Origin of the sequence: Micromonospora sp. A3M-1-15, from assembly GCF_024213425.1 — a bacterium.
GTDB lineage: Bacteria > Actinomycetota > Actinomycetes > Mycobacteriales > Micromonosporaceae > Micromonospora > Micromonospora chersina.
In genome coordinates this window covers 1-55727 of sequence record NZ_JANAVK010000007.1, presented here as the reverse complement: position 1 = coordinate 55727, position 55727 = coordinate 1, and the positions used below count along the sequence as shown (strand labels likewise).

Here is a 55727-nt window from a genome sequence, read left to right as displayed (position 1 = left end):
CCGGACCGCTCCGGCGGCTGGGCCGCGGGTCGGTCCGCCGGCGCCGCCGAGGCACCGCAGCCGGCCACCTGGGGCGCCCAGGAGGAGCAGCGTCCCGCCGCAGCGTGGAGCGGCGCCGCGGCGGTGCCGCAGCAGCGCGAACCGGAGCGGCCGGCCGACGAGCCGGGGCAGTCGGGCTGGGGTTCCGCGGCACCCGCGCCGGCCGAGGCGCCGGCCCGGGCCAGCGCGTCCGTCCCGTCCCCCGACTCGCCGCCCGCCTGGGCCGGCAACCAGGACAACCCGGGTCAGTGGGGGCGCGAGCGGCCGGCCATCCCGGAGGCCGAGCCGTGGTCGCCCGACGAGGCGTGGGGGCGGGCCGCGGAGGCCCAGCCCGAGCAGGCCGCGTCGCCGGCCTGGGAGCCGGCCCGCGCCGACGACGGTCCGGTCTACCAGCCGGCACCGGGCCCGGGGATCTCCCCGGCCAACGCCGTGCCGCTGCCAGCGCAGGAGCAGCGGGTGCCGGGCGCCGCCCTGGCCGCCGCGCCGCCCGCCGACTACGCGCCGTTCAACCCGGGCGCCGAGTCGGGCGACCGGAACCCGCGGGCGTACGAGCCGGAGCAGTCCGCCGACGCCGGCTGGGGCACGCCCGGCCCGGCGCACGAGGAGCCGCAGTCGCCGGCCGGGCCGATGGTCCCCGGTCCGCGTACGTCGCCGGAGGCCGGCGCGGGCGGCGCCGTCTCGGCCAGCGCCTCGGTGCCGATGGCCAGCCGCGTCACGCCCCCGGCCGACCAGCCACTGCCCTCGGCCGGCGGCTCGGCCCCGCAGCCGCGGGTCTACGGCCGGCCCGCCCGCCCGGAGCCGGAGGAGGCGCCCGGGCAGGACGGCCCGAACGGCTTCCCTGAGCCGGGCCCGCAGTCGCGGACCGACGAGTCGGACCGCCAGCACGGCTACGCCGACGCGCCCCCGGTGCACTCGGCCCCGCCGTCGTCGCCCGCCGCCCCGCCGCCGTTCCCGCCCGGCGTGCCGTCCTTCATGGACGCGCCCGGCAACAACCGGCCGGTCAACGGGGTGCACCCGCACAACGGCGAGCGCCCCGGCGGGCCGCACGACCCGTTCGGACCCCCCGGTGGTCAGCGCGATCCGTTCGGCGCCCCCGGCGGGCAGCAGGACCCGTTCGGCGGGCCGAGCGTCCGCCACGACCCGTTCGGCGGGCCGGGAGGCGCTCCCGGGGACCCGTCCGGCGGGCCGGCCGGCGGCCGCGCCTCGGTCGGCGTACCGGGGTCGGGGCCGATGGGCGAGCCGGGCGGCTTCCCGCCCGCGTTCCCGCCGCCGCCGCAGCAGGCCCCGCCGGCCTGGCCGCAGGCGGGCCCGGGCGGCGACCCGGACCAGGGCCGCTTCGAGGCGTTCCGGCCGGAGGCCGAGCCGAAGACCGAGGCGCCCACGCCGAAGGTGCGCAACGGTCGGGTGCTGGCCCTGGTGCTCATCGCCGCGGTGCTGATCCTCGCCGTGCCGCTCGGCCTGCTCACCCTGCTCGGCAAGATCGGTGGGGACGACAAGCCTGCGGGCTTCGACCCCGCGGTGGGTTCCTGCGTGAAGCAGTCCGGGACGACCGCGGTGGAGGCCACCTGCGGCGAGCAGGGCGCGTTCACGGTGGTGTCGAGGGTGGACAGCAAGGACAAGTGCGCCGACCCGGCGCAGCCCCAGGTGGTCCTGCCCGGTGACGGGGCCAACCGGGTGCTCTGCCTCAAGCCCACCGGCCAGTAGAACTCCCACGACGGCGGGGCCACGGTGATCCGTGGGCCCGCCGTCGTCGTCTCTGCCGCCCGTCGTCACCTCGTCCAGTTGGGGTCGCGGCCGAGGTAGGCCAGCAGGGCGGCGACCGGGTCGTCGCCGGGCCGGGCGGGCAGCGCGGCGGCGTACGCGAATCCGCGCAGCGGCTCGACGGTCGCCCGGGCCGCCGGCATGAGCTGAGCGGCCAGCTCGGCGGTGAGCGGCGCCGGCTGCGCGGTGGCCACCGCGACGTCCCAGGCGTGGATCGCGGCGTCCAGCGCGCACGCGGCGGCGGCGAGCTGCGGGTCCATGGTCGGCACGGGCGGCAGCGGTGTGCCGACCGGTCCGGCGGCCGGGTCGACACGCGCCCATGCCGCGTCGGCGGCCTCGGTGGCACCCCGCACGACGCTCTGGACGCCCTCCTCGTGACCCCGCGGCGGGTCGAACGGGTTGTACGCCGGCATCTCGCCCGCGCCGACGGACGCCGCCCACGCGTGCTGGTCGCCGGCCGCGTGCATGAGCACCTGCCCGACGGTCCACCGGTCGCACGGGGTCGGGTCGTCGAGCCGGGCGGCCGGCACCCCCTCGGCGGCGCGGCGCAGGAGGTCGAGGGCGGTGGTGAGGACGGGGAAGCTCACGAGGCCGGTCCTTTCGTCGTGCGGAATGTTTCGTTCCGTTCTATCTTATCAGAACGGAACGATCCGTTCCACAAGTAGGGCGACCTGGTGGTCCGCTGGCGGGTGGCAGCGGCAGCGTGTCGCTCTTCACCGCCCCATCGGGTCGGGCGCCGTCCGCGGTGCGGCACGATGGGGGCATGAGCGCACGAGTACGGGCACCCGAGCTGCGCGGCCGGGGTTGGCTGAACACCGGCGGCAAGGACGTCACCCTGGCCGACCTCCGCGGCAAGATCGTCCTGTTGGACTTCTGGACCTTCTGCTGCATCAACTGCCTGCACGTGCTCGACGAACTGCGGCCGCTCGAGGAGAAGTACGGCGACGTCCTGGTCGTCATCGGCGTGCACTCGCCGAAGTTCGAGCACGAGAAGGACCCGGTGGCCCTCGCCGCCGCCGTCGAGCGGTACGGCGTGCATCACCCGGTGCTCGACGACCCCGAGATGGACATGTGGCAGCAGTACGCCGCGAAGGCATGGCCGACCCTCTCGGTGGTCGACCCCGAGGGCTACGTGGTGGCCACCATGGCCGGCGAGGGGCACGCCGAGGGGCTGGCCCGGCTGATCGACGACCTGATCGCCACCCACGAGGCGAAGGGCACCCTGCACCGGGGCGAGGGCCCGTACGTGCCGCCGGCCGCGCCGGAGACCGCGCTGCGCTTCCCCGGCAAGGCCGTGGTGCTCGACGGCGGCAACCTGCTGGTGTCCGACTCGGCCCGGCACTCCCTGGTCGAGCTGGCCCCCGACGGGGAGACCCTGGTCCGGCGGATCGGCACGGGCGACCGTGGCCACGCCGAGGGCCCGGCGGAGGCTGCCACCTTCTCCGAGCCGCAGGGGCTGTGCCTGCTGCCCCCGCACGTGGCCGAGGTGGCCGGCTACGACCTGGTCGTCGCGGACACCGTCAACCACCTGCTGCGCGGCGTGAAGCTGGACACCGGCGAGGTGGTCACGGTCGCCGGCACCGGGCGGCAGTGGCGCTCGACGGTCGACGACCACGCACACGACGCCCGCGCCGTCGACCTCTCCTCCCCCTGGGACGTGGCCTGGTACGACGACCGGGTCGTGGTCGCCATGGCCGGCATCCACCGGCTCTGGTGGTTCGACCCGACGAAGCGGACCGCGGGCATGTACGCCGGCACCACCGTCGAGGCGCTGCGTGACGGCCCGCTGCCGGACGTGTGGATGGCCCAGCCCTCCGGTCTCTCCGTCTCGGCCGACGGCGCCCGCCTCTGGGTCGCCGACAGCGAGACCAGCGCGATCCGTTACGTGGAGAACGGCGTGATGGGCACCGCCGTCGGGCAGGGCCTGTTCGACTTCGGCCACGTCGACGGCCCGGCCGACCGGGCGCTGCTCCAGCATCCGCTCGGGGTGTGCGCGCTGCCGGACGGCTCGGTGCTGATCGCGGACACCTACAACGGCGCGGTGCGCCGCTTCGACCCGGAGACGAACCAGGTCGCCACGGTGGCCGACGGACTGGCCGAGCCGAGCGACCTGGTGCTCACCACGGAGGGCGAGGTGCTGGTGGTCGAGTCGGCCGCGCACCGGCTGACCCGGCTGGCCCCGGGCGCGCTGACCGCGGCGGGCGCGAACACCGTGGACGGCCCGCGGCACAAGCTGGAGCGGCAGCCCACCGACGTGGCGGCCGGCGAGCTGACCCTCGACGTGATCTTCACGCCGGCGCCCGGGCAGAAGCTGGACGAGACGTACGGGCCGTCGACCCGGGTGGTGGTCTCGGCGTCCCCGCCGGAGCTGCTGGTCGAGGGGGCCGGGACGAGCACGGACCTGTCCCGCCGCCTGGTGCTCAGCGGCGACGTGGCGCAGGGGGTGCTCCAGGTGACCGCCCAGGCGGCCACGTGCGACGCCGACGTGGAGCACGCGGCCTGCCACCTGACCCGGCAGGACTGGGGCGTGCCGGTCCGGGTCGTGGCCGGCGGGGCGACCCGCCTGCCACTGGTGCTGCGCGGCCTGGACGCCTGACGGGCCGGGCCGCCGCTCAGGCGAAGGGGATGGGCGTGACCCCGGCGTCGATGAGCGCGGCCCGGACCAGTTCGGCGCAGCGCACCGCGCCCGGGGTGTCGCCGTGCAGGCAGATCGACTCGACCGGGCAGGGCACCACGCTGCCGTCGACGGCGACCACGGTCCGCTCGGTGGCCATCCGGACCGCCCGGGCGGCCACCTCGTCGGGATCGCTGACCAGCGCGTTCGCGGCGCTCCGCGGCACCAGCTGGCCGTTGGGCAGGTAGTTCCGGTCGGCGAAGCCCTCGGCGACCACCCGCAGGCCGGCGCCCACGGCGAGCTGCGCGAGCACCGAGCCGGGCGGGCAGAGCACAGGCAGCTCGTGGTCGTACCCGTTGACCGCGGCGACCAGCGCGGCGGCCTGGACCTCGTCGCAGGCGGCCGCGTGGTAGAGCGCGCCGTGCGGCTTGAGGTAGCGCACCCGGGTGCCGGCCAGCCGGCAGAAGGCGTCCAGCGCGCCGAGTTGGTAGACCGTCTCGTCGCGCAGCACGGCGAAGTCGTAGGCGATGTGCCGCCGGCCGAAGCCCGCGAGGTCCCGGTAGCCGACCTGGGCGCCGACAGCGACCCCGCGCCGGGCGGCGGCCGCGCAGACCCGGTGCATGGTGGACGCGTCGCCGCCGTGGAAGCCGCAGGCGACGTTGGCGGAGGTGACCAGCCCCAGCAGCGCCTCGTCGTCGCCGAGCCGCCAGATGCCGAATCCCTCACCGAGGTCAGCGTTGAGGTCCATGGAACGTCACCGTAGTACCTGGGCGGGCCTGCGCGAGCGGGGTCACGTCGTCCACCACCCCGATGACCGGGTATCCGCCGGTGGTGGGGTGGTCGGCCAGGAAGATCAGCGGTTGGCCGTCCGGCGGCACCTGCACCGCGCCCAGGACGAGGCCCTCGCTGGGCAGCTCGCCGGCCACCGCGCGGGGCAGGGCGGCGCCGGCCAGTCGCGCGCCGACCCGGTTGCTGGCCGGGCTGATGGCGTACGCGGTGCGCAGCAGCAGGTCGAACGCGGCGGGGGCGAACCAGTCCTGCCGGGGGCCGGGGCGCAGGGCCAGCCGCAGTACGGCCGGCACGGCCGGGGCGACGGTGAGGTCCACCGGGGCCGGCGGCCCGGTCGGGGCGCCCACGGGGAGTCGGTCGCCGTCGCGCAGCGGGGGCGGGCCGAGGCCGGAGAGGGTGTCGGTGGCCCGGCTGCCGAGCACGGGCTCGACCGCGATCCCGCCGGATACGGCGAGCCAGCTGCGCACCCCGGCGCGGGCGGGACCGATCCGGAGGATCGCCCCGGCGGGCAGCGACAGCGGCCGGCCCGTGTCCCCGGGCCGGCGTTCGACCAGCACGTCCACCGGCGCACCGGTGAGTGCCACGGTGACGGCCCGGGTGAACCGCAGCTCGCAGCCGGTCAGGGTGATCTCCAGGCCGGCGGCGTGCTCGGGGTTGCCGACGAGGCGGTTGGCCAGCCGCAGGGCGGCCGGGTCGAGGGCGCCGGAGCGGGGCACGCCGAGGTGGGCCCAGCCGGGACGGCCCTGGTCCTGCACGGTGGTGAGGGCGCCGGCCCGGAGCACCTCGATCACGGGCGTACCAGCCGGACCCGGGTGCCGGGGGTGAGCCGGGCCGGCGGGTCGGTGTGCACGTCGAAGAGGACCAGGTCGGTCCGCCCGACCAGCAGCCAGCCGCCGGGCGAGGCGGTCGGGTAGATCCCGGCGTACGGGCCGGCGAGCGCCACCGAGCCGGCCGGCACCCGGGTGCGCGGGGTGGCGAGCCGGGGCACGGCCAGCTCGGCCGGCAGCCCGGTGAGGTACGCGAACCCGGGCGCGAAGCCGCAGAACGCGACCCGGAACTCGGTTCGTTCCAGCCGTTCCACCACGTCGGGCACGTCGACACCCCAGTGCTCGGCGACGGCGGGGAGGTCGGCGCCGTCGTACACCGTGGGGACCCGGACCTCGGCGGCGCCGGTGGTGGCGGTGACGCCCTCCGGGGTCCACCCGGCGATCCGCGCGGCGGCGACCGCGGGGTCCGGTACGCCGTCGACCAGCACGGTGGCCGCCGCCGGGACGATCTCGACGGCGCTCAGCTCGCCCGCCGCGCGCCGGCGCCACAGCTCGGCCCGCCACGCCTCGACCTGTTCGGGGCCGTCGCAGTCGAGGAGCAGGGCGTGCGCGCCGACCGGCCGGATCCGCATTCCGCCATCCTCGCGTCGACGGCCGTGACGGTCCACACTACTTGCAAGTAACCTACGGTGTCGTAACCTAATGGGCGTGACCACCTCCGCACCGCTCCGGCTCAAGCCGGTCGACATCGGGAAGCCCCGGATGCGCGGCTGGCTGCACACCTACGCCTTCTTCGCCGCGCTCGTCTGCGGCATCGTGCTGTGCTCCATCGCCGCCGCCCGCCCTGGGTGGGCGCCGCTGGTGAGCTGCCTGATCTACAGCCTCACCGTGTGCGGTCTCTTCGGCACGAGCGCGCTCTACCACCGCCGGGTCTGGTCGGAGCGGGGCTACCAGATCATGCGCCGGATGGACCACTCGATGATCTTCGTGTTCATCGCCGGCACCTACACGCCGTTCTGCGCGCTGCTGCTGGACACCCGGCACGCCACGATCATGCTCAGCCTGGTGTGGGGCGGTGCGCTGGCCGGGGTGGCGGTCAAGCTGATCTGGCCGCACGCGCCGCGCTGGGTCTCCGCGCCGCTCTACCTGGCGCTCGGCTGGGTCGCGGTGGCGATGCTGCCGGAGATCCTGCACGGCGGCGGGGTCACCGCCCTGGTGCTGCTGAGCGTGGGCGGGGCGATCTACAGCGTCGGCGCGGTCTTCTACGCGCTGCGCCGGCCGAACCCGTGGCCCACCGTCTTCGGCCACCACGAGTTCTTCCACGCCTGCACCCTGGTCGCCGCGATCTGCCACCACATCGCGATCTACTTCGCGCTGTTCGCCTGAGCGCCGCGCGGTCCAGGAAATGCGCGAGGGCCCCGCGCCGTTGCGGGGCCCTCGACGTTCGCGGTGCGGATCAGGCGGGGTAGCCCGAGCCCGGCCGGCGCACCTCGCGGTACTCCTCGCGCACGACCCGGTCGTCCTGCACCGGCACGACCGGCTCGGCCACGACGCGCTCGCGCACCGGGGCGGCCACCACGCGGCGGCGGCTGTTCCAGAAGTAGAGCGTGGTGAGCAGGCCCGCCACACCGGCGAGCATGAGCACCCAACCCACCACGTTCAGGTTCAGCCACCCCAGGTTGGCGTCGATGGCGAACGCGAAGATCGCGCCGAGCGCGATCAGGAAGATGCTGGCACCGATGCCCATGACGTCGCCTCCTTGGCGTCCTGCTGGCGTTTCCTGCCCGCCGCGGCCATGGATGAGGTAGCGGCACACATCGACATACCCAGGCGCTCGGATCGCCAATCAGGCAAGCTGAGCGCATGACCGACGGCAGGAACCAGCAGCGGACGTTGGTGCTGTTGCGGCACGCCAAGGCCGAGCAGTCCCCGGAGGACCCGGACGAGGAGCGACCGCTGACCGCGCGCGGACACGCCGACGCGGCGGCGGCCGGCGCCTGGCTGGCCCGGCACGCGCTGCTTCCCGACGTGGTGCTCTGCTCGACCGCCCGGCGGACCCGGCAGACCTGGCACGGGGTGGCGCTGGGCGCGACCGGCTCCCCGCCGGAGGGGGGCCCGACGGGGCCGGTGCCGGCGGTGCGCTACGAGCCGGCCGCGTACGAGGCGCACCCGGACGGGCTGCTGAAACTGGTCCGCGGGGTCGACCCCGACGTCCGCTACGTGCTGCTGATCGCCCACAATCCGGGCATCTCGCTGCTCTCCGCGCTGCTCGACCCCGAGCGGGCGGATCCGGACGGGCTGCGCACCACCGACCTGGTCGTGCACCGGCCCACCACCCGCTGGGCCGACCTCGCGCCGGGCGGGGCGCCCATCACGGCCCGGCACACCGCACGCGGCTGAGCCCACCACGGCGGGTGGGCTCGGCCGGTCAGGACGGCGGGGCGGTGGGCGGCGGCGGGTCCGGCGGCGGGGGCATCATCGCGGTGGGGTGCGAAAGCCGGTTCTCCTCCACGATGAGCGTGCGTGCCCGCTTGCGGCGGTCCTGCCAGAACCAGAGCGTGGTGAGCAACACGCCCAGCCCGGCCAGGATGAACACCCAGCCGACCGCGCGCAGGTCGATCCACCAGACGTTGGCCCGGATGGCGAAGGTCATGATCGCGCCGAGCGCGATGAGAAAGATGGCGCTGCCAATGCCCATGTGCGCTGCACTCCCCCGTGCGGTGGCCCTTGGGCGTGCCCTGTCGTGGTCCGCGACGGTTACCCGCCAGGCGGCCGGCCTACCGGCCGGGGGCGGAAAACACGGCGGCGGCCGGCGAGCCTGTCCGCTCGCCGGCCGCCGGCCGGTCGTCAGGGTCGAATCACCCCGTCGGGGATCAGAACGCCTCCTCCGGGAGGTCCATGATCTCCAGGTCGGCGCCCTCGATGATCCGCCGGTCGGCGCCGATGCGGGGCAGCACCTCGCGGGCGAAGAACCGGGCGGCGGCCACCTTGCCGGTGTAGAACGCCTTGTCGCTGGCGGAGACGTCGCCGCCGAGGGCCTTCAGCGCCACGTCGGCCTGCTTCTGGAGCAGCCAGCCGACCACCAGGTCGCCGACCGCCAGCAGGAACCGGCGGCTGCTCAGGCCGACCTTGTAGAGGGCGCGGGCGTCGCCGCCCTGGGCCTCGGTCAGCCAGCCCATCATCACGCCGAGGATGTTCTGGATCTCGCCGAGCGCCTTGCCGAGCGCCTGCCGCTCCTCCTTGAGCTGGCCGTTGCCGGCCTCGGAGGCGATGAACTCCTGGATCTCGCCGGCGACCGCCATGAGCGCCTTGCCGTTGTCCCGGACGATCTTCCGGAAGATCAGGTCGAGGCTCTGGATGGCGGTGGTGCCCTCGTACAGGGTGTCGATCTTGGCGTCCCGGACGTACTGCTCGAGCGGGTAGTCCTGGAGGAAGCCGGAGCCGCCGAAGGTCTGCAGCGACTCGTGGCCGAGCAGCTCGTACGCCCGCTCCGAGCCGACGCCCTTGACCAGCGGGAGGAGCAGGTCGTTGACCCGCTTCGCCAGCTTGGTGGCCTTCTCGTCACCGGCCGTCTCGGCGACCGCCACCCTGTCCTGCCAGGTGGCCGTGTAGCAGACCAGCGCGCGCAGGCCCTCGGCGTACGACTTCTGCATGAGCAGCGAGCGGCGCACGTCCGGGTGGTGGGTGATCGTCACCCGCGGGGCGGTCTTGTCGGTCTGCTGGACCAGGTCGGCGCCCTGCACCCGGTTCTTGGCGTACTCCAGCGCGTTCAGGTAGCCGGTGGAGAGGGTGGCGATCGCCTTGGTGCCGACCATCATCCGGGCGTACTCGATGATCATGAACATCTGCCGGATGCCGTCGTGCTTCTCGCCGAGCAGCCAACCCTTGGCCGGCACGCCGTGCTCGCCGAAGGTCACCTCGCAGGTGTTGGAGACCTTCAGGCCCATCTTGTGCTCGACGTTGGTGGCGAAGACGCCGTTGCGCTCGCCCAGCTCGCCGGTCTCCTCGTCGAAGTGGAACTTCGGCACGACGAAGAGGGACAGGCCCTTGGTGCCCGGGCCGCCGACGCCCTCGACGCCGACCGGGCGGGCCAGCACGTAGTGGACGATGTTGTCGGTCAGGTCGTGCTCGCCCGAGGTGATGAAGCGCTTGACGCCCTCGATGTGCCACGAGCCGTCGGGCTGCTGGATCGCCCGGGTGCGGCCGGCGCCCACGTCCGAGCCGGCGTCCGGCTCGGTCAGCACCATGGTCGAGCCCCACTGCTTCTCGATGAAGAGGCGGGCCCACTTCTTCTGCTGCTCGGTGCCCTCGACGTGCAGCACGTGCGCGAAGGACGGGCCGGAGGCGTACATCCAGATCGGGGCGTTGGCGCCGAGCACCAGCTCGGCGAGCGACCACCAGAGGGCGCGCGGGGCGTTGGTGCCGCCGAGGGCCTCCGGCAGGTCCAGCCGCCAGAACTCCGAGTCCATGAACGCCTGGTAGGACTTCTTGAACGACTCCGGCAGCGGCGCGGTATGCGTCGCGGGGTCGAAGACCGGCGGGTTGCGATCGCTGTCCGAGTAGCTGGCGGCCAGGTCCTCGCGGGCCAGGCGGTCGACCTCGGAGAGGAAGCTACGGGCGGTGTCGACGTCCAGGTCCGTGTACGGCGCCTGGCCGAACGTCCGGTCCGCCCCGAAGACCTCGAAGAGGTTGAACTCGAGGTCCCGAAGGTTGCTCTTGTAGTGGGTCATGCTCGCTGGCCCCGCTTCCGGACAGGTGTTACCGATCAGTAACTCCAGACTGTATTACTCGCCGGTAGCCAACGACAAGCCGATCTCGGAAGTGACAGCGATTACACACTTCCCGTTCACCCGATGGACTGACCGCCGGCTCAGCTCTCCGCCGCGCCGACCTCCCAGCTCGGCACGGGCGCGGCGGTGGCGCTGCGCGGCCCGGTGTACTCCATGAGGACCAGCGCGATGTCGTCGTCGAGCCGGCCGTGCACCCATTCGACCAGGGCGGTCTCCAGCGAGGCGAGACCGTCGGCGACGGTGCCGTGGCCGAGCAGCCGCCAGGCCCGGTCGGCGGTCGGGAAGAACTCGCCGTCCCGGCGCGCCTCGCCCAGCCCGTCGGTGAAGAGCAGCAGCCGGTCGCCCGGCTCCAGCCGCTCGACCCGGGGCCGGACCACCGGCATGAAGCCGAGCGGCGGCGCGGGCGCGGGCGGTTCCAGCGGGATCACCGCACCCCGGCGCAGCAGCAGCGGTGGCGGGTGGCCGCAGTTGACGATGGTGAGGGTGCCGCCCCGCTCCTCGACCAGCGCGGCGGTCACGAAGTCCTCGTCGCCCACGTTGCGGGCCACCGCCCGGTCCAGGTCGGTCACCACCGCGCGCAGGTCCGCCCGCTCGTACGCCACGTGCCGGTAGGAGCCCAGCACGATGCTGGCCAGCCGGACCGCGTCCAGCCCCTTGCCGCGCACGTCACCGATGATCATGCGGACGCCGTACGGGGTGTCCATCGCCTCGTAGAGGTCGCCGCCGATCTCGGCGGTCGCCGTGGAGGAGATGTAGCGGGCGGCCACCGCCAGGGTGCCGACCTGCGGGCCCAGCGACCGGAGCACCGCCTGCTGGGCGACCGAGGCGAGCCGGGACAGCTCGGCGATCCGCTCGGACTGGCGCTGGCGTACCGCCGCCACGGCGCCGGCGATCGCGGTGGCCAGCGCGATGCCGGCCACGTTGACCGCGGTGACCAGCGACATGGTCTGCTCGGCGAGGGCGAACGCGGCCCCGATCCCGGTGGCGAGCAGGCCCACCCCGACCACCACCCGCCAGGACGCGAGCGCGGCGGCGAGGAACGGGGCGGCCACCATCAGCGCGACGTAGTGCGCGGGACGGCCGTCGGCCAACTCCACGGCGGAGACGATCGCGAGCAGCGCGAGGGCCGCGCCGAGGCCGGCGCGGGATCCGGGGCTCAGCGGGCCGTGGCCCGACTGGAAGGGTTGCGTGCGTACACCGCACAGCATGCCTGATGGACGTGAACGGGTGAATGAACCTGGCCCGTCGTCCGAGGAGGTTCTGCCCGGCCGGATCCCGCCGCCGACCCGATCGCCGCCGGTCACCCGGTCAGCCGAGGACCTCGTACCTGACGGTCAGCTCGCCGAGGTCGGTCGAGGCGATCGCGGCGAAGGCGGCCCGGGACAGGTCGATGCACCGGCCGTCGATGTACGGGCCGCGGTCGTTGATCCGGACCACGACCGACTTGCCGTTGGCCGGGTTGGTCACCCGGACCTTCGTGTTGAAGGGCAGGGTCTTGTGCGCGGCGGTCAGCGCGTCCGGGTTGAACGTCTCGCCGTTGGCCGTCATCTGCCCCTCGTCGTAGAAGGACGCGCCGCAGGAGCCGCTGTCCACGACCTTCGGTGCGGCCGTGGTCTTCTTCGCGGTCGGCTTCGGGCTGGCGGCCCGGGTCTTGCTCCGGGAGGCCGCCTGCGTCCGGGTCGCCGTCGGGCTCGGGGTGGCCTTCGGCGAGGGGCTGAGGCTCGGCGACGCGCTCGGCGAGGCGGAGGGGGACGCCGAGCTGGGGGCCAGGGTGCCGGGCAGGGCCTCGACCGCGGCCGGCCCGGCGTCAGGCTCGGCCGAGGTGAGCTGGACCGCGCCGACGGTGCCGCCGATGGCCAGCACCACGCCGACGGCCGCGGTGGCGGCGATGCCGGCCGGCGAGGAGAACTTGCGGGTACGAAGGTGCCTACCAGCCACCGCCCGGTCCTTTCGTCTGCTGAACAAACCGGCTCGGACCGTAACGAGAGAAGCACTTCGGAAGTCAACGTGATCATGGTGCTATGCCCGCATTTACCCTGGTACGTGTAGCCGATCAAGCCAGCACCACTCCACCGAACGGAGGAATCAGCGCTGGCCGGGGCCGGTGCGACCTCGCCTGGCGCCGGTGACCCAGGATGGGGGGCGTGCTGAGCCGACGCCTGGTCGAGCTGTTCCGCTGGGTCGACCCCGGCCCCGGGAGCAGTCACCTCGTCAGTGACCTCTCCGGCTGGTGGCGGGATCCCGAGGTGCTCGCCGGGGTCGGGCCCGCCCTGGCCGGCCTCTTCCCGGCCGCCCGGCCGACCGTGGTGATCGCCCCCGAGGTGACCGGGCTGCTGCTCGGCCCGCTGGTCGCGGTGGCCGCCGGCGCCGGGTTCCTGCCGGCGTACAAGGACGGCGGGGAGCGGCGCCGGATCGGGCCGATGCGCTGGGAGGAGACGCCCCCGGACTACCGGGGCCGACAGCTCCGGATCGGCGTGGACGCCCGCCGGCTGGGCCCCGGCGACCGGGTGCTGCTGGCCGACGACTGGGTGGCCACCGGGGCGCAGCTCGACGCGCTGCACCGCCTGGTCCGGGACAGCGGGGCCGAGTTCGTGGGCACGGCCGCGCTCGTGGCGACCTGTCCGGCGCCGGCGACCGAACGGCTCCGACTGCGCGCCCTGCTCACGGAAGAGCAGCTGCCCGAGGCTTGACCTCAAGGGCGCTTCAACTCCGAGGATCGGCACATGGACGACGGCATCCTCGACGAGGCGTACCAACGGCTGCACCGGACCGGCCCGGAGTTCGAGGGCTGGCTCTCCAACCATGGACCGATGGCGGTCGAGGCGCTGGTCCGCCACGGCCACGGCACCCGGGTGCACCGCTGGCTGGACGACTACCTGCGCCGGCTCGACGAGCTGCCCCGCGGGCTGCGGCCGGTCGACGACTGGCGGGACGCGTTGGGCGACCCGAAACGCGCCGGCGACTGGCTCGCCCACTTCGACCGCGAGCTGCGCGACCGACCCTGGCGCGAGGTGCTCGGCGAATGGTGGCCACGGCTGCTGCCGGGCATCGCGGCCGGCGCCACGCACGGCGTGATCCGGGTCGGGCACGCGGTGCGGGTGCTGCGTACCGACGGGGAGAACGCGCAGCGGCTGGCCGAGCTGGGCCAGGCGCTCGGCTACTGGGCCGCGCGCTGGCAGCCGGTGCCCGGCGCCGGTCCGCTCACCGGGCGGTCCGACGTGCCGGCCGCGCTCGCGGCGGTGCCCCGGATCCCGGTACAGGCCGGCGGGATCCGGGACCGGCTGGCCCGGCTGCCCGACCTGCCCGGCTGGTCCGGCGCGGCGACGGCGCTGCGCCCGCCGGCCGACCCGGCCGGGGCCGAGCGGACCCTCGTCGAACTCGTGCACCGGACCGGGCTGGACTACCTGCGGTTCGGGCACGGCAACCCGGTGATGCTGGTGCACGCGGTGACCGCACCGACCGCGGTGCTGCGAACCCTGCCGGCCCTGGATCCGGCGCTCTGGGCGCCGAGCGTCGCCGCGGCCTGGTCGGCCACGGCCGCCGTGACCTCGGTGTACGCCCCGCCCACACCGGCCCCCGCACCGGCAGTCGGCGCCGGGGGGCCTGCTGAGGTGTTCGCCCGGGCCGCCCGGCACGGCGACGCGCACGTGGTGAAGCTGGCCGACGCGGTGCTGGAGGCGCACGCCGCGACCGGCGACGCCCGGGTGCTGGCCGCCGCCGGCTACGCCGGTCAGCTCATCTGACGAACTCCTCAACGGCGGTGCAGCCGTGGGGGGCGGGCGAAATCCCGCGACGGGCCGGCGGCCGGCCGTTAGCCTCGGCAGGATGTGGCCCCGCATCGGTGGACTCCGCACCCTCGCCCTCGGCACCCCCGGCGAGCTGCGCACCACCCTCAACACCCTCGTGCTGTCCGGCGTGAAGACCGCCACGGCCGGCCTGCTGACCGACGAGTACGCCGCCGAGAACGAGGAGCTGGAACACGCCGGCGAACGGCTGGTCCTGGTCGACGACGACGACAAGCTGATCGGCGTCGTCGAGGTCACCGACGTCGAGGTGGTCCGCTTCGCCGACGTGTCCTGGGATTTCGCCCGGTCCGAGGGGGAGGGCGACCGGTCCATCGAGGAGTGGCGCGAGGGCCATCGCCGCTACTGGGCCCGGGTCGGCTTCCCCGTCGACGACGACAGCCAGGTGGTCTGCATCCGGTTCCGGCTGGTCTCCGCCGGGGACGGCGGGATCAGCACCGGCGACCTGGGCACCTGACGGTCACGCCCGGCGCAGCTCCGGCAGCAGCTCCGCCGCCTCGACCAGCACCGCCTCGTCGCCCGCATACCAGCTGCTGGCCCGCGGCCAGTGGGTCACCACGTCGGTGAAGCCCAGTCGCGCGGCGCGGGCCACCTGCTCGGCGAAGAAGTCCGCGCTGCGCAGCGAGAAGACCGGCGCCGAGTCCAGCGACAGGTAGCGGTCCAGGGTGGCGGGGTCGCGCCCGGCCTGCTCCAGCGTCGCGTCCAGCCGGGCGGACAGCTCCGCCACGGTCGACCACCAGCTCTCCAGGTCGTCGCCGCCCAGGCCGGTGGTCACCCAGCCCTGCCCGAAGCGGGCGACCAGACGCATCGACCGGGGCCCGTTCGCGGCGACCACGAACGGCACCCGGGGCTGCTGGACGCAGCCGGGATTGTTCCGCGCGTCGACCGCGGCGAACCACTCGCCCCGCCAGGTGGTGCCGTCCTCCCGCAGGATCAGGTCGAGGAGCTCGGTGAACTCGGCGAACCGGTCGACCCGCTGCCGGGGCGGCAGGGTCTCCCCGCCGAGGACCGCCGAGTCGAAGCCGATGCCGCCCGCGCCGAGGCCGAGCAGCACCCGGCCCCCGGAGACGTCGTCCAGCGCGGTGACCTGCCGGGCGAACGCCGCCGGGTGCCGGAAGTTCGGCGAGGCGACCAGTGTCCCGAGGCGGATCCGGGAGGTCACCGTCGCGGCGGCGGTGAGCGTGGTCATCGAGTCGAACCAGGGGCCGTCGACGAGGTCGCGCCACCCCAGGTGGTCGTAGGTCCAGGCGTGGTCGAAGCCCCACTCGTCCGCCTGCTGCCAGCGCCGCCGGGAGTCCGACCAGCGCTGGTCGGGCAGGATCACGATGCCAATCCGCATGATCGCCAGCGTACGACCCGGGTCGGACACGCCGACCCGGGTCGGGGGACTACGCCGTCACCAGGTCGGCGACCACGCACGCGACGTTGTCGGGCGCGCCGGCCGCGTACGCGAGGTCGACCAGGCGCCCGACGGCGGTCTCCGGGTCCTCGGCCCCGGCGAGCGTGGCGTGCAGCGCCTCGGGGTCGACCACCGCGGCGAGCCCGTCGGAGCAGAGCAGGTAGCGGTCGCCGGCCAGCGCCGTCCGCAGCGCGAGATCGGCCTCGACCTCGCCGGCACCGAGCGCCCGGGCCAGCAGGGCCCGCTGCGGGTGCGCCCCGGCCTCGGCCAGGGTGAGCTTCCCCTGGTCGACAAGCGACTGCACGTAGGTGTGGTCCTGGGTGAGCCGGGACAGCTCGCCGCCGCGCAGCAGGTACGCCCGGGTGTCCCCGACGTGCACGAGCGCCAGCCGGGTGCCGCGCCGCAGGACGGCGGTGAGCGTGGTGACCGGCTGGTGGTCGGCGGTGGCGTGCGCGCGTACCGCCCGGTCGGCCGCACCCACCGCGTCGGCCAGCGCGGCGAGCAGGTCACCGGCCGGCGCGTCGGCCGGCTCCAGCGGCCGCAGCGCGTCCACGGCGGCGGTGCTGGCGGCGGCCCCGCCCGGGCCCCGCATTCCGTCCGCCACGGCGAGCAGCGTCGCGCTGGCGTACGCGGTGTCCTCGTTGGAGTCCCGGGCGGCGCCGGTCTCGCAGCGGACCGCGTACCGGAAGGTGGTGTCGGACATGGTGGTGCCCCTCTCGGTGAGCTGGTCGACGAGGAGCGCGACGGCGCGCCCGCGGGCCACCGTGTCGGCGCTGACCCGCCGCCACCAGGCGTCGACCGCCTCGGCGGCGGCGTCCGGCGGCAGGGCGCAGACGGCCTGGATCTCGGCCAGCGGCATGCCGGCCCGGCGCAGCGCGGCGATCAGCCGGGCCCGGTCGAGCTGGGCCGGCGCGTAGTACCGGTAGCCCGAGTGCGGGTCGACGGCCGCCGGTGGCAGCAGCCCCAACTCGTCGTAGAGCCGCAGCGCCTTCGGCGTCAGGCGCGCCGCGCGGGCGAACGCCCCGATGGTCAGCAGCTCCACGGGCCCATCCTCCTCGCGCCGGGTCGCGTTCCTCGTGCCGGTCGCGGCGACCGGCACGGACCACGCTGGGCCTTGCCGCAGGGGCAGGGTCAAGGCATTGACGATGTATCGATCACTTATATATGTTGCCGACGTGACCCAGATGCGGGAGCCCACGTTCCTGATCCTCACCGCGCTTGCCGGCGGCCCCCGGCACGGCTACGGGATCATCCAGGAGGTCGCCGCGCTCTCCGCCACGCGCGTCAACCTGCTGCCCGGCACCCTCTACACCGCGCTGGACCGCCTCACCGCGCAGGGCCTCGTCGAGCCCGACCGGGAGGAGGTGGTCGACGGCCGACTGCGCCGCTACCACCGGCTCACCACCGCCGGCCTCGACGCCCTCCGCACCGAGACCGCCCGGCTGCGCCAACTCGCCACCGCCGCCGAGACCCGGCTGCGCGCCCTGCGCCCCCGCACCGCCTGACCCGCCTCCCGGGCCGCCACCGGCCCACCACCCGAACGACCTGAAGGGGACGGCCATGCCACCGACGGGGGACCCCCTCGCCCGCAGCTACCGGCGCCTGCTGCTCGCCTATCCCCGCGCCTACCGGCGCGAGCGCGGCGAGGAGATCCTCGGCCTGCTGCTGGACGGCGCGCCCGCCGGGCGGACCCGGCCCACCCTTCGCGAGGCCGCCGACCTGATCCGGGCGGGACTGCGCTGCCGTCTCGGCCGGCCGGCCAGCAGCACGGTCGGTGTCTGGGCCGTCCTCACCGCGCTGATCTGCGGGCTGTTCACCGCCGCACTGGCCAGCCGGGTCGCCTGGGAGACCTCCCGGCCGCAGCCGGACCGGGCCGAGTTCGCCGCGGTCTTCGCCGAGGCGTTTCCCGGCCACCGGCTCGGCGAGGACGTGTCGACCGCCCGCGCGCTGTTCGTCTTCTACAGCCAGCCGGTGTCCCCGGCGTCCCTGCGCGGCCTGCTGCTCGGCGACGGCGGCGAGTACCAGGAGGGAGCCACCGGCGGCTCCGCGGTCGGCCTGATGCCGGCGTCCGAGGCGGAGACGCTGGCGACCGCGCAGCAACGTCTCCGGGCCGCCGGCTGGCAGGTGTACGAGCCGACCTCCGAGGTCCTCCAGACCTGCGCCGACCCGCGCTGCGACCCGGCGAGCCAGCCGGTCGAAACCGTCCTGGTGGCCCGCCGGGGCGACACCGTGCTCCGGGCCACCTTCGAGGACCCCCGCTCCTTCGGCTCGTACCTCGGGGTGGAGCTCCAGCGGGCCGCGCCGCCGGCCGTGCTGCCCGCCGCCGTGCTGGCCGGGCTGGTCGGCGGCGTCCTGGCCTGGCTGGTGTTCGCCTGGACGAGCCGGCGCACCGAGGACCGGCGGCGGGCGCCCCTGCTGCTGGGGATCACCCTGTTCCTCTGGTGGGCGCCCGCGCTGCTGAGCACCGCGTCGCTGGCCCCGCACCACTTCGACGAGCCGCACCCGAACTGGCACCCGCTCTGGGAGTGGCTCGGTCAGCCGACCCTCTCGCTGTTCTTCCTGGTCGGCCTGGCCGCCGCGCTGATCCTGCTGGCCACCGCTCTCACCCCCCGCCGGGACCTGCACCCGCTGAGGATCAGCCTCGGCTGAGCTTCGCCAGCATCCGGCCCAGGTGCGGCTCGACCGTGCCGGGCCGGGCCTCGGCCACCTCGGCGGGCGTCCACCAGCGGACGGCCCGGAACTCCGCCGGGTCGGGGATCAGCTTCTGGTCGCGGCTGCCGCTCAGCACGTACCAGAGGCTGACGTCGGTGTGCCGCTCCTCGGGCGGGCCGACGGTCCCGGTCACCGTGAGGAAGGCCGGGCGCTCGCCGAGGGCCGGCGCGAAGACGGCCGGCACGCCCAGCTCCTCCACCATCTCCCGGCGTACGGTCTGCGCGGGGTGCTCGCCCGGCTCGACGTGACCGCCGCTGGGCAGCCACATTCCGGCCTTGCGGTGGTCGACAAGCAGCACCGCCCCGTCCGTCTCGTCGCGGAGCAGGAAGTAGGCCACCAGGTGCGGCGAGGGCGTGCGCGGCTTCACCCGGCGGAAGATGTCCGCCGTCCCGGCCAACCAGGCCAGCGCCGTCGCCCGGTGCCGCGCCTCCAGCTCGTCGCCCGGCGTGAGCGCCTCGACCAGCGCCCGGATCTCGTCCCGCACGCCGTCATGCTGCCAGCCGGGTCCGACAGCGTCAGGCCGCCGGGGCGGGGTTGGCGTCCACTGCGGCGCGGACGAACTCGCGTACCCGGGTGGTGGTGTTGCTGGCCAGCCAGACCGGACCGCGACGGATCGGCGGCGCGTCGCGGATCGGCACGTACGCCAGATCCGGGCGGGCGTGGTAGTGCCGGGTCTGCTCGCCCACGGGCAGCACCCCGCGCCCCATCGCGACCAGCGCGAGCATCTCGGAGAACGAGTTGCCGGCGGGGCCCTGCGGCACTGGCCGCCCGGACGGGGTCCGGTCCGGGGTGCGGTCCCGCTTGAACGCGGCCGAGGTCACCGCCGGGTACTGCACCACCGGGTGGTCGGCCAGCACCTCCAGCGACACCGACTCCGCGCCGGCCAGCGGATGGTCCGCGGCCACCGCGAGCACCCGGCGCTCGTGCAGCAGGGCCGGGCCGTTGGCCATGCCGTCGAAGGGGTACGAGGCGATCAGCACGTCGATCGAGCCGTCCCGCAGGCTCGACCGGGTGGTGGCCAGCGGGGCCTCGTGGACGTGCACCACGCAGTCCGGGTGGCGCTCGGTGAACAGGGCGACGCCCCGCAGCAGCACCGGGGCGGTCGCCTCACCGACGTACGCCACCCGCAGCTCGCCGGCCAGCCCGCGCCCGGCATCGACGGCGCGCTGGACGGCGTCCTCGATGCCGGCCACCAGCGGCCGCAGCTCCTCGGCCAGCCGGGCGCCGATCGGGGTGAGCCGGACGACCCGGCTGGTCCGTTCGAAGAGCGGCGCGCCGATCCGGCGTTCCAGCTTCCGCACCACGTGGCTGATCCGCCCGGTGGTCACCCGCAGCCGCTCGGCGGTACGCCCGAAGTGCAGCTCCTCGGCGAGGGTCAGGAACGTCTCGAGCTCGTACCGCTCCAGCACCGCCGGCCCCCATCGTTGAATCGTGGTCAACGATCGTAGCCCGATCGCGTCTTGGTCCGGACGGCGCCGAGGACGAGTGTTGACGGTGTTCCCACCGCACTCTGGAGGACCACATGGATCCCGTCACCACCTATCTGACCGGTCTCGACGCGCCGTTGCGCGAGACCGGCGAGAAGCTGCGTTCCGTCATCGAGGCCGCGCTGCCGGAGGCCGCCGGCGCGATGTGGCACGGCCACCCCGTCTGGGGGCTCGACGACCGGCCCGGCAGGACCCCGGTCTGCCTGGTCAAGGCGTACCCGGCGTACGTCACCTTCGGGCTGTGGCGGGGGCAGGACGTCGCGGACGACTCCGGGCGGCTCGTCCCGGGCGCGCGCCGGATGGCCTCGGTGAAGCTGCGCACCGTCGCCGAGATCGACCCGGAGCTGTTCACCGACTGGCTGCGCGACGCGTACGCGCTGGAGACCCGGTGAGCGCCGTGCGGGTGACCGGCTTCGACCACCTGGTCCTCGCCGTCACCGACGTCGAACGGTCCCTGACGTTCTACTGCGACACCCTCGGCCTGGCACCGGTACGCGTCGACCGCTGGCGCGCCGGCGAGGTGCCCTTCCCCTCGGTACGCGTCAACGCCGACACCATCATCGACCTGGTCCGCGGCGAGCCGGGCGGGTCGAACGTGGACCACTTCTGCCTGGTGGTCGAGCCGCTCGACTGGGCGGAGGTCGTCGAGTCCGGGGTGTTCACCGTGCTGACCGGGCCGGTGCCGCGCTTCGGGGCGCGGGGCACCGCCACCTCGATCTACGTACGCGACCCGGACGGCAACACCGTCGAGCTGCGCTGGTACCCGGGGGCTTGACTTCGAGCCCGCTCGAAGCCGGAGAGTGGCAACCGGCGGAACCACGAGCGGCAGCGGGGAGCGGATCATGAAGCGCACGTTGGGGCGGAGCGGGATCGAGGTCAGCGGGCTGGGCATGGGCTGCTGGGCGATCGGCGGCCCGTACGCCGGTGGCGCCAACCAGTACGGGTGGGGCCGGGTCGACGACGCCGAGTCGACCCGGGCCGTCCACCGGGCCCTCGACCTCGGCGTCACCTTCTTCGACACGGCGAGCAGCTACGGCGCCGGGCACAGCGAGGTGGTGCTCGGCCGGGCGCTCGGCGCCGCCCGGGACCGCGTGGTGATCGCCACGAAGTGGGGGTTCACCTTCGACGAGCGGACCCGGGAGGCGCTCGGCACGGACAGCAGCGTCGCGTACCTGCGCAGCTGCCTGGACGGCTCGCTGCGGCGGCTGGGGACCGACCACGTCGACCTCTACCAGCTCCACCTCGGCGACCTGCCGGTCGCGGAGGCCCTGGAGCTCGTCGGGCCGCTCGAAGAGCTGGTCGCCGCCGGCAAGATCCGGGCGTACGGCTGGAGCACCGACGACCCGGAACGCGCGGCGGCCTTCGCCGCCGCCGGCCCCCACTGCACGGCCTTGCAGCACGACATGTCGGTGCTGGCCGACCGGCCCGCGATGATCGAGCTGTGCGAACGGGCCGGCCTGGCCAGCATCAACCGGGGACCGCTCGCCATGGGCCTGCTCAGCGGCAAGTACGCCGACGGCCGCACGGTCGCCCGGGACGACGTGCGGTCGCAGAGCTACGACTGGATGACCTGGTTCCGTGACGGCGCCGGGGCACCGGAGTGGCTGGCCCGGGTGGAGGCCCTGCGGGAGGTGTTCGCCACCGGTGGCCGTACGCCCACCCAGGGCGCGCTGGCCTGGCTCTGGGCACGCAGCGCGGCCACCGTACCGATCCCGGGGTTCCGCACCGTCGCCCAGGTCGAGCAGAACGCCGGCGCGCTCGCCCTCGGCCCGCTGCGGCCCGACGAGTTCGCGGCCGTCGAGGATCTGCTCGCCGACCTCCGCGTTGCTACCGTCGCCTGATGCCCGAACTTGAACGGCTCGCCCCCCGTCATGCTCCGGCGCTGCTCCGCTTCGAGCGGGTGAACCGGGCGTACTTCGCGCGGTTCGTGCTGGACCGGGGCGACGACTACTTCGACGAGTTCGACGACCGGTTGACGGACCTGCTCAAGGAGCAGGACGCCGGTGTATGCCACTTCCACGTCCTGGTCGACGAGGACGGCACGGTGCTGGGCCGGTTCAACCTGGTCGACGTGGCCGACGGCAGCGCCGAGCTGGGCTACCGGGTGGCCGAGCGGGCCACCGGGCGCGGCCTGGCCCGCGAGGGCGTACGCCGGGTCTGCGCCCTGGCCCGCGACGAGTACGGGCTGCGCCGCCTGGTCGCGTCGGCCGCGCTGGCGAACCCGGCGTCCCTGGCGGTGCTCCGGCGGACCGGGTTCGTCCCGGTCGAGGAGGTGCTGATCGGCGGGGAGCCCTGCCTGCGGCACGTCCTCGATCTGTGCTCCCAGGTCGACCGATGAGAATCGGGGGCGGCGCAGGTCCATACCGGTGACCGATTCGGACGCCCTGAAGGAGACCGCCCCCGATGACGACTTCCACCCACCGCACCGCCCTGCCGCCGATCGTCGACCGGGAGACGTGGCGGCGCGAACGTGACCAGCTGCTGGCCCGGGAGAAGGCGCACACCCGCGAGGGCGACGCCATCGCGGCCGCACGGCGTCGGCTGCCCATGACACCCGTGCCGTCCGTCACCGTGCAGGGCCCCGGCGGGGAGACGCCGCTGCTGGAGGTCTTCGAGGGCCGCCGGATGCTGATGGCCTACTTCCACATGTGGCACGACGGCAAGCCGTACGAGGACCAGTGCGAGGGGTGCACCTTCGCGACCTGCCACATGGAGAGGCTGGACTACCTGCACGCCCGCGACGTCACGTATGCCGTGCTCTGCCAGGGCTCCTACGCCGACAGCGCCCCGTTCGCGGAGTTCATGGGCTACCGCTTCCCCTGGTACTCGGCGCGGGACTCCGACCCGGCCCTGGTGGACGGCCGCGGCTTCGGGTTCATCGCCTGCTACGTGCGCGACGACGACGACCGGATCTACGAGACCTACTGGACCACCGGGCGCGGCGTCGAGGCGTTGACGACCAGCTACCACGCCCTCGACCTCACGGTGTACGGGCGGCAGGAGAACTGGGAGGACTCACCGGAAGGGTGGCCGAAGGTCAGCGGGCACCAGTGGCGTCTCGACGGCCGCCCCATCGCGCAGTGGAGCCGCCCGGGTGTCACGGCGGCGACCGGGGCGTCCTGCTGCGGAGATTGATCCCGGCTACCGTCAGCGGGGTGATCGAGGAGCTGACCCGGCGATACCTGCACGCGGTCGACCGGGCGCTGCCCGGCTACGTGCGGGCGCTCTACGTCGTCGGGTCAGCCGCGCTCGGCGCCTGGCAGCCAGGCGCCAGCGACGTCGACACGGTCATCCTGACCTCGCGCGCGGCGACCCGCGACGACCTGGCCCAGCTCGCGCGGATCCACGCCGACATGCCCCGGTCACCCCACTTCGACGGCGTCTACCTCGAACCCGCGCTGGCCCGGTCCTGGCCGGCGGACGGCCGGGCCGTCCCGTTCGTGGTCGACGGCGAGTTCCGGACCGATGTGCCCTGCGGCGAGCTGACCCCCGTCCTCTGGCTCACCCTGCGGCGCCACGGCATCCCGGTACGCGGCCCGGCCGCCGCCGAGCTGGGGGTACGGGTCGACCCGGAGCAGCTCCGCCGGTACAACCTCGACAACCTGCGGGAGTACTGGCAGCCCGGAGTGGCCACGTTCCCGGCGGACCTCGCCGGCGTGGCCCCGGACACCCCCATGGACGGCGGGCTCGTGAGCTGGTTCGTGCTGGGACCCGCGCGGCTGCACCGCACGCTGGCCCACGGCGACATCATCTCCAAGGCCGCGGCGGGCGAATATCTCGCGGGCCTGTTTCCCGAGTACGCCCACCTCGCACAACGGGCCGTCGGGTGGCGTGCGGGCGAAGCGGAGCGGTTCACCGCCGCCGACCTGCTCGCGGCGGTCCACAGCGTCAACGCGGTCGCCGACGACGCCTGGCGCCGCTTCGGCGACTGATCCCGACGAGGACAAAAAGCCCTCACCCTCCACCTTCTCGGGGCACACGCAATTCCGGCTCACGTGTCACGCTCTTGGCCATGCGTCTGCCGTTCGGCCTGCTCCTCGCATGCGTCGCGGCTGGCCTGCTCTCGGTCGCGGCGGCGCTGCTCGCCATGCCGGCCGCGTCGCTGCAGTTCGGCCTGGTCACGCTGCTCGCGCTGTTGGGCCACGTGCTGGCGAGCCGGGGTGTGCGCCGCGTGAGGTGGGCCGTCGCCGCCGGTCTCGCGCTACTTGCCGTGGTGGCGGCGATGCGGCTGTCCTGGTACCAGGAGCAGGTCGATGAAACAGGCTGGCTGACATTCGGCCAAGGAGCGGCGAAGGCGGCCCTGTTGGCGCGTTGGCGGGAGATGATCGACCGGGAGAGGCTCGCCGCGCTGGGTCTGGCGCTCGGGGTTCTCTGTCTCGCGGCGGGTGTGGTGGCGTTGCCGTCACGCGGCAGGCGCCGGGGTGCGGCGACCACAGTCGTCGCGCTGCTGCTCCTCTCCTGGTTCGGGCTGGGCCTCGCGCGGGAGTTCGGCCGTTATCCGCTGCCGAACCTGCTCGGGACGGTGTGGCCGGCGCTGCTCGCTGCCCTCGTGACCATGGGGGCACTCGCGCTGTCAGGGTGGCGGGCCGACAGGCGTTGGCTGCTCCCGGTGGGATTGATCCTGCTGTCACTCGGAGCGGCCAACGCGTACTCGGATCTCGCCGCGGCGTGGTCGGGCTGGTGGGTCATGGCCAGACCTGCCGACGGCGCCTTCCTGTCGGTAGGGGTGGCGGTGAGCACGTCATCGGAGGGCGTCCCCCAGGTGTCGCCGGCCATTGAGGCGGCGATCGCGCTGGCCGGTGCGGGACTGGTGGCCGTCGGCGCACTGCACAGCTCCGGCGAGGCCGACGCCGCATAGGGTGGCCCTCCTCAGGGGCACCGCCGGCGGGCCAGTTCCCTTTCTTCCTCAGGCAGCGCCTCGGCGGCCAACAGTTGCGGCAACAGCTCCGGTTCGAGTGTCATCGCGCGGAAGACGAGCTCGACGGTCACCTGGTGGGCGGGCCGGTACACGATCTCGACCGGGTCGGCGGCGCGGACATGGCCCGGCTCGATCACGCGCAGATAAGCGCCCGGCAACGCGGCCTGCGTGAACCGCTTGATCCAGCCGTGCTGCTGCAGCCAGCCCTGGAACGTCGCACAAGGGATCCGTGGGCAGGACACCTCCAGGACGACATCCGACCCGATCCGCCAGCGTTCGCCGATCAACGCGCGATTGACATCGAGGCCGATGGTCGTCAGGTTCTCCCCGAAGCCACCGTTCGTGATGGGCCTGTCCAACTCGGCTTCCCAGCGATCGAGATCTTCGCGGGCGTACGCGTAGACAGCCTGGTCGGGACCGCCGTGGTGCTTCACGTCGTAGACGCGGTCGCCCACGAGACCGACTTCGCCGGTGCCCTTGGGGCCGGGGGCGGCGACAGCGACCGGGCCGGGAACGGGTCGCTTGTCGATTCCTGTCGCGCTGAGCTTCTTCCATGGATTGGGTCGAGGCTTGCCCACATTGACGGAGAGAAGCTTCATGGCAGGCAAGGTAGGGCCGGTTGCCCGCCGAAGCGACTCATTTCCCGGTCACTGCCGGCGGCGTCGACGATCCTGCATTCGAAGGCTCGCCCGATCAGCGTGGGAACGGGCCCAGGGGTGATCTATCGCCCACGGACCAGTTGTGACCGAACGGGTCCGTGAAGCCACCTTGACGGTGCGTCCCCCAGGGCACGCGGTGATCCTCGATCGCCGCTCCGGCGATTGCGCCGGCCGCGACGGCGCGCTCGATGAAGGTGTCGGGGTCATCGACGAACACCTCGATGCGGGCGCTCGTGACCCCCGCCTGGCCGGGACTGGTCTCCGTAGGGTTCTCGGGGTTGACCTGGTGGAGGAAGAAGGGGGCGCCGCTGATCTCAAGGCCGGCGACGCCACCGAGGTTCCACAGCTCCGTCGCGCCCAGCGCAGTCCTGTACCAGGCGACTGCGGCTTCTGCATCGGAGACGATCAACATCACCGAGATCACTGGCGGTGCAGCGGGCACGGTGTCGCCGGACCGGGCGGAACGATCCTTCGGTTCCTCGCTCATTCCCACAGCATGCCGGACCTCGCCAGCAGCGTCTCCCCAGTCGTGCCGACGGCCGACTCCACCGGAGACGCTGCCGTCCGGGCAGACGAGGTCTCGCTCAAGGTGGTCCAGCCACTGGGAAACGTCGAAGGCCCTGGCTGGGACTCACGTCCCGACCAGGGCCTTACATGTGGAGCGGGTGACGGGAATCGAACCGGCACTGTCAGCGTGGAATTCGGCGATCTCCGTCTGACCTCCGCCGGAGCGGTCCGACCCGGCCGGGCAGGCCGGGTCGGACCGGACCTCAGTCGGCGACGACGGTCAGGACCAGTGGACCGTTGGGAATCGGGTTACCGGCGTTGTTCGGGTAACCCCACATGCTCGTGTTCCCGGCCTGGTCCGTCAGCGAGAACCCGATCGTGTACTGCCCGGGTGCCAGCCGGTCGGTCGACACTGCCAGGTGGAAGACGCCGGTGCCGTCGTCGGACTCACCGCCGTACATACCGCCCTGCGAGACGCCCTCACTGTCGTAGATCGTCGCGCTGAACCCCGAGATCGGGGCGAACTGGTCGACCTCGACCGTGACGTCGAAGCCGAGGCCCCACGCGTCCTCGGTCTCCTGCTGCGTCCAGGTCGCCTTGGGCAGCTTCGCCGAGAGCACGACAGGTGCCTTCTCGTCCGGCACCTGCGTGATGGTGAGGCCGAGGTCGGGGGCGCCGTAAGCCGTGCCGTACAAGGCGACGTTGCCGGCACCGTCGGTCAGCTTGACCCCGTCGATCTTGCAAGAGCTTGCCCAGCCCGACGGCATGACGATCTCCACCGAGACCGTGCCGTCGTCACCGACCGACGGGGTGTGGGACGGCTGCGAGCACCAGGACAGGTCGACGTCGACGGAGGTCAGGCCGCCGACGGCGCCGTGCGGCGTGAAGGTGAGCGCCGTCGACGCCTGCGTGCGCCAGTTGTTCACCTGGGACTTGGTGAGAGCGAAGTCCGAGGCGCTGACCACGTCGTTGCGGCTCACCTGGATCGGGGCCGGCCCCTCCGGCGAGGTGTCGGTCCGGGTGTTGCCCCAGCTGTCGGTCAGGTCGAGCCGGGCGACCCGCCATGTGCCGGAGGGAGAGCCGGCCGGCACGCCGATCGAGACGGGACAGGTCACCCAGGTCGGGTCCCAGGCCGTCTCGCCATTGCACGACCACTGCGAACCGCTCTGGGTGAGCTGGAACGTGGAGCTCAGCCGCACGCCGTTCGGGCCGGCGAGCGTGAGCTTGCCCTTCCTGAAGGCAGACTCGTCGACGATCTGCGCCCGGTAGCGCAACGTCACCCCGGAACCGTCGTCGTAGAAGGCGCGCGGCTGGTCGAAGTCGAAGTAGAGCTGCTCGGCGACCGGCCCTTCGGCGTCGACGAGCTGGGTCACGGCCAGCGCGGCCGGGCCCGGGTCCCGGACCGTGCGGGCATGGGCGACATCGTCGGCGATGGTCACCTTCGTGACCCGCCAGACCGTCTCGGCCGCCGACGAGTAGCGCGGCACAGTGAACTCGTAGACGTACGTGGACCTCTGCGCCGTCCCGGAGCCCCCGATCTGCGCCCGCCCCCACTGCAGGTCGTAGCTGACGGTGCGGGGCTGGCCGACCTCCACATCGCCGGCAAACTGGCGCAGCTCGACGGCGCCGTTGATCCGCTGGGCATTGGTGGCCCGGTCGGTGATCGTCCACGTGAGATTGACGCTGGCATAGTCCTGCGTGACGTCAACCTCGGCGCGGTCAAAGGCGATCGACTCGATCTCGAGAACCGGACCGGCGGCCGACGCCGCCACGGCCGGAGTCGTGATCGACAGGACAACCGCGGCAGCGGCCACGCTTGTGACAAGCGCGCGAAGGCGCCAAGATTTCATCTACTCTCCCCGTGCAGCAAGATCATCGATGGATGGTGCGCTGAGGATAAGGTACGGCTGCGACCCGAAACTCGTGAGGCCGCTTCGCGTACCAGCCGAATGGTCCCCGTGGCGGACATAGGGGGCAATCTCTGGAAGCGAGTCGCTGCGATGCCTCGTGGCAGGGCGAGCACGGTGGCCCATGGGCCAATGGCACGCGGCATGATCGTGACCGGAAACACCGAAGGCCCCGACCGGGACTGTCGTCCTGGCCAGGGCCTTCACGCTGGAGCGGGTGACGGGAATCGAACCCGCACTGTCAGCTTGGGAAGCTGATGTTCTGCCATTGAACTACACCCGCAGGCGGCACCACTGTACCTGAGGCCACCACCTCCCTGCACCCAGGTACCCCCGCAGCGTGATCACGCGTCGCAACCGGACCGAAACGATCTTGTCACGGCGGAGCGCCGATCAGCAGCGGAAAGTTTCCGCACGGCAACATATGGCCGTTCTCAAATCCTTCGATCGGATGTAACGTCTCCCACACGTTTCCGACCCGGCGTGACATACCCCCTGTCATGCCGTTCGAAAGAGGTGGGCCCATGGGACTGCGTCCCAACCTGCTGACCCGGCGTACCGCCGGCGTCGCGTCGACGACCCTCGCGCTGCTGCTCAGCACCGCCGCCGTGGGCGTCGTCCCCGCTGCTTCGGCCTTCTCGGCCGCCCCCGACGCGTCCTGCGTCGGACCCGCTGACGTCCACTCCGACGCGCGGATCAAGAAGGGCGGCACGGCCAAGCTGGACCCGAACGAGCTGACCGCCAAGCAGGTCCGTGAGCGCGACGCCGACCTGGCGGCGGCGCTGCGTGAGCGGGCGAACTTCCGCGCCGGCGCCGGGGCCACCACGCTGGCCACGGTCACCATCCCCGTCGTCGTCCACGTCATCCAGCGGGACAGCACCCGGGCCGGGGGCAACATCCCGGACTCGATGGTGACCCAGCAGATCGACGTGCTGAACAAGGCGTACGCCGGTGCCACCGGTGGCGCCCCGACCGCCTTCAGCTTCCAGCTCACCAAGGTGCACCACGTCACCAACGCCGCCTGGTACCCGATCGTGCAGGGTTCCTCGGCCGAGCGCTCGATGAAGACCTCGCTGCGCGAGGGCGGCAAGAACACGCTCAACCTCTACCTGGGCGAGCTGAGCGACGACCTGCTCGGCTGGGCCACCTTCCCGCAGCGCAAGCTGAACAGCATGGACGGCGTGGTCGCGCTGAGCGAGTCGCTGCCGGGCGGCACGGCGACCAACTACAACCAGGGCGACACCGGCACCCACGAGGTCGGCCACTGGCTGAACCTCTACCACACCTTCCAGGGTGGCTGCTCGGGCTCGGGCGACAGCGTCTCCGACACCCCGGCCGAGGCCTCGCCGGCCTTCGAGTGCCCGACCGGCCGCGACACCTGCACCACCGCCGGCCTGGACCCGATCACCAACTTCATGGACTACACCTACGACTCGTGCATGTACCAGTTCACCCCTGGTCAGGCGAGCCGCATGCTCACCGCGTGGAACGCCTACCGCGCGGCCTGACCGCCCCGCACCACACGCCGGTGCCGGTCCCGTCCTCGGACGGGGTCGGCACCGGCTTTTCCGTGGGGGTTCAGGCCGCCGGGCGGCGGGTGTCGAAGCCGTGCCGGCCGCGCCGCCCCTCCGAGGCGAGCGGGTCGCGCCGGGCCGGGGCGCCGGCCCCCGGGTCGAGCCAGACCCGCACCTCCGGCCGGCCGCCGCCGGGGTGCGTCACCTGGTCGCGCCGGGTCAGCATCGCCACGTCGACGGTGAACTCGAACAGCCGCCAGTCGCCCTGCGAGGCGGCCCGGCCGATCCGGGCCACCCGGGCCACGGTCGCCGGATCGGTCACGGGGCGGGCCCGGCCAGCCACGTAGGCCTCGTCGTCGCTCTCCTCCGGCGGGAAGGAGTGCAGCGCGAAGCGGCCGTCGCGTTCGAGGTCGCGGCGCTTGGGGGAGTCGATGACGAAGCACCAGAGACCGTCGTCGGTGATGACCGGGGAGACCGGGTGCACCCGCGGGCCGCCGTCGGCACGGACCGTGGCGAGGTAGCCGAAACCCGGCCCGTACTGCTGCAACAGGAGGCGGATCTCGTCGGCGAGTCGGGGCTCGTCGGCGGCGAATTCGGACCAGGAAGCCATGCGGACATTCTATCGAACAGGTGTACGAAGATGTAGTCCGACACGCAGGTCACCCGTACCGGTCGCTATGGTGTTCCGATGCTGCTCTCCGACCGCGACCTGGTCTCCGAGATCAAGGCGGGCACGCTCGCGCTGGAGCCCTTCGAGCCCACGCTGGTGCAACCGTCCAGCATCGACGTACGCCTGGACCGGCTGTTCCGGGTCTTCAACAACCATCTCTACACGCACATCGACCCGTCCGTGCAGCAGGACGATCTCACCTCGATGGTGGAGGTGCCGGAAGGCCAGCCGTTCGTGCTGCACCCGGGCGAGTTCGTGCTCGCCTCCACGCTGGAGGTCATCTCGCTGGGCGACCAGCTCGCCGGGCGCCTGGAGGGCAAGTCCAGCCTGGGCCGGCTGGGCCTGCTCACCCACTCCACGGCCGGCTTCATCGACCCGGGCTTCTCCGGCCACGTCACGCTGGAGCTGTCCAACGTGGCGAACCTGCCGATCACGCTCTGGCCGGGCATGAAGATCGGCCAGCTCTGCATCTTCCGGCTCTCCTCGCCGGCCGAGCACCCGTACGGCTCGGCGGTCTACGGGTCGCGCTACCAGGGGCAGCGCGGGCCGACCCCGAGCCGGTCCTGGCAGAACTGGCGCACCTGGCCGACCCGCTGACCGACCGGCACTCGGGAACGGCGCAGGGGCCCCCGCGGCACGGGAGCCCCCGCGGACCGGTCAGCCCGGGCGGCCATAGCTGTTGATCTGGCCGTCGTCGACGCGCTTCATCGTGATCGGCTTGCCGGACTGGGAGGCGTGCACCACCCAGCCGTCACCGACGTACATGGCGACGTGGTGCAGGTCGCTGTAGTAGAAGACGAGGTCGCCGGCGCGCAGCTCGCTCCGGCTCACCCGCCTGGTCACGTCGTGCTGCTGCCGGGCGTTGTGCGGCAGCGAGACGCCGGCCTTGGCCCAGGCCGCCATGGTGAGGCCGGAGCAGTCGAAGTGGTCGGGGCCGGCGGCGCCCCAGACGTAGATCTTGCCGATCTGGGCGCAGGCGAACTTGACCGCCACGCCGGCCGGGCCACCGGGGTAGCCGGCGGGACACGGCGCCGGACGCAGCGGACCGCCACCGCCGCTGCCGTAGACCTTGAGCCGGAGCTTCTGCAGCTTGACGATCTCGGCGTCGATCTGCTTCTTCTTCGCCGCGAGCTGCGCCTCGGTGCGCGCCAGCTCGCTGATCATCTCGTCCAGCGGCTGCTTCTTGGCGGCCAGCTGGTCGCGCAGCTCGGCGACGGTACGCACCTGCGCCTGCTGGCGGTTCGCGAAGCGGTCGAGCAGTGCGAGGCCGTCCACCAGCTCGCTCGGCGACCGGCTGCCCAGCAGCGCGTTGACGGTGGAGAGGTTGTTGTCGCCCTTGTACGCGTCGGCGGCGAGGCCGCCAACCTGGCCGAGGGCGGCGTCCACCCGGGCCTGGAGCGGGGCGATCTGCTTGGCGAGCGCGGCGGCCTGCTTGCGCTTGGCGGCGAGCTGCTCGCGGGTGGCGTTGACCTGTTCGATGATCGGTTCGAGCTTGTTCCAGTCCTGGTCGATCTGGCGCTCGATCTCGGTGACCGACGGTTCGGCGTGGGCCGCCGTGGCGCCGCCGGTCAGGACGACGGCGGTGCCGGCCAGGGCGGCGAGGACGGTGGTGAAGCGGGACCAGCGGGAACGCGGCACAGCCGTCGACCGGTCGACCGACCGGCTCGACGGTGGCCGCGGGGCATGGTGTGCCACCGGGCTTCCGTACTCCTTCTTCGTGCCCGCCTACCGAGTTAGCTGACGGGTTCGGGCGGGAAGGGAGCCGCCCTACCGCAGTGGCTGCGGATTCACCCCAGGTACCTGGGTCCCCGGCTCGCCCGGAGGCGACTCGGCGGTGTCGAACCGTCACCACCCGGGTTGGACGGTGAAACTGGCGGCCGACGATTGACCAGAGTAGAGATGGCCGTTACCGATCCGCAACCCAAGACGCCGTGACACTCCGTGCCCGAAGGTTTTTTTCACGGCAGATTACCTCTCGGAAAGGTATTGACCCGGAGGTTGCGCGGGGCGAGGGTGAGGACGCAGTGACCCCCATCCCTGTCTGGAGGTTCGATGCACCTCTCACCCCCGCCGTCGGGCAGACGGATGCTGCTGGCAGCCGCCGTCGCGGCGGCCACCGCGCTCGTGGCCACCGGACCGGTGGCCGCGGAACCGAGCACCGCCCAAACCACCACCGACCGCCAGGAGCAGTACGCCGCCGCCGCGGCGGAGTACGGCGTGCCGCAGAGCGTCCTGCTCGGCGTCTCGTACCTGGAGTCGCGCTGGGACACCCACCCGGGCCAGCCGAGCACCAGCGGCGGCTACGGCCCGATGCACCTCACCGACGCCCAGCACGTCCTCTCGACCCCGGCCAGCGGCCACGTCGACGAGGACGAGGACCCGCGGGGCGACGACTCGCGCCCGCTCACCCTCGACCCGGCCACCGCGTCGGCGCCGGCGGAGGACGTGCTGCCGCAGGCGTCCCTGCAGACGCTCGACGCCGCCGCGGCGCTCACCGGCCTCGCCGAGGAGACGCTGCGCACCGACGCGGCCGCGAACATCCGGGGCGGGGCGGCGCTGCTCGCCTCGTACCAGAAGGAACTGGGCGCGCCGGTCGGGGCCGGCACCGACCCGGCGGCCTGGTACGGCGCGGTGGCCCGCTACTCCGGCGCGGACACCGAGGACGCGGCGGCGGCCTTCGCCGACGAGGTCTACGACCAGCTCGGCCTCGGCGCGGCCCGGACCACCGACGACGGCCAGCGGGTGACGCTGGCCGCCACCACGGTGACGCCGGACCAGTCCGGGCTGCACAAGCTGGGGCTGCGCCGGGCCGAGCGGCCGGACGGCCTGGAGTGCCCGGTGCGGCTCGCCTGCGAGTGGATCCCGGCCCCCTACGAGCAGCTCAGCGCCGACCCGGGCGACTACGGCAACCACGACCTCGGGAACCGGCCGGCCCAGCAGAAGATCGAGTACATCGTCATCCACGACACCGAGGGCTACTTCCGCCCGAGCGTCGACCTGGTGAAGCGGGCCGACTACCTGGGCTGGCACTACACGCTGCGCTCGGTGGACGGCTACGTGGCCCAGCACATCAAGGCCAAGGACGTCGGCTGGCACGCCGGCAACTGGTACGTCAACGCCAAGTCCATCGGCCTCGAACACGAGGGCTTCGCCGGGCACGGCACCTGGTACACCGAGGCGATGTACCGGGCGTCGGCCAAGCTGGTCCGGCACCTGGCCCTGCGCTTCCAGATCCCGCTGGACCGGCAGCACATCATCGGCCACGACAACGTGCCCGGCACCACCGCCGGCACCGTGGCCGGCATGCACTGGGACCCGGGCCCGTACTGGGACTGGTCGCACTACTTCGACCTCATGAAGGCGCCGTTCCACTCCACCGGCACGCCGCACACCGGCCTGGTCACCATCGACCCGGACTTCGCCACCAACCAGCCCGCCTTCACCGGTTGCAACCAGCAGCCGCCGGGCGTGCCGAAGCCCACGCCGCCGGCCGCGCCCTGCCCCCTGCGGGGCTCGTCCGCAGTGATCCTGCGGACCGCCCCGAGCGCGACCGCCCCGCTGGTCAACGACCTCGGTCTGCGGCCGAACGGCACGCCGGACACCATGTACATCTCCGACCACGGCGCCCGCGCCTCGGCCGGCCAGACGTACGCCCTGGCGGACGTGCAGGGTGACTGGACGGCGATCTGGTACCTCGGCCAGAAGGCCTGGTTCTTCAACCCGGCCTCGGCGCCCACCGCCAAGTGGTCGGCGGGCTTCGTGGTGACGCCCAAGCCGGGCAAGACCACCATCCCGGTGTACGGGCGGGCCTACCCGGAGAAGGAGGCCTACCCGGCCACCATCCCGTACCAGACCATCTCGCCGCTCCAGTACACCTTCGCGGCCGGCCAGCGGTACGCGCTCGGCGGCGTCCTGCCGGGCGAGTACTACCGGGCCGTCTCGTTCGACGGCTCCGCCCCGGGTGACCGGACCGTGGTCCGCGGCGAGAACCGGTACGTGCAGATCCAGTTCGGCCACCGGATCATGTTCGCGAACCGCGACGACGTGCTGATCCTGCCGTCGGCGATCGGCTCGCCGAGCTGACGATCGGCGAAACGAAGGCCCCCGGTCCGCGTGGACCGGGGGCCTTCGTGCTGAGCGGGGTGGGTCAGTACGGCCTGCGGTAGCCGGCGACCGGCATGTAGGCCACCTTCGAGACCTGGACCGGTTTGCCGGTCCGGGGCGCGTGCACCATCAACCCGTTGCCGAGATAGAGCCCGACATGGTGCAGGTCGCTGTAGAAGAAGACCAGGTCGCCCGGTCGGGCGTCACTCGACGCGATCTTCCGACCCTCGTTCCACTGTGCGCCGGTGAAGTGGGTCAGCGAGATGCCCGCCGCCTTGTAGGCGTACTGGGTGAGGCCGGAGCAGTCGAACGAGTTCGGGCCGGTGGCGCCCCAGACGTACGGGTCACCGACCTGGAGGCAGGCGGTCTTGATCGCGGTGCGCGCCGCGCTGCTCACCACCCCGTCGATGGCCGGGCAGCCCTCCGGGCGGATCGAGGTCACCGGCAGCATCGCGGTCAGCCGCTTGATCTCGGAGTCGATCTGCTTCTTCTTCGCCGCGAGCTCGTTGCTCTGCTTGATCTCGGTGGCGATCAGCGCGTCCAGCTTCTGCTTCTGCTTGTTGTACTTGTCCCGGACGGCGAGCACGCCGGCGATCTGCCGGCGCTGGTCGTCGGCGAGCCGGTCGAGGATGACCAGCTGCTCGGCCAGCGTGCCGGGCTTGGTGTTGACCAGCAGCGCGCCGAGATCCTGGGACGGGCCCTGGATGTAGTAGCGGGCGGCGATGTCACCGACCTTGTTCATGGCCAGCGCCGACTCCAGTTCGAGCGGCACCATCTTCTTCTCGAGGTCGGCCGACTTCTTCTTGTTGACCTTGAGCTGGGCACGGACCTTGTTGTACTGCTCGATGGTGGGCTCCAGCTGCTCCCACTGCTTGTCGATCTGGGCGTCGATCTCGTCCACCGACGGCGCCGCGTGCGCCGGGGCCGCCAGCAGCCCGGCGCCGACCGCGACGGCGGCGACCACGGTGAGGAGACGGCGTACCACCCGGTGGAACCCGGCCGGTCGGCCGGGCGGCTGGCTCGGGGCGTGACGATGAGGGGGCATGGTTGCCACCGGCACGGACTCCTTTGCAACCGACCGTCGGGCGCCTCGCGAGAGGGAAGATCGAGGCAGACGACCCACAGCGGTCGGTGCCCCACATTAGGGAAGGCACCGGGGTGGAATCAAGGCGACCATTGGTTCAATCACGTGTGCGCAACCGCTTGTGTACCAAGGGTGTTCGTTCACTTGCCAACGATTGCGGTCAATACGTCGTCGAGGGTCACCACGCCCAGCGGCCGGCGGCCGTCGCTCACCAGCACCATGTGCCGGCGCTCGCGCCGCATGGAGAGCAGCAGATCGGCCAGCGTACGGTCGGGCGGCACCACGGCCAGCGGCCGGTAGACCTCGGCAGGAACCGGCGCCCGGCGGCCGGCGCCCGCATAGCCGAGCACGTCCTTCACGTGCACGAAGCCGAGCACCCGGCGGGTGGACCGCTGCACCACCGGGAAGCGGGACCGGCCGGTGCGGGTGGCCAGCACCTCCAGCGACGCCGGCGAGACGTCCTCGGCCACCGTCGTCACCGTCGACCAGGGTTGCAGGGCGTCGGCCGCGGTCCGGCTGTGCAGGGCCAGCGCGCCGGTGATCCGGGCGTGCTCCTCGGCGTCCAGCAACCCCTCGGTACGCGCCTGCGAGACCAGGCCGGCCAACTCCTCCGCCGTGAAGACGGTCTTCACGGCGTCGGTCGCCTCGACCCGCCACAGCCGCAGCACCTGCCGGGCCGACCACTTCATGGCCAGCAGCAGCGGCTTGGTGCCCAGGCAGAAGGCGAGCATGGCCGGGCCGAGCCAGAGCGCCGACGGCTCCGGGCCGGCCAGGGTGATGTTCTTCGGCACCATCTCGCCGACCACGGTGTGCAGGAAGACCACCACGCCGAGGGCGATCACGAAGGCCACCGGGTGCACCGCCGACGCGGGTAGGCCGAGCGCCTCGAACGGAGTCTCCACCAGGTGGGCCAGCGCCGGCTCGGCGATCGCGCCGAGGCCGAGCGAGCAGACCGTGATGCCGAGCTGCGCCCCGGCGATCATCAACGGGATCTGGTTCATGGCCGACAGGGCCCACCGGGCCCGCTTCGACGTCGCCGCCAGCGGCTCCAGCACCGTCCGGCGGGAGGCGATCAGGGCGAACTCGCTGCCCACGAAGAAGGCGTTGCCGAGCAGCAGCACCAGGGCGATCAGAAGCTCACTCACCGTCGTCGGGCTCCTCCGGGCGGACCACCCGGACCTGCTCGATCCGGTGCCGGTCGACCTCCACGACGGTGAACTCGTACCCGCTGTCCTCGACCGTCTCGCCCGGCACGGGGATGTGCCCGAGCCGGGCCATCAGGAAGCCGGCCAGGGTCTCGTACGGCCCCTCGGGCAGCCGGAAACCCGTCTGCTCGACCAGCTCGTCCTCGCGGAGCACGCCGTCCACCAGCACGGTCCGCTCGCCGCCCGGCACCGTCAGCTCCACCGGCCCGAGGTCGTCCACCGCGTCCGGGTCGAACTCGTCGGCGATCTCCCCGACCAGCTCCTCGACCAGGTCCTCCACGGTCACCACGCCGTCCGTGCCGCCGTACTCGTCGACGACGATGGCCAGGTCGGCTCCGGCGTCCTTGAGCGCGGCCAGCACGCCGTCGAGGTCGAGACTCTCCGGGACGTACACCGGTTCGCGGGCTACCGCGGCGACCGTGGTGGCGGCCCGGCGGGCCAGCGGCACGCCGAGCGCGTCCGGCACCCCGGCCACCCCGGTGACCAGGTCCAGCGTCTCCTCGTAGACCGGGAACCGGGTCCGGCCGGTCTGCCGGGACAGGTCCAGCAGCTCGGCGACCGTCGCGGTGGCGCGCAACGCGATCACGTCGACCCGGGGGGTCATGGCCTCGGCGGCCCGCTTGTCGCCGAACCGGATGGTGCGGCGCAGCAGCATGGCGGTGTCCGGCGGCAACGCCCCGGCCCGGGCCGAGATGGCCGCCAGCAGGCCCAGCTCCTCCGGGGACCGGGCGCTGGCCAGTTCCTCCTGCGGCTCCACGCCGAGCCTCCGGACCAGCCGGTTCGCCGAATTGTTGAGCAGCCGGATCAGCCACCCGAAGGTGCGGGAGAAGGTCCTCATCGGCGCGGCGGTGCCGAGCGCCGTGGGCATCGGCCGGGCCAGGGCGAGGTTCTTCGGCACCAGCTCGCCGAAGAGCATCGAGATGAGGGTGGCCAGCGCCAGGGCCAGCAGCCCGCTGAACCGTTCGGCCCCGCCGACCGGGCGCAGCAGCGGGGCGAAGAGCCGGGCCAGCGCCGGCTCGGCCAGGTAGCCGGTGAGCAGCGCGGTGATGGTGATGCCGAGCTGTGCGCCGGAGAGCTGGAACGACAGTTCGCGCAGCGCCCGGCGTACCGCGACGGCGCCGCCGTCCCCCTCGCCGGCCCGCCGGTCGATCTCCGCCCGGTCGACGGTGACGAGGGCGAACTCGGCCGCGACGAAGAACGCGTTGCCGGCGGTCAGCAGCACGAAGCCGACCAGGGGCAACAGCGTGGTAACCAGCAGGCCGTCGATGAGCGCGATTGTTCCACGGGCCGGCACCCGACACGAACCCGCGACCGACGACGGCGGCGGCGCCCGGGTGGGTGCCGCCGCCGTCGTGGTTCAGCTCGTCCGGGGGTACGCCTCAGCCGGCGACCGACTCGGTCTCCTTCTCGCCCGCCGGGGCGTCCGGCTTGACCGAGCGGAGCAGCACGCTGGCCACGTCGATGACCTCGACCTGCTCGCCGGCGCTCTTGCCGTTGACCCCGTCGTTGAGCATCGTCGAGCAGAACGGGCAGCCGACCGCGATCGTCTTCGCCCCGGTGGCCATGGCCTCCTCGACCCGGTCCACGTTGATCCGCTTGCCGATCTTCTCCTCCATCCACATCCGGGCGCCGCCGGCGCCGCAGCAGAAGGAGCGCTCGCTGTTGCGCGGCATCTCGGTCAGCTCGCCCTGGATCGAGTCGCCGAGCACCTCGCGCGGCGCGGCGAAGACCCGGTTGTGCCGGCCCAGGTAGCAGGGGTCGTGGTAGGTCACGCCGCCGTCGACCGGCTGCACCGGGGTGAGCTTGCCGGCGGCCACCAGGTGGGCCAGCAGCTGGGTGTGGTGGACCACCTCGAACTCGCCGCCGAGCTGGCCGTACTCGTTGCCCAGGGTGTTGAAGCAGTGCGGGCAGGTGGCGACGATCTTCCGCTTGCTCTTCTCCCGGCCCTCGAACGCCTCGTTAAGCGTCTCGACGTTCTGCTGGGCGAGCATCTGGAAGACGAACTCGTTGCCGATCCGGCGGGCCGGGTCGCCGGAGCAGGTCTCGCCCTCGCCGAGGATGGCGAAGGAGACGCCGGCCTCGTTGAGCAGCGTGGCCACCGCACGGGTGGTCTTCTTGGCCCGGTCCTCGAACGCGCCGGCGCAGCCGACCCAGAACAGGTACTCGAAGTCGTCGACCTCGCCGACCCGCGGCACCTCGAAGCCGAGGCCCTTGGTCCAGTCCTCGCGGGTGTTCTGCGGGGCGCCCCACGGGTTGCCCTTGTTCTCCAGGTTGCGGAGCATGACGCCGGCCTCGGACGGGAAGCTCGACTCGATCAGCACCTGGTAGCGGCGCATGTCGACGATGTGGTCGACGTGCTCGATGTCCACCGGGCACTGCTCGACGCAGGCGCCGCAGGTGGTGCAGGACCAGAGCACGTCCGGGTCGATGACCCCGCCCTCCTCGGCGGTGCCGATCAGCGGCTTCTCAGCCTCGGCGAGGGCGAGCACGTCCATGTGGGCGAGCTGGGCCGCGGTCGCCTTCTCCTCGCCGGTCAGGTCCTTGCCGCCGCCGGCCAGCAGGTACGGTGCCTTGGCGTACGCGTGGTCGCGCAGGCTCAGCACGAGCAGCTTCGGCGACAGCGGCTTCCCGGTGTTCCAGGCCGGGCACTGCGACTGGCAGCGGCCGCACTCGGTGCAGGTGCTGAAGTCCAGCAGGCCCTTCCAGGTGAACTGCTCGACCTGGGCGACACCGAACTGGTCCTTCTCCGGGTCGGCCTCCTCGAAGTCGAGCGGCTTGCCGTCGCTCATCATCGGCCGCAGCGCACCCAGGCCGGAGCCGGCGGCCTTCTCGGGCTCGCGCTTGAAGAAGATGTTGGGGAACGCCAGGAACCGGTGCCAGGCGACACCCATGGTGACGTTCAGCGAGATCACGATGAGCCAGGTCATCGAGATGGCGATCTTGATGAGGGCGGCGACGCTGACGCCGGCCGCCCAGGCCGGGAGCGCGGCGCCGACCGCGTGGCTCAGCGGGGTGGCCCAGACCGGGTACTCGAAGTGGTCGGTGGCGACCTTGAAGCCGCGGATCACGAAGCCGAAGATCAGGACCAGCAGCACGACCCACTCGACGAAGTAGCCCTGCCACATGGTCGAGCCGGTGAACCGGGAGCGGTTACCCGGCCGGTTGGGCCGGTTGCGCAGCCGGATCCCCATCAGCACCAGGATGCCGGCCAGGCCCAGGATCCCGATCCACTCGGTCGCCAGGCCGAAGATCGTCCAGTGCCCGATGACCGGCAGCCCGCCACCCGGGGTGACCACCTCGAAGTAGGCCTCGAGCACCAGCAGCGACAGCACGATGAAGCCGACCATCACGAACCAGTGGGCCGCCCCGACCACGCTCCACTTCAGCATGCGGGTGTGGCCGGCGGTCTCCACCAGCATCTTCCTCGTGCGGGCGCCCTTGTCGCCGAAGCGCTCCGGCGCGGGCTGCCCGAGCCGGATGACGGCCGTCATCTTCATGACCGCGCGCACCGCAAGCCACACCGCCACGGCGGTGATGGCGGCCGCGAGGATCGTGGTGACGATCTGGACGCTGCCCATCGAGTTGGCCTCCCGGTCTGCTGCTTGTCAGTGCAGCCTACGCGCAAGGTTACCCAGCAGTAACGTGAGTCATCTCGCATCCGGCCACGCCGCCCTGCCGACACCTTAGGCGCAGCGGGCGCCGGGCGCCGGTCAGGGGCGTCCCGGCGTGACGTACGCCCGTGTCGCGGCGGCGGAACCGGTCAGCGCGAGGTGACCCGGGTCAGCGCCAGCGGGAGAGCAGGATAAGCGAGGAGACCATCGCTCCGAAGCCCACGGCGAGGTTCCAGTAACCCCACGACGCCACGGGGTACGCCTGCTCGGAAAGGTAGTAGACGACCAGCCAGCCGATGCCCACCACGATCAGCGCGACCGCGGTGATCGGCAGCCAGACCGGGCTAGGCTTGCGCGTCGCCGCCGTCGCCGTCGGACGCACGTCCGTCGGCGGGGTGTACACCTTCTTCTTGCGGACCTGAGACTTGGGCACGACGCTCTCCAGAGGGGGGTACGACCTCGTCCGGCCTGACAACCGGGCGCGGGGGCGACGGTCCATGGCCAATAATGTTCGACAGCTAGCGTAGTCCCGACGGACCGTCCAGGCCACGAATGGGGTCAGGCCGGTGCATGGAGTGACCGAAAAGGGCGGGACTTTTCGGGTCGAGCAGACCGGTCCGCGCCCTCGCGGGCCGGAACCAGACGACGGGAAAGGGAACGCCCGGTGGAGTACACGTCCGGCGCCGCCTCCTGGCAGAAGGTCCTCAGGCGCGCGGTGGTCGGCCTGCTGCCCCGCCGGCCGCGGCAGCGCCGGCCGGGCTGGTCGATCGGCGTGCCCCTGATCGCCGCCGCGGCCGGGCTCCTGTTCACCACCACCGCGAACGCCGCCGGCGGCACCTCGCTGCGCGAGGACCGGCGTCCCCAGCTCACCCAGTTGATCGAGGACCGGCGCGAGCAGGTCGCGGCCAGCGAGGCGAAGGCCGCCCGGCTGCGCGCCGAGGTCGAGGAGCAGACCGGCGAGCTGGCCGGCGCCGACGGCCCGATCAAGGCGCAGCGGGACCGGGCCGCCGCCACCCGGCAGGCCGCCGGGTTCACCGCGCTCACCGGCAGCGGCATCACCATCGAACTCAACGACGCGCCCCGACGGGCCGACCAGACCCTGCCCAAAGGTGCGAGCAACGACGACCTGGTCGTCCACCAGGGCGACGTCCAGGCGGTCGTGAACGCGCTCTGGGCGGGCGGCGCCGAGGCCATGTCAATCATGAATGTCCGCGTGCTCAGCACCAGCGCGGTACGCTGCGTCGGAAACACCCTGCTGCTGCACGGCCGGGTGTACTCCCCTCCTTTCAAGATCGTGGCAATCGGCGACCCCGCCGCGTTCCAGCGGGAACTCGCCGCGTCTGAGGGAGTCCGGTTGTTCAGGGAAGCCGTCGACCACTACCAGCTCGGCTACTCCGAGAGCATCTCCACGGTCACCGTGCCGGCGTTCGAGGACTCGACCGCACTCCAGTCGGCGAAGGTGCCCCGGTGACACCGGACGACCCCCGGGAACGGGACGGGCGCCACCGCGACCCCGGCGACGACCCGACGGCGTTCCTCCCGAAGGTCGACCGACCGGCGCCCGCGCCGCCCCGCCCCCCGCTCGACCTGCCCTGGCCGGACCGGGCCCCCTCGACGGCCGACCACCGCCCCCCGGCCGAGCCGCGCCCGCCGGTCGGCCCGCGCCCACCGGCTGACCCGCGCCCGCCGGCCGAGCCGCCGCCGGCCTGGCCCGGCGACCGGAGCCGCCCGCCGGCCCCCGCCGCGCGACCGGTGTCACCGCCGCCCACCAACGCCCCACCGGCTGGCTGGTCCGGGCAGCCGGGCACCACACCCCCGGCACGCGCCGCGGGACCGGAGCGGCCGGCCGAAGCCGGATCCCAGGGGCGTCCGCCGGCCGCGCCGCACGGGCCCGTCGACGGCCCTGGTGGCCGGGCCGACCGGCAGCAGCGCGGTAGCGGCCCGGGCGCGCCCGCTCCGGCCCCGGACGGTCGGGCGGACCGGCAGCCGCGCGGTCGCGGCCTCGACGGGCCCGCAACCCCCGAGGAGCCCGGGCGCCGGCTCGACGCGCCGACCGAGGCGCGGCCGTCCAACCTCGCCGACGCGCCGACCGCGTTCATCCCCCCGCTCGCCGACCGGCCGGAACGCCGCCCCGCCGGCGGGCCGCTGCGTCCCGGCGCGCCGGGCGCCGGCGTACCCCCGTCGACCGGCCCGGCCGACCGCGGCCCGGCGCGTCCGGCGGCGACCGGCCCAGCGCACCCGGCGGCAACCGGCCCGGCGCGTCCGCCGGCGACCGGCCCGGTGGACCCGGGGGCGACCGCGGTGATCCCGGCCGTCGGCCGCCCGGCGGCCCCTCCGGCGCTGGACTCCACCGCGCTGATGGGTGCGGTGCCCCCGGTCCGCGACACCGGCGACGGCGACGAGCCCGCGACCCCGGCCGAGCCGCCGCGACCCCGCCGGGGCGAGCGGGTGGTGCAGCTCCGGCCGGAGCAGACCGGCGAGGGGTACAAGAGCGTCTACTCCGAGCTGACCCGCCCCACCGTCGGTTCCCGGCTGCGGACGATCGTGCGGGGCACCGGCGAGGTGCTGATCACCTTCGGCCTGGTGGTGCTGCTGTTCGCCGGCTACGAGATCTGGGGCAAGGCGGTGATCGTCGACGCCCGCCAGAACGACCTGAGCAGCCAGCTCGCCCAGGAGTGGGGGGCGGACCCGACGGTCGGCCCGACCACCGGGCCGAGCCCCAAGCCGAAGCCGCCGGCCGAGGGGAAGCCGGTCGCCGGGCTCTACATCCCCAAGCTCGACAAGCACTGGGTGGTGGTCGAGGGGGTCACCCCGGACGACATCCGGTACGCCCCGGGCCACTACCCGAAGAGCGCCATGCCGGGCCAGGTGGGCAACTTCGCCGTCGCCGGGCACCGCATCCGGGCCACCTTCTGGCGCCTCGACGAGCTGCGCTCCGGCGACGCCATCGTGGTCGAGACCCAGGGCGAGTGGATCATCTACAAGGTCTACCAGCAGCGGATCGTCAAGCCGTACCAGGTCGAGGTAGTGGCGCCGGTGCCGGGCAAGCCGAACGAGCCGCCGACCGAGAAGCTGCTCACGCTGACCACCTGCAACCCCAAGTTCGACAACTACCAGCGGCTGATCATCCACGCCCGGCTGGACCACGTCCAAGCCAAGTCGGCGGGGCGCCCGGCCGAGCTGGAGGGCTGACGCGTGTACGGATGGATCTGGCGGAAGCTGCCGCTCGGGCTGCCCGGGAAGCTGATCGGCTCGGTGCTGCTGGCCGCCGCGACGGTCGCCCTGCTCTGGTTCGTGATCTTCCCCTGGGCCGAACCCCTCCTCCCCTTCGACGACGTGCAGGTCACCCAGGACTCCGGCGTGCCGGGTGACGACGGCGGCGGGCTCACCGAGCCGAGTGAGCGGCCGTCCGAGGAGGAGATCCCGTACAGCACCGAGACGAACAACGCCCCGCCCTCCACCCCGAGCAGGTGACCCCCATGCGCGTCCTCGTGATCGACAACTACGACTCGTTCGTCTTCAACCTCGTGCAGTACCTCGGCCAGCTCGGCGTGGACTGCGAGGTGCGGCGCAACGACGAGATCGATGTCGCCGAGGTGGGCCGGGTGGGCGCCGCCGGCGTGCTCCTCTCGCCCGGCCCGGGCAGCCCGGACCGCGCCGGCATCTGCCTCGACGTCATCAGGGAGTACGCGGGCAAGCTGCCCCTGTTCGGCGTCTGCCTCGGTCACCAGGCCATCGGCGAGGCGTTCGGCGCGACGGTGACCCGGGCGCCGGAGCTGCTGCACGGCAAGACCTCACAGGTGAGCCACGACGGCGTGGGCGTGCTGGCGGGCCTGCCCGACCCGTTCACCGCCACCCGGTACCACTCGCTCGCCGTGCTGCCCGAGACGCTTCCCGACGAGCTGGAGGTCACCGGCCGGACCGCCTCCGGCGTGGTGATGGCCATGCGGCACCGCACCCTGCCCGTCGAGGGCGTCCAGTTCCACCCCGAGTCGGTGCTGACCGAGGGCGGCCACCTCATGCTGGCGAACTGGCTGGCCGTGTGCGGCCACCCGGAGGCCCTGGAGCGGGCCCCGGAGCTGGCCGCCGAGGTCGACGCCCGCCGCCGCGCCGCGTTCGCCGCTGCCTGAGTCGTTCTACGCGAAGTGGCGGTGCCCGTCGGGCACCGCCACTTCGTCTGTCTGGAGCTGTCGGGTCAGGGCTGGCTGAACCGGGTCGGCGAGGTCGTGGTCGGGAACGGGAAGCCACCGCCACCCCCGGTGCCCGGGGTGGTCGGCGTCGTGCCCGGCGACGGGGTGCCCGGGCTGGCGCTCTCGGTCGGCTCCGGCAGGGGAATGTCGACGTAGATCGTCACCCGCTCGCCTCGGGCCAGCTTTGAATCGCCCTTGGGGCTCTGCCGGCTGACCTTGCCGACCTTGTCCGGCGTGACCTCGTCGCCGTCCAGTGCCCGCACCTTGTAGCCGGAGTTCTCCAGCAGCCGTGTCGCCTCCTCCTTGGAGAGGCCGAGGACGTTCGGGACCTCGTTCACGTTGCCCTTGGACACCTCGAGCTTGACCGTGGAGTTCTCAAGGACCTTGCTGCCTGACTTGGGGTCGACCGAGGTGACGGTGCCCTTCTGGGCGCTGCCATCCACCTCCTTGACGTCAACCTTGAGGCCCATAGCCTCCAGCTGTGCCTGGACGTTCTCGAGCTGCGAGTTGACGAGGCCGGGCGGGATGGTGACCTGCTTCGGGCCGCCACAGATCTGCACCGTGACCGCGCTGTTCTTCTCCACCCGCAGCCCCGGCGCCGGGTTCTGACCGACCACGGTGCCCTTGTCGCAGGTGGCATTCTGCACGGGCTCACCTGCCGTGAACCGCAGCCCGGCCTGGGTGAGCGCGGCCTGCGCATCTGCCTGGGTCTGGCCCTGCAGCCGCGGCACCGAGACCTTCTCGGCGCCCGTCTGGTTGAGCCAGAGCGCGGTGGCCAGGGCGATGACCGCGAGCACGCCGAGCGCGGCGAAGGTGGCGATCACCCAGCCCGAGCTCTTCCGCTTGCGGGCGTCGCCCACCCGGGCCGGCGCCTGCTGGCGGGTCTGCGGGCCCATCACCTGGGTCTGCTGGTAGCCGCCGCCGGCCGCGGCCGGCGCCATCGGCATGGTCTCCTCGGCCGGCATGACCGGGGTGGCCAGCACCGGACGGCCCGCGGCGGCGCGGAGCAGGTCGGCCCGCATCTCGCCGGCGCTCTGGTAGCGGTTCAGCGGGTTCTTCGACAGGGCCTTGAGGACGATGGCGTCCACGGCGGGGTTGACGTCCGGGTTGATGGTGCTCGGCGTGGGCGGCTGTTCCCGTACGTGCTGGTAGGCGACGCTGACCGGGCTGTCGCCGACGAACGGTGGGTGCCCGCAGAGCAGCTCGAACAGCACGCAGCCGGCCGCGTAGACGTCGGAGCGGGCGTCGACCGCCTCGCCGCGCGCCTGCTCCGGGGAGAGGTATTGTGCCGTGCCGATGACCGCGCTGGTCTGCGTCATCGTGGTGGCGCCGCTGGCCAGCGCCCGGGCGATGCCGAAGTCCATCACCTTGACCTGGCCGGTCTGGGTGAGCATCACGTTGCCGGGCTTGATGTCCCGGTGGATGATCCCGTGCCGGTGGCTGAACTCCAGGGCCGCGCACATGTCGGCGCAGATCTCCAGCGCCCGGCGCGGCTGGAGCCGACCCTCGGCGCCGAGCACCTCCTTGAGGGTCCGCCCGTTGACGAACTCCATCACGATGAACGGCAGCGTCTCGCCGGTCGGGGCGGTCTCCTCGCCGGTGTCGTACACGGCGACGATGGCCGGGTGGTTCAGCGACGCGGCGTTCTGCGCCTCCCGGCGGAACCGCATCTGGAAGGTCGCGTCCCGGGCCAGGTCGGCGCGGAGCATCTTGATCGCGACATCCCGACCGAGCCGGAGATCGCGACCACGGTGCACCTCCGCCATGCCGCCGTAGCCGAGCAGCTCGCCGACCTGGTACCTGCCACCGAGCAGGCGGGCCTGCGCTGTCATCGCGTCTCTCGTCCTTCGCTCGTCGTCGTCTCGCCGCCAGCCGGCTGGAGCCGTACCCCACGACGGTACGACGTGGGAAGCGGATAGTCGCCCCCGTGGGCCCGCACCGCGCCGGAGGTCACGCCCGCCGGAGCAAGCGCGCCGGGGTCGCCGGCCGCCGCGTACTTCCGGTAGTAGTACGAAATCACGCCCGAACAGAGCACGACCAGCACGGCCACCACGATGGCGGCCACCCAGCGTCCCGCCGTGGAGCGGCGGGGAGCCGGCAGCGGGGCGGCGGCGGGTCGCGCGTACCCGAGGGGGTTGTGCTGCCGGGGCGGCGGGACGGCCGCAGCGCCGCGCGGCGCCACCGCCGGCCGCGGCTGGGGGGCCGGCGCCACCGCGGTCGGGCGCGGCGCGACCGGCGGGCGGGCCGGCACCGCGGGCGGGCGGGGCTGCGGTCGCGTGGCCGTCGGAACCTGCGCCCGGGCGGCCGGCGCGGCGGGGGAGGCGGGTACGCCGGAGATCGGGTGGCCGCCCCGCGCCTGCTGCGACAGGGCGAGCTTGGCCTGCCGGGCGACGCTGGCCAGGGCGGAGGCGCTGGGCCAGCGGGCCGCCGGGTCCTTCGCCAGGGCGCGCTCGACGATGGCCCGGACCTGCGGCGGGATGTCGGCGGGGAGCGGCCGGGGCGTCTCGCGCACGTGCTTCATGGCGATCTCGAGCGGGTTGTCCCCCTCGAAGGGCCGTCGGCCGGCCAGGCACTGGTAGGCGACCACGCCGAGGGCGTACACGTCGGAGGCGGGGGTGGCGACCGCGCCGGTGGCCTGCTCGGGCGAGATGTAGGAGGCGGTGCCGAGCACCGAGCCGGCGGCGGTGAGCTGGCCGACCAGGTCGGAACGGGCGATGCCGAAGTCGGTGAGCACCAGCGTGCCGTTGGGCCGGACCAGCAGGTTGCCGGGCTTCACGTCGCGGTGCACGATGCCCTTCTCGTGGGCGGCGTGCAGCGCGTCGGCGGCCTGCGCCAGCAGGGCCATCGTGCGGGCCGGGGTGAGCCGGCCGACCCGGCTGAGGGTGGAGGAGAGCGCGTCGCCCTCCACGTACTCCATCACCAGGAAGGCGATCTGCTGGTCGCTGCCGAAGTCGTAGACGTCGACCACGCCGGGGTGGTTGATGGTGGCCATGGTGCGTGCCTCGCCGCGGAACCGCTCGGCGAAGCCCGGCTCGTCGAGCAGGGCGGGGAGCAGGCTCTTGACCGCGACGGTGCGGCCCAGCACCTGGTCGGTGCCGCGCCAGACGTCACCCATGCCGCCGCTGGCGATCCGCTCGTCGAGGCGGTAGCGGTTGCCGAGCTGCACCCCCGGGCTGAGCATCTCAGCGGCCTTCCGCGATGGCCGCCGCCATGATCCGGCCGCCGATCCGGGCCGCCTCGGCGCTGCCGCCGCTGCCCGCCTGCTCCAGCTCGACGCACACGGCCGAGACCGGGGTGCCGTTCTTGTCCAGCGCGAAGCCGATGAACCAGCCGTGGTCGGGGGTGCCCGGGCCGGACTGGGCGGTGCCGGTCTTGCCGCCGACGGTGTAGCCCTCGATGGCGGCCTTCCGGCCGGTGCCCTCCTTGACGACGTTGACCATCATGTCGCGCAGGTCGCCGGCGACCTGGCTGCTGACCGGCTGGCGCAGCTCGCGCGGCTTGGCGGCGTCGTAGACGGTGGTGCGGTCCGGGCCGAGCAGCTGCTTGACCAGGTAGGGCCGCATCTGGCTGCCGTCGTTGGCGACGGTGGCGGCGATCAGCGCGCCCTGGAGCGGGGTCATCCGCACGTCGCGCTGACCGATGGACGACTGGGCCAGGGCGGCCGGGTCGGTGCCACCACCCGGTGCGGTCATCTCGCCGGTGCGGCTGGCCGCCACCGACAGGCCGCCCTTCTCGCCGGTCTCGCCGACGGCGAGGTCGTCCTGCTCGAAGCCGAACGCGCGGGCCTTCTCCTTGATCTTGTCCGCGCCGAGCCGCACGCCGAGCTGGGCGAAGCCGGTGTTGCAGGACTCGGTCACCGCCTCCCGCAGGGTGACCTGGGCCTCCGGGCAGATCAACGGGGCCGCGTTGCGGATCGGCTGGCCCGAGGTGGGCGGCGTGTAGCTGGACCCGGCCGGGATCTGGGTCTGCTGGCCCACGCCGTTCTCCAGCGCCGCGGCGGCCACCACGATCTTGAAGGTGGAGCCGGGCGGCAGGACCTCGCCGAGCGCCCGGTTCGCCAGCGGGCGGTCCTTGTCCTTGTCGAGCTTGTTGTATTCCGCCGTGGCCTCGTTGGTGTCGTGGCTGGCCAGCGGGTTCGGGTCGAAGCTCGGCATGGAGACCAGCGCCTGCACCGCCCCGGTCCGCGGGTCGATCGCGATGGCCGCGCCCCGCTTGGCCCCGACCTGGTTGTCGTTGAGCTGCTTGTACGCCGTCTCCTGGGCCCGCTTCGAGAGGGTCAGCAGCACGTTGCCGCCACCGGTCTGGTCGCCGGTGAACATGTCCTTGATCCGGTTGGCGATGAGCTGGTCGCTGGTGCCGGCGAGGAAGTCGTTCTCCAGCCGCTCGATGCCGGTGTCGCCCAGGTTGACCGGCTTGTAGCCGAGCACGTGCGCGTACATCGCCCCACCGGGGTAGGTGCGCTGGAACTTCAGCTTGCCGTCGGTTTCCTTGCTGAGCGCGAAGGCGGTGCCGCCGACCTCGATGTTGCCGCGCTTGCGCTCGTACTCGGCGACCTGGACCCGGCCGTTGTAGTCGCTGTTGCGGTATTCGTCGGCCTTGTAGGCCTGGATCCAGTTCAGGTTGGCGAAGAGCAGCCCGAACAGGATCATCACGACCACGCCGACGCGGCGCAGGGGGGCGTTCACGGCCGGATCACCTCCGTGGGGGCACCGTGCAGCTGCTCCGGCGGACCGCCCGAGGGCCGGGCCGCCGGGCCGCCCCCGGTCACCGGCCGGCGGGCGCCGTCGGAGACCCGGAGCAGGACCGCGATCAGCAGCCAGTTCGCCATCAGCGAGGAACCGCCGGCGGAGAGGAACGGCGTGGTCTGGCCGGTCAGCGGGATGAGCTTGCTGATCCCGCCGACGATGACGAAGACCTGCAGGCCCAGGGTGAAGGCCAGGCCGCCGGCCAGCAGCTTGCCGAACGAGTCCCGCACCGCGAGCGCGGCCCGCAGACCCCGCTCGACGATCAGCAGGTAGATCACCAGCAGCGCGGAGAGGCCGAAGAGGCCGATCTCCTCACCGATGCCGGCGAAGATGAAGTCGGTCTGCACCTCGGGCAGCAGGGTGGGCTGGCCGCCACCCGGGCCTGCCCCGAACAGGCCGCCCGTGCCGAGCGTGAGCAGGCCCTGGACGAGCTGGTAGCCCCGGTCGTACGGCTCGGCGAAGGGGTCCAGCCAGATCTGCGCCCGGTCGTAGAAGTTGGCGAACGGGCCACCCACCGTGCTGCCCAGCACGTACGCCAGGTAGGCGCCGCCGAAGAACAGGATGAGGCCGATGAGCAGCCAGCTCACCCGCTCCGTGGCGATGTAGAGCGTCACCACGAACATGCCGAAGTAGAGCAGCGAGGTGCCCAGGTCCTTCTCGAAGACCAGCACCAGGAGGCTGATCATCCAGACCACGAGGACCGGGCCGAGGTCCCGGCCGCGCGGGAAGTCGATGCCGAGCACCCGCCGGCTGGCCAGCGAGAGCACCTCGCGCTTGCGGACCAGGTAGTAGGCGAAGAAGGCGAGCAGGGCGAGCTTGGCGAACTCACCCGGCTGGATCGAGAACCCGCCCAGCCGGATCCACAGCTTCGCGCCGTTGATCTCGGAGAACCGCCCCGGCAGCACCGCCGGGATCATCACCAGCACGATGCCGGCCAGCCCGAGGGTGTAGGCGTACCGCGACAGCGACCGGTGGTCCCGCATGATCGCCAGCAGCGCGGCGGCGAGCACCACCGCGCCGAGCGTCCAGGCGAGCTGCCGCCCGCCCGTGCCGGCGAAGATGGCCAGGCTCTCCCGCTCCTCGGGAGCGGCCTGGGCCAGGTCGTAGCGGCGCAGGAAGCCGACGCCGATGCCGTTGAGCAGGGCGACCGCCGGCAGCAGCGCCGGATCGGCGAACGGCGCCAGCCAGCGGATCACCAGGTGCAGGCCCAGGAAGACCAGCCCCAGCGCGGCGGCCGGGATCCAGAAGTCCGGGGTGACCGTGTCCAGCACGTTCGCCTCGACCGTCGCCGCGTACGCCGCCACGAGCACCATGGCGAGCAGCAGCAGCGACAGCTCGGCGTTACGCCGGGACCGGGCCAGGCGCACGCCGGGCTGCTCGCCCGTCGAGGCGGGCGAGGCTGCCGGTACGGCGGCTGCGGTCACGAATGTGTCCTCGGGTTCGAGCCGGCGCTCACTCCGGCGACCGGCAGCCGGCCGGGTCGACCGGCGGAACCGTGTCGGAGGGGACGGCGTCGGGCGTGGTGGTCGGCGTCGTCGTGGGCCCCGCCGTGGGCGTGGCCGTGGCGCTGGCCGGCGGGACGGCGCTGCCGCTGACCGCCGGGACCAGCGGGCTGCCGGTCACGGAGGGCGTCGGGCTGGCCGACCCGGCCGTCGGGCTGGGCGGGCAGAGCGGCTTCAGGTTCGGGTTGGCCGGGTCGTCGCTGGTCAGCTCGGCCAGCCGGCGCTCGGCATCCGGCTCGCTCTTGGCCTGGATGCCCTGCTTGACCTGCTCCTGCGCGGCCGGGATGAGGTCGTCGAGGTTGGCCTCGCTGGTGGCGTGCACATTGGACAGGTCGAGCCCGGCCACCTGGCCCGGGACCCCGCGGAACACGGCGAGCTGCCCGTCGTCGGTGGCACCGACGTAGTACTGCCGCTGGGTGTAGCTCCAGCCGCCGAAGACGCCGCCACCGACGATGACCAGGAGCGCCAGCAGCATCGCCGCGGTACGCAGCGGGTGCCGGCGGCGCCGATCGGCCTCGTCGTCGCGGCTGTCCACCGGCTCCTCGGGCGCGGGCGCCCGGGGTGCGGACAGCGCCGAGGCGCGGGCCGCCGGGGTGGAGACGTCGGCCGAGGTGGCCATGCCGCGGTCGCGGGCGGCGGCGCCGCCGACGATCGGGGACGCCTCGACGATGTCCTGGTCGGTGGCGTCCGCGATGATCACCGTGATGTTGTCCGGGCCGCCGCCGCGCAGGGCGAGCTGCACCAGCCGTTCCACGCATTGCTGCGGGTCGGTGTATTCGCGCATGGTGTCGGCGATGGTGTCCGCGCTGACCACGCCGGACAGGCCGTCCGAGCAGATCAGGTAGCGGTCACCGGGGAGCACCTGTCGGACGCTGTACTCCGGGTCGATGTCGCGACCGTCCAGCGCCCGGGTGAGCAGCGAGCGCTGGGGGTGGCTGCTCGCCTCCTCCGCGCTGATCCGGCCCTCGTCGACGAGCATCTGGACGTACGTGTCGTCCTTGGTGATCTGGGCGAACTCACCGTTACGCAGGAGATAGGCCCGCGAGTCACCGATGTGGACCATGCCGAGCTTGCTGCCCGAGAAGAGGGTCGCGGTGAGCGTGGTGCCCATGCCCTCCAGCTGCGGGTTGGCGTCCACGGTGTCGCGGAGTTGTTGGTTGGCGGTGCCGACGGCGGAACGCAGCGCGTCGACGAGGGCGTCCCCGGGGACGTCCTCGTCCAGGGGCGCCATGGCACCGATGACGATGTTGCTGGCGACGTCACCGGCGGCCATGCCGCCCATGCCGTCGGCAACGGCAAGAAGCCGCGGCCCGGCGTAGACGGAATCCTGATTACCGTCTCGGATCAGACCGCGGTCGCTGTGGGCCGCATAGCGCAGGGTCAGAGTCATGGCCGTAATTCGAGGGAAGTGCGGCCGATCCGGATCGGCACGCCGAGGGGGACGGGGGTTGGTCCGGTGACCTTAGCGCGATCCAGGTAGGTGCCGTTAGTCGATCCGAGGTCCTCGACGAACCACTGCCCGTCGCGCGGCAGGAGCCGGGCGTGCCGCGCCGAGGCGTAGTCGTCGGTGATGACCAGGGTGGAGTCCTCGGCGCGACCGATCGTGATCTGGGCCTCGCCGAGGGTGATCCGGGTGCCGGCCAGCTGACCGGCGGTGACCACCAGCTGGTGCGCCGCCCTGCCCCGTTTCACCTTCGCCGGCTTCGCCGCCTGCCCGGTCGAGGCCCCGACCGCGCGCGGCGCGGCCACCAGGCGACCCGACCGGGCCCCCGCGAAGAGGTCCCGGCGGATCACTCCGACCACCGTGAACACGAAGATCCACAGCAGGATGAGGAACCCGAACCGGGCGACGGTGATGACGAGTTCCGGCAACGCGGGTCAGCCGTCCACGCGGAAGGTCAGGGTCGTCGTGCCGAGCTGGATCATGTCGCCCGGGTTGAGGGCGACCGCGGACACGCGCTGGCCGTTGACCATCGTGCCGTTGGTGGAGCCGAGGTCGGTCAGCACGACCTGGCCGCCGTCGAAGTCGAGCCGGGCGTGGCGCCGGGAGATGCCGACGTCGGGCAGGCGCAGGTTGGCCTGGTCGCCGCGGCCGATCACGGTCGAGCCCATCTGGAGCGGGTAGGTGCGGCCGTCGCCGGAGACCAGGCGGACGTTGCGGCCACCGCCGTGCCCCGGCGGCGGGCCGTAGCCGCCACCCTGGTCGTACGCCGGGTAGGCCGGGCCGGCGTCGTAGCCACCGGGCGCGGAGACCGGGGCGACCTCGCCGCCGGTGTAGACCTCCGCGGTCACCCGGAACATGCCGGTGTCGAGCCCCTCACCCCGCTCGACCTCCACGATCACGTCGCCGTAGACCGTCCAGGCCTGCTCGCCGATGAACTCCGCCTGCGACTGGGCCAGTTCCTGGGCCAGCGCGGCGGCGTACGGCGCCAGCCGACTGTGGTCGTAGGGCGAGAGATCGATCACGTAGCGGTTGGGCACCAACGTGCGCCCACCGGCCAGGATCGCCTTGTGCGCCTCGGCCTCCCGCTGCATGGCGTTGAGGATCTCCACGGGGTGGACCACCCCTTTGAAGACCTTGGCGAAGGCCCCCTCGACCAGGCCTTCCAGACGCTTCTCGAAGCGTTGCAGCACGCTCACCGGCTCCTCCTCGGGTCCCGAGGCAATGATGGTATCCGGACACCGCCTCCGCAGCTCACACGCCGCTCGGCCGGCAGCCGGCAGCCCGTTCGTGACCAGCCCCGGGGACGTGCTAAAGTTTCGTCCGCCACGAACGGTGATCGCTCGTGGCGATGACCGGGAACAGCGTAATATGTCCGGGCACCCGCTGCAGTCTGCGGGAGCGGGATGAGATACGGTGTTGCAGGTCAGCCACGGGGAAGTGGCGGAATGGCAGACGCGCACGGTTCAGGTCCGTGTGCCCGAAAGGGCGTGGGGGTTCAACTCCCCCCTTCCCCACCATCACGAGGGCTCCGCGATCAGCGGGGCCCTCGCGCCGTATCGGGGCGTGCCGGACATCACGCTATGCTCCGATGGTTCCCCTGCCCCGATGGACCAGGAGTGGCGTGTGAGTGTCGCGTTGGTGACCGGCTCGGGCGGTCTGATCGGCTCCGAGGCGGCCCGGCACTTCGCCAGCCTCGGTCTCGACGTGGTCGGCATCGACAACGACATGCGCCGGTACTTCTTCGGTGAGGACGGCTCGACCGCCTGGAGCCTGGACCGCCTCGCCGCCGAGCTGGGCCGTGCCTACACCCACCACGCCGTGGACATCCGGGACCGGGACGGCCTGGAGCAGGTCTTCAAGAAGTACGGCTCGGACATCGCCGTGGTGATCCACAGCGCCGCCCAGCCGAGCCACGACTGGGCCGCCAAGGAGCCGTACACCGACTTCGACGTCAACGCCGGCGGCACCCTCAACGTGCTGGAGAACACCCGGCGGCACGCCATCGACGCGCCGTTCATCCACTGTTCGACAAACAAGGTCTACGGCGACCGCCCGAACACCCTGCCGCTGGTCGAGCTGGAGACCCGCTACGAGCTGCCCGAGGACCACCACTGGTACGACGGCATCACCGAGGACATGTCGATCGACGAGTCGCTGCACTCGATCTTCGGCGCCTCCAAGGTGGCCTCCGACGTGATGGTCCAGGAGTACGGCCGGTACTTCGACATGAAGACCGCCTGCTTCCGGGGCGGCACGCTGACCGGCCCGGCGCACTCCGCCGCCGAGTTGCACGGCTTCCTGGCCTACCTGATGCGCTGCGTCATGGAGGGCCGGACCTACAACCTCTTCGGCTACAAGGGGAAGATGGTCCGGGACGCGATCCACTCGCGGGACGTGCTCACCGCGTTCGAGGCGTTCTTCCGCGAGCCGCGCTCGGCGCAGGTCTACAACCTCGGCGGCGGCCGGCACTCGAACACCTCGCACATCGAGGCGTTCCGGATCGCCGAGGAGATCACCGGCCGGGTGGCGAAGATCAACTACGTCGAGCAGGCCCGCACCGGCGACCACCAGTGGTACGTGAGCAGCATGGCCCGGTTCGAGGAGCACTACCCGAACTGGAAGATCACCTACGACGTGCCGATGATCCTCCGGGAGATCTACGAGGCGAACGTCGACAAGTGGGTGCCGAAGGCATGACCACCGGCACCAAGCGGAACGTGCTCGGCGTACTCGTCGACGCGACCGACTACGCCCGGGCGACCGAGGCCGTGGTGGCGGCGGCGCACGACCGCCGGCCGCTGGCCCTCACCGCCCTGGCCGTGCACGGCGTGATGACCGGGGTGCTCGACCCGGCGCACAACGCCCGGCTCAACTCCTTCGACGTGGTCACCCCCGACGGCCAGCCGGTGCGCTGGGCGCTCAACCTGCTGCACGGCGCCGGCCTCACCGACCGGGTCTACGGGCCGGAGCTCACCCTCCGGGTGCTCGCCCGCTTCGCCGACGAGGGGCTGCCGGTCTACCTCTACGGCTCCACCGAGGAGACCCTGTCCCGCCTCATCCCGGCCCTGGAGCGGAAGTTCCCGGCGCTGAAGATCGCCGGCGTCGAGCCGTCCAAGTTCCGGTCCCTGGAGCCGGGCGAGGACGCCGAGATCGCCGACCGGATCAAGGCCAGCGGCGCCCGGCTCGTCCTGGTCGGGCTGGGCTGCCCCCGGCAGGAGGTCTTCGCGTACGCCATGCGGCCGCTGCTGGACATGCCGCTGATGGCCGTCGGCGCGGCGTTCGACTACCACGCCGGGCTGCTGCGCAACCCGCCCCCGTGGATGCAGCGGGCCGGCCTGGAGTGGTTCTGGCGGCTCGGCCTGGAGCCGAAGCGGCTGTGGCGCCGCTACCTCATCCTCAACCCGGCCTACCTGGCCCGGCTGGCCGCGCAGAAGACCGGCCTGTGGAAGGCCACCCCGCCGCCCCCGGCGACGGAGCGCCCGGCAACCTTCGACGTCTGACGCCGG

The 55727-nt window shown here is 72.9% G+C and carries 55 protein-coding genes, 2 tRNA genes and 1 riboswitch (1 of these 58 running past the window's edge); of the genes, 26 read left to right on the top strand and 31 right to left on the bottom strand.

Annotation, left to right across the window (positions count from 1 at the left end; translation table 11 throughout):
- Positions 1-1743 carry the 3' portion of a hypothetical protein gene (locus NLX85_RS28845; RefSeq protein WP_254340429.1) on the top strand. 1089 nt of this gene lie to the left of the window's left edge, so 1743 of the gene's 2832 nt are visible here — the last part of the coding sequence; its start codon lies beyond the left edge, outside the window; it ends in the stop codon at positions 1741-1743.
- A gap of 65 nt (positions 1744-1808) precedes the next feature.
- Here the strand turns inward: NLX85_RS28845 and NLX85_RS28840 are convergent, their stop codons facing one another.
- Positions 1809-2387, bottom strand: a complete 579-nt coding sequence (locus tag NLX85_RS28840; RefSeq protein ID WP_254340427.1) for a TIGR03086 family metal-binding protein — start codon at positions 2385-2387, stop codon at positions 1809-1811.
- 176 nt (positions 2388-2563) lie between these two features.
- On the opposite strand from NLX85_RS28840, the gene NLX85_RS28835 reads away from it, so the two are divergent.
- The gene (locus NLX85_RS28835) at positions 2564-4396 is read left to right on the top strand and encodes an NHL domain-containing thioredoxin family protein (RefSeq protein WP_254340425.1); all 1833 of its coding nucleotides are present in this window, start codon (positions 2564-2566) and stop codon (positions 4394-4396) included.
- A 16-nt stretch (positions 4397-4412) separates the two neighbouring features.
- Here NLX85_RS28835 and NLX85_RS28830 read toward each other — a convergent pair whose 3' ends face one another.
- From NLX85_RS28830 to NLX85_RS28820, 3 genes are read right to left on the bottom strand one after another with little or no spacing between them, the layout of a single operon-like run.
- Positions 4413-5162: a LamB/YcsF family protein gene (locus NLX85_RS28830; RefSeq protein ID WP_254340423.1), complete on the bottom strand. Its 750-nt coding sequence runs from the start codon at positions 5160-5162 to the stop codon at positions 4413-4415.
- Entirely contained in the window at positions 5146-5994 is an 849-nt protein-coding gene (locus tag NLX85_RS28825; RefSeq protein ID WP_254340421.1) for a biotin-dependent carboxyltransferase family protein, read from the bottom strand. Before NLX85_RS28825 ends, NLX85_RS28830 begins: the two co-directional genes overlap by 17 nt.
- Complete coding sequence (locus tag NLX85_RS28820) at positions 5991-6602, bottom strand: allophanate hydrolase subunit 1 (RefSeq protein ID WP_254340419.1); 612 nt, start codon at positions 6600-6602, stop codon at positions 5991-5993. The genes NLX85_RS28825 and NLX85_RS28820 overlap by 4 nt, the downstream gene beginning before the upstream one ends.
- A 76-nt stretch (positions 6603-6678) precedes the next feature.
- Between NLX85_RS28820 and NLX85_RS28815 the strand changes: the two genes are divergently transcribed.
- Positions 6679-7356: a hemolysin III family protein gene (locus tag NLX85_RS28815; RefSeq protein ID WP_254340417.1), complete on the top strand. Its 678-nt coding sequence runs from the start codon at positions 6679-6681 to the stop codon at positions 7354-7356.
- Between the two features lie 70 nt (positions 7357-7426).
- On the opposite strand, the gene NLX85_RS28810 is transcribed toward NLX85_RS28815, so the two are convergent.
- Positions 7427-7717, bottom strand: coding sequence for a DUF6458 family protein (locus NLX85_RS28810; protein WP_091316008.1), 291 nt, complete (start codon positions 7715-7717; stop codon positions 7427-7429).
- A 116-nt stretch (positions 7718-7833) separates the two neighbouring features.
- Here NLX85_RS28810 and NLX85_RS28805 point away from each other — a divergent pair, with 116 nt between their 5' ends.
- The gene (locus NLX85_RS28805) at positions 7834-8370 is read left to right on the top strand and encodes a histidine phosphatase family protein (RefSeq protein ID WP_254340414.1); all 537 of its coding nucleotides are present in this window, start codon (positions 7834-7836) and stop codon (positions 8368-8370) included.
- Between the two features lie 28 nt (positions 8371-8398).
- Here the strand turns inward: NLX85_RS28805 and NLX85_RS28800 are convergent, their stop codons facing one another.
- The 4 genes from NLX85_RS28800 to NLX85_RS28785 form a co-directional block, all read right to left on the bottom strand.
- Positions 8399-8668, bottom strand: a complete 270-nt coding sequence (locus NLX85_RS28800; protein WP_013283345.1) for a DUF6458 family protein — start codon at positions 8666-8668, stop codon at positions 8399-8401.
- A 175-nt stretch (positions 8669-8843) separates the two neighbouring features.
- The gene (locus NLX85_RS28795; RefSeq protein WP_254340413.1) at positions 8844-10700 is read right to left on the bottom strand and encodes an acyl-CoA dehydrogenase; all 1857 of its coding nucleotides are present in this window, start codon (positions 10698-10700) and stop codon (positions 8844-8846) included.
- A gap of 140 nt (positions 10701-10840) precedes the next feature.
- Positions 10841-11968, bottom strand: a complete 1128-nt coding sequence (locus NLX85_RS28790) for a PP2C family protein-serine/threonine phosphatase (RefSeq protein WP_254340411.1) — start codon at positions 11966-11968, stop codon at positions 10841-10843.
- A 100-nt stretch (positions 11969-12068) separates the two neighbouring features.
- Positions 12069-12698 (bottom strand): septal ring lytic transglycosylase RlpA family protein, encoded by a 630-nt coding sequence (locus tag NLX85_RS28785; RefSeq protein WP_254340409.1) that lies wholly within the window; start codon positions 12696-12698, stop codon positions 12069-12071.
- 197 nt (positions 12699-12895) lie between these two features.
- Here NLX85_RS28785 and NLX85_RS28780 point away from each other — a divergent pair, with 197 nt between their 5' ends.
- The 3 genes from NLX85_RS28780 to NLX85_RS28770 all read left to right on the top strand — a co-directional run bounded on the left by NLX85_RS28780 (position 12896) and on the right by NLX85_RS28770 (position 15020).
- The gene (locus NLX85_RS28780) at positions 12896-13450 is read left to right on the top strand and encodes a phosphoribosyltransferase (RefSeq protein WP_254340407.1); all 555 of its coding nucleotides are present in this window, start codon (positions 12896-12898) and stop codon (positions 13448-13450) included.
- 33 nt (positions 13451-13483) lie between these two features.
- Positions 13484-14503 carry a questin oxidase family protein gene (locus NLX85_RS28775; protein WP_254340405.1) on the top strand — a complete coding sequence of 340 codons (1020 nt, stop codon included), beginning with the start codon at positions 13484-13486 and terminating at the stop codon, positions 14501-14503.
- Positions 14504-14585: 82 nt separating this feature from the next.
- Entirely contained in the window at positions 14586-15020 is a 435-nt protein-coding gene (locus NLX85_RS28770) for an ASCH domain-containing protein (protein ID WP_254340403.1), read from the top strand.
- Between the two features lie 3 nt (positions 15021-15023).
- Here the strand turns inward: NLX85_RS28770 and NLX85_RS28765 are convergent, their stop codons facing one another.
- Entirely contained in the window at positions 15024-15902 is an 879-nt protein-coding gene (locus NLX85_RS28765) for an LLM class flavin-dependent oxidoreductase (protein WP_254340402.1), read from the bottom strand.
- Between the two features lie 49 nt (positions 15903-15951).
- Entirely contained in the window at positions 15952-17004 is a 1053-nt protein-coding gene (locus tag NLX85_RS28760) for a MerR family transcriptional regulator (protein ID WP_254340400.1), read from the bottom strand.
- A 142-nt stretch (positions 17005-17146) separates the two neighbouring features.
- On the opposite strand from NLX85_RS28760, the gene NLX85_RS28755 reads away from it, so the two are divergent.
- Positions 17147-17467, top strand: coding sequence for a PadR family transcriptional regulator (locus tag NLX85_RS28755; RefSeq protein WP_254340886.1), 321 nt, complete (start codon positions 17147-17149; stop codon positions 17465-17467).
- 55 nt (positions 17468-17522) lie between these two features.
- The gene (locus NLX85_RS28750; protein WP_254340398.1) at positions 17523-18611 is read left to right on the top strand and encodes a hypothetical protein; all 1089 of its coding nucleotides are present in this window, start codon (positions 17523-17525) and stop codon (positions 18609-18611) included.
- On the opposite strand, the gene NLX85_RS28745 is transcribed toward NLX85_RS28750, so the two are convergent.
- Together NLX85_RS28745 and NLX85_RS28740 are read right to left on the bottom strand one after the other, a co-directional pair.
- The gene (locus NLX85_RS28745; RefSeq protein ID WP_254340396.1) at positions 18598-19158 is read right to left on the bottom strand and encodes an NUDIX hydrolase; all 561 of its coding nucleotides are present in this window, start codon (positions 19156-19158) and stop codon (positions 18598-18600) included. The two genes, NLX85_RS28750 and NLX85_RS28745, sit on opposite strands and share 14 nt — an antisense overlap.
- Positions 19159-19189: 31 nt before the next feature.
- Positions 19190-20083 carry a LysR family transcriptional regulator gene (locus NLX85_RS28740; RefSeq protein ID WP_254340394.1) on the bottom strand — a complete coding sequence of 298 codons (894 nt, stop codon included), beginning with the start codon at positions 20081-20083 and terminating at the stop codon, positions 19190-19192.
- 113 nt (positions 20084-20196) lie between these two features.
- Between NLX85_RS28740 and NLX85_RS28735 the strand changes: the two genes are divergently transcribed.
- The 7 genes from NLX85_RS28735 (at position 20197) to NLX85_RS28705 (ending at position 25019) form a co-directional block, all read left to right on the top strand.
- Positions 20197-20553: a DUF1801 domain-containing protein gene (locus NLX85_RS28735; RefSeq protein WP_254340392.1), complete on the top strand. Its 357-nt coding sequence runs from the start codon at positions 20197-20199 to the stop codon at positions 20551-20553.
- Complete coding sequence (locus NLX85_RS28730; protein WP_254340390.1) at positions 20550-20936, top strand: VOC family protein; 387 nt, start codon at positions 20550-20552, stop codon at positions 20934-20936. The genes NLX85_RS28735 and NLX85_RS28730 overlap by 4 nt, the downstream gene beginning before the upstream one ends.
- 67 nt (positions 20937-21003) lie before the next feature.
- Entirely contained in the window at positions 21004-22002 is a 999-nt protein-coding gene (locus NLX85_RS28725; RefSeq protein ID WP_254340388.1) for an aldo/keto reductase, read from the top strand.
- The gene (locus tag NLX85_RS28720; RefSeq protein WP_254340386.1) at positions 22002-22499 is read left to right on the top strand and encodes a GNAT family N-acetyltransferase; all 498 of its coding nucleotides are present in this window, start codon (positions 22002-22004) and stop codon (positions 22497-22499) included. Before NLX85_RS28725 ends, NLX85_RS28720 begins: the two co-directional genes overlap by 1 nt.
- A 65-nt stretch (positions 22500-22564) precedes the next feature.
- Positions 22565-23296 (top strand): DUF899 family protein, encoded by a 732-nt coding sequence (locus NLX85_RS28715; RefSeq protein WP_254340384.1) that lies wholly within the window; start codon positions 22565-22567, stop codon positions 23294-23296.
- Between the two features lie 20 nt (positions 23297-23316).
- Positions 23317-24093 carry a nucleotidyltransferase domain-containing protein gene (locus NLX85_RS28710; RefSeq protein ID WP_254340382.1) on the top strand — a complete coding sequence of 259 codons (777 nt, stop codon included), beginning with the start codon at positions 23317-23319 and terminating at the stop codon, positions 24091-24093.
- Positions 24094-24173: 80 nt separating this feature from the next.
- Positions 24174-25019: an aminopeptidase gene (locus NLX85_RS28705; RefSeq protein ID WP_254340377.1), complete on the top strand. Its 846-nt coding sequence runs from the start codon at positions 24174-24176 to the stop codon at positions 25017-25019.
- A gap of 11 nt (positions 25020-25030) precedes the next feature.
- Here NLX85_RS28705 and NLX85_RS28700 read toward each other — a convergent pair whose 3' ends face one another.
- From NLX85_RS28700 to NLX85_RS28685, 4 genes are all read right to left on the bottom strand, one after another.
- Entirely contained in the window at positions 25031-25678 is a 648-nt protein-coding gene (locus tag NLX85_RS28700) for an MOSC domain-containing protein (RefSeq protein ID WP_254340375.1), read from the bottom strand.
- A 94-nt stretch (positions 25679-25772) separates the two neighbouring features.
- On the bottom strand, positions 25773-26225 hold the full coding sequence (locus NLX85_RS28695; protein WP_254340373.1) for a glyoxalase/bleomycin resistance/extradiol dioxygenase family protein: 453 nt from the start codon (positions 26223-26225) through the stop codon (positions 25773-25775).
- A 283-nt stretch (positions 26226-26508) separates the two neighbouring features.
- A complete protein-coding gene (locus NLX85_RS28690; protein WP_254340371.1) occupies positions 26509-28017 on the bottom strand; it encodes a hypothetical protein in 1509 nt (502 codons plus the stop codon).
- A gap of 344 nt (positions 28018-28361) precedes the next feature.
- A tRNA-Gly gene (locus tag NLX85_RS28685) sits at positions 28362-28435 on the bottom strand.
- 241 nt (positions 28436-28676) lie between these two features.
- Between NLX85_RS28685 and NLX85_RS28680 the strand changes: the two genes are divergently transcribed.
- Positions 28677-29660: a zinc metalloprotease gene (locus NLX85_RS28680; protein ID WP_254340369.1), complete on the top strand. Its 984-nt coding sequence runs from the start codon at positions 28677-28679 to the stop codon at positions 29658-29660.
- A gap of 70 nt (positions 29661-29730) precedes the next feature.
- On the opposite strand, the gene NLX85_RS28675 is transcribed toward NLX85_RS28680, so the two are convergent.
- Entirely contained in the window at positions 29731-30276 is a 546-nt protein-coding gene (locus tag NLX85_RS28675; RefSeq protein ID WP_254340368.1) for a pyridoxamine 5'-phosphate oxidase family protein, read from the bottom strand.
- A gap of 78 nt (positions 30277-30354) precedes the next feature.
- On the opposite strand from NLX85_RS28675, the gene dcd reads away from it, so the two are divergent.
- Positions 30355-30933, top strand: coding sequence for a dCTP deaminase (gene dcd, locus NLX85_RS28670; protein WP_091264644.1), 579 nt, complete (start codon positions 30355-30357; stop codon positions 30931-30933).
- Positions 30934-30993: 60 nt separating this feature from the next.
- Here dcd and NLX85_RS28665 read toward each other — a convergent pair whose 3' ends face one another.
- Positions 30994-31974: an NlpC/P60 family protein gene (locus NLX85_RS28665; RefSeq protein ID WP_254340367.1), complete on the bottom strand. Its 981-nt coding sequence runs from the start codon at positions 31972-31974 to the stop codon at positions 30994-30996.
- A 68-nt stretch (positions 31975-32042) separates the two neighbouring features.
- Positions 32043-32180, bottom strand: a riboswitch (cyclic di-AMP (ydaO/yuaA leader).
- Between the two features lie 208 nt (positions 32181-32388).
- Here NLX85_RS28665 and NLX85_RS28660 point away from each other — a divergent pair.
- Positions 32389-34419 (top strand): N-acetylmuramoyl-L-alanine amidase, encoded by a 2031-nt coding sequence (locus NLX85_RS28660; RefSeq protein ID WP_254340366.1) that lies wholly within the window; start codon positions 32389-32391, stop codon positions 34417-34419.
- Between the two features lie 64 nt (positions 34420-34483).
- Here the strand turns inward: NLX85_RS28660 and NLX85_RS28655 are convergent, their stop codons facing one another.
- The 5 genes from NLX85_RS28655 to NLX85_RS28635 all read right to left on the bottom strand — a co-directional run bounded on the left by NLX85_RS28655 (position 34484) and on the right by NLX85_RS28635 (position 40773).
- Positions 34484-35485, bottom strand: coding sequence for a C40 family peptidase (locus NLX85_RS28655; protein WP_254340365.1), 1002 nt, complete (start codon positions 35483-35485; stop codon positions 34484-34486).
- Positions 35486-35664: 179 nt separating this feature from the next.
- Positions 35665-36669 (bottom strand): hemolysin family protein, encoded by a 1005-nt coding sequence (locus tag NLX85_RS28650; protein ID WP_254340360.1) that lies wholly within the window; start codon positions 36667-36669, stop codon positions 35665-35667.
- Positions 36662-37969 (bottom strand): hemolysin family protein, encoded by a 1308-nt coding sequence (locus tag NLX85_RS28645; RefSeq protein WP_254340884.1) that lies wholly within the window; start codon positions 37967-37969, stop codon positions 36662-36664. The genes NLX85_RS28650 and NLX85_RS28645 overlap by 8 nt, the downstream gene beginning before the upstream one ends.
- A gap of 139 nt (positions 37970-38108) precedes the next feature.
- A complete protein-coding gene (locus NLX85_RS28640; RefSeq protein ID WP_254340358.1) occupies positions 38109-40307 on the bottom strand; it encodes a (Fe-S)-binding protein in 2199 nt (732 codons plus the stop codon).
- 202 nt (positions 40308-40509) lie between these two features.
- Positions 40510-40773, bottom strand: a complete 264-nt coding sequence (locus NLX85_RS28635; RefSeq protein ID WP_091316105.1) for a cell division protein CrgA — start codon at positions 40771-40773, stop codon at positions 40510-40512.
- A gap of 231 nt (positions 40774-41004) precedes the next feature.
- Between NLX85_RS28635 and NLX85_RS28630 the strand changes: the two genes are divergently transcribed.
- From NLX85_RS28630 to NLX85_RS28615, 4 genes are read left to right on the top strand one after another with little or no spacing between them, the layout of a single operon-like run.
- Positions 41005-41811: a DUF881 domain-containing protein gene (locus NLX85_RS28630; protein ID WP_148431625.1), complete on the top strand. Its 807-nt coding sequence runs from the start codon at positions 41005-41007 to the stop codon at positions 41809-41811.
- Positions 41808-43532: a class E sortase gene (locus NLX85_RS28625; protein WP_254340356.1), complete on the top strand. Its 1725-nt coding sequence runs from the start codon at positions 41808-41810 to the stop codon at positions 43530-43532. Before NLX85_RS28630 ends, NLX85_RS28625 begins: the two co-directional genes overlap by 4 nt.
- A 3-nt stretch (positions 43533-43535) precedes the next feature.
- Positions 43536-43814: a hypothetical protein gene (locus NLX85_RS28620; RefSeq protein WP_254340354.1), complete on the top strand. Its 279-nt coding sequence runs from the start codon at positions 43536-43538 to the stop codon at positions 43812-43814.
- Between the two features lie 5 nt (positions 43815-43819).
- Positions 43820-44470, top strand: coding sequence for an aminodeoxychorismate/anthranilate synthase component II (locus NLX85_RS28615; protein WP_254340351.1), 651 nt, complete (start codon positions 43820-43822; stop codon positions 44468-44470).
- A gap of 65 nt (positions 44471-44535) precedes the next feature.
- On the opposite strand, the gene pknB is transcribed toward NLX85_RS28615, so the two are convergent.
- The 7 genes from pknB to NLX85_RS28580 all read right to left on the bottom strand — a co-directional run bounded on the left by pknB (position 44536) and on the right by NLX85_RS28580 (position 53444).
- A complete protein-coding gene (gene pknB / locus NLX85_RS28610) occupies positions 44536-46362 on the bottom strand; it encodes a Stk1 family PASTA domain-containing Ser/Thr kinase (protein WP_254340349.1) in 1827 nt (608 codons plus the stop codon).
- Entirely contained in the window at positions 46359-47711 is a 1353-nt protein-coding gene (locus NLX85_RS28605; protein ID WP_254340347.1) for a serine/threonine-protein kinase, read from the bottom strand. The genes pknB and NLX85_RS28605 overlap by 4 nt, the downstream gene beginning before the upstream one ends.
- A 1-nt stretch (position 47712) precedes the next feature.
- Positions 47713-49215, bottom strand: a complete 1503-nt coding sequence (locus NLX85_RS28600; protein WP_254340345.1) for a penicillin-binding protein 2 — start codon at positions 49213-49215, stop codon at positions 47713-47715.
- Complete coding sequence (locus NLX85_RS28595; protein ID WP_208863049.1) at positions 49212-50642, bottom strand: FtsW/RodA/SpoVE family cell cycle protein; 1431 nt, start codon at positions 50640-50642, stop codon at positions 49212-49214. Before NLX85_RS28595 ends, NLX85_RS28600 begins: the two co-directional genes overlap by 4 nt.
- Positions 50643-50727: 85 nt before the next feature.
- Positions 50728-52167, bottom strand: a complete 1440-nt coding sequence (locus tag NLX85_RS28590; RefSeq protein ID WP_254340342.1) for a PP2C family serine/threonine-protein phosphatase — start codon at positions 52165-52167, stop codon at positions 50728-50730.
- On the bottom strand, positions 52164-52649 hold the full coding sequence (locus NLX85_RS28585) for an FHA domain-containing protein (protein WP_254340341.1): 486 nt from the start codon (positions 52647-52649) through the stop codon (positions 52164-52166). Before NLX85_RS28585 ends, NLX85_RS28590 begins: the two co-directional genes overlap by 4 nt.
- 6 nt (positions 52650-52655) lie before the next feature.
- Positions 52656-53444, bottom strand: a complete 789-nt coding sequence (locus NLX85_RS28580; RefSeq protein WP_107078574.1) for a DUF3662 and FHA domain-containing protein — start codon at positions 53442-53444, stop codon at positions 52656-52658.
- Positions 53445-53652: 208 nt separating this feature from the next.
- Here NLX85_RS28580 and NLX85_RS28575 point away from each other — a divergent pair.
- The 3 genes from NLX85_RS28575 (at position 53653) to NLX85_RS28565 (ending at position 55721) form a co-directional block, all read left to right on the top strand.
- Positions 53653-53738: transfer RNA gene (locus NLX85_RS28575), tRNA-Leu, on the top strand.
- Between the two features lie 88 nt (positions 53739-53826).
- Positions 53827-54918, top strand: coding sequence for an NAD-dependent epimerase/dehydratase family protein (locus NLX85_RS28570; RefSeq protein WP_254340339.1), 1092 nt, complete (start codon positions 53827-53829; stop codon positions 54916-54918).
- Complete coding sequence (locus NLX85_RS28565; protein ID WP_091316125.1) at positions 54915-55721, top strand: WecB/TagA/CpsF family glycosyltransferase; 807 nt, start codon at positions 54915-54917, stop codon at positions 55719-55721. The genes NLX85_RS28570 and NLX85_RS28565 overlap by 4 nt, the downstream gene beginning before the upstream one ends.
- The last annotated feature ends 6 nt before the right edge of the window (positions 55722-55727 follow it).

Bases quoted from the DNA above. Each gene is read 5' to 3' on its own strand.
- NLX85_RS28835 (WP_254340425.1), top strand. From the start codon at position 2,564: ATGAGCGCACGAGTACGGGCACCCGAGCTGCGCGGCCGGGGTTGGCTG.
- NLX85_RS28830 (WP_254340423.1), bottom strand. From the start codon at position 5,162: ATGGACCTCAACGCTGACCTCGGTGAGGGATTCGGCATCTGGCGGCTC.
- NLX85_RS28820 (WP_254340419.1), bottom strand. From the start codon at position 6,602: ATGCGGATCCGGCCGGTCGGCGCGCACGCCCTGCTCCTCGACTGCGAC.
- NLX85_RS28810 (WP_091316008.1), bottom strand. From the start codon at position 7,717: ATGGGCATCGGTGCCAGCATCTTCCTGATCGCGCTCGGCGCGATCTTC.
- NLX85_RS28805 (WP_254340414.1), top strand. From the start codon at position 7,834: ATGACCGACGGCAGGAACCAGCAGCGGACGTTGGTGCTGTTGCGGCAC.
- NLX85_RS28800 (WP_013283345.1), bottom strand. From the start codon at position 8,668: ATGGGCATTGGCAGCGCCATCTTTCTCATCGCGCTCGGCGCGATCATG.
- NLX85_RS28795 (WP_254340413.1), bottom strand. From the start codon at position 10,700: ATGACCCACTACAAGAGCAACCTTCGGGACCTCGAGTTCAACCTCTTC.
- NLX85_RS28790 (WP_254340411.1), bottom strand. From the start codon at position 11,968: ATGCTGTGCGGTGTACGCACGCAACCCTTCCAGTCGGGCCACGGCCCG.
- NLX85_RS28780 (WP_254340407.1), top strand. From the start codon at position 12,896: ATGGGGGGCGTGCTGAGCCGACGCCTGGTCGAGCTGTTCCGCTGGGTC.
- NLX85_RS28775 (WP_254340405.1), top strand. From the start codon at position 13,484: ATGGACGACGGCATCCTCGACGAGGCGTACCAACGGCTGCACCGGACC.
- NLX85_RS28770 (WP_254340403.1), top strand. From the start codon at position 14,586: ATGTGGCCCCGCATCGGTGGACTCCGCACCCTCGCCCTCGGCACCCCC.
- NLX85_RS28765 (WP_254340402.1), bottom strand. From the start codon at position 15,902: ATGCGGATTGGCATCGTGATCCTGCCCGACCAGCGCTGGTCGGACTCC.
- NLX85_RS28755 (WP_254340886.1), top strand. From the start codon at position 17,147: ATGCGGGAGCCCACGTTCCTGATCCTCACCGCGCTTGCCGGCGGCCCC.
- NLX85_RS28750 (WP_254340398.1), top strand. From the start codon at position 17,523: ATGCCACCGACGGGGGACCCCCTCGCCCGCAGCTACCGGCGCCTGCTG.
- NLX85_RS28735 (WP_254340392.1), top strand. From the start codon at position 20,197: ATGGATCCCGTCACCACCTATCTGACCGGTCTCGACGCGCCGTTGCGC.
- NLX85_RS28725 (WP_254340388.1), top strand. From the start codon at position 21,004: ATGAAGCGCACGTTGGGGCGGAGCGGGATCGAGGTCAGCGGGCTGGGC.
- NLX85_RS28720 (WP_254340386.1), top strand. From the start codon at position 22,002: ATGCCCGAACTTGAACGGCTCGCCCCCCGTCATGCTCCGGCGCTGCTC.
- NLX85_RS28715 (WP_254340384.1), top strand. From the start codon at position 22,565: ATGACGACTTCCACCCACCGCACCGCCCTGCCGCCGATCGTCGACCGG.
- NLX85_RS28705 (WP_254340377.1), top strand. From the start codon at position 24,174: ATGCGTCTGCCGTTCGGCCTGCTCCTCGCATGCGTCGCGGCTGGCCTG.
- NLX85_RS28700 (WP_254340375.1), bottom strand. From the start codon at position 25,678: ATGAAGCTTCTCTCCGTCAATGTGGGCAAGCCTCGACCCAATCCATGG.
- NLX85_RS28695 (WP_254340373.1), bottom strand. From the start codon at position 26,225: ATGAGCGAGGAACCGAAGGATCGTTCCGCCCGGTCCGGCGACACCGTG.
- NLX85_RS28680 (WP_254340369.1), top strand. From the start codon at position 28,677: ATGGGACTGCGTCCCAACCTGCTGACCCGGCGTACCGCCGGCGTCGCG.
- NLX85_RS28675 (WP_254340368.1), bottom strand. From the start codon at position 30,276: ATGGCTTCCTGGTCCGAATTCGCCGCCGACGAGCCCCGACTCGCCGAC.
- dcd (WP_091264644.1), top strand. From the start codon at position 30,355: ATGCTGCTCTCCGACCGCGACCTGGTCTCCGAGATCAAGGCGGGCACG.
- NLX85_RS28660 (WP_254340366.1), top strand. From the start codon at position 32,389: ATGCACCTCTCACCCCCGCCGTCGGGCAGACGGATGCTGCTGGCAGCC.
- NLX85_RS28655 (WP_254340365.1), bottom strand. From the start codon at position 35,485: ATGCCCCCTCATCGTCACGCCCCGAGCCAGCCGCCCGGCCGACCGGCC.
- NLX85_RS28640 (WP_254340358.1), bottom strand. From the start codon at position 40,307: ATGGGCAGCGTCCAGATCGTCACCACGATCCTCGCGGCCGCCATCACC.
- NLX85_RS28615 (WP_254340351.1), top strand. From the start codon at position 43,820: ATGCGCGTCCTCGTGATCGACAACTACGACTCGTTCGTCTTCAACCTC.
- pknB (WP_254340349.1), bottom strand. From the start codon at position 46,362: ATGACAGCGCAGGCCCGCCTGCTCGGTGGCAGGTACCAGGTCGGCGAG.
- NLX85_RS28605 (WP_254340347.1), bottom strand. From the start codon at position 47,711: ATGCTCAGCCCGGGGGTGCAGCTCGGCAACCGCTACCGCCTCGACGAG.
- NLX85_RS28590 (WP_254340342.1), bottom strand. From the start codon at position 52,167: ATGACTCTGACCCTGCGCTATGCGGCCCACAGCGACCGCGGTCTGATC.
- NLX85_RS28570 (WP_254340339.1), top strand. From the start codon at position 53,827: ATGGACCAGGAGTGGCGTGTGAGTGTCGCGTTGGTGACCGGCTCGGGC.
- NLX85_RS28565 (WP_091316125.1), top strand. From the start codon at position 54,915: ATGACCACCGGCACCAAGCGGAACGTGCTCGGCGTACTCGTCGACGCG.